This is a genomic window from Streptomyces paradoxus (assembly GCF_014202475.1).
Classification (GTDB): Bacteria; Actinomycetota; Actinomycetes; order Streptomycetales; family Streptomycetaceae; genus Streptomyces; species Streptomyces paradoxus.
In genome coordinates this window covers 1-55,777 of the sequence record NZ_JACHGV010000005.1, presented here as the reverse complement: position 1 = coordinate 55,777, position 55,777 = coordinate 1, and the positions used below count along the sequence as shown (strand labels likewise).

Sequence of the window (55,777 nt, the reverse complement as noted above, 5' to 3'; positions counted from 1 at the left end):
CGCCGTGCACGATCAGGAGGGGGGTCGGGGCGATCCTCCGCACCGCCTCCACCGGGGAGAGGGGCACCGGGTTCCAGTCCCGGTGGTGGATGCGCGTGCGGAACCCGTACCGGCCCACGACCCGCCCTTCCGGCCGGGTCACCAGCCAGTGCAGCCGCCGCATGGGGGCGGTGCCCCGGTAGTACCAGCGGGCCGGCGAGCTGACCGACACCACCGCGTCGGTCTGGCGCGGGTGCAGCGCCGCGTGCCGGAGCACCACCGAGCCGCCCATGGAGAAGCCCACGGTCACCACCCGCGCGTGCCCGTGGCTCCGCGCCCAGGCCACCGCCGCCGTCAGGTCGAGCACCTCCCGGTCGCCGACCGTGGAGTGCCCGCCGGACATCCCGTGCCCGCGGAAGGAGAAGGTGACCACGCCCCCGTGCCGGGCGAACGCCGCCGCGATCCGACGCACGTGCGGGCGGTCCACCGCGCCGGTGAATCCGTGGGCGACGACGAACACGGGATGAGCGGAGGGCGTCCCGGAGGTGTCGTATACAGCCGCTCCCGGCTCGTATACGGCGTCGATCGCGACACCGTCGGACGTGCGCAGAAACGCCCGTGAAGACATCCGCACAGGCTTTCCCCCGCGCGTCTCGGAATGCGGACGATCGGTGGAACGCCTCACATGACCTGACGGACCAGAGCTCATGTGGGCTATTCTGCTGGGCAGAGGACTCGGGCAGCGTAGCCCCCGGGTCCTTTTGTGCTTTCGGAAGCGTTGTATACGACGCGGGAAACCGCAGGTGTACGGGGCCTTCGGGATCGCAGAGCGGTGCTGTGCCAACAAACGTCCTCGCAGGGACCGAGGAGGAACCAGACGTATGAGTTCTCTGCTGCTCCTGACCAACGCCCTCCAGCCGTCGACGGAGGTGCTCCCCGCCCTCGGCCTGCTTCTGCACAACGTGCGTGTGGCCCCCGCGGAGGGCCCCGCCCTCGTCGACACCCCCGGCGCCGACGTCATCCTCGTCGACGGCCGGCGTGATCTGCCGCAGGTCCGCAGCCTCTGTCAGCTGCTGCGCTCCACCGGGCCGGGCTGCCCGCTCGTCCTCGTCGTCACCGAGGGCGGTCTCGCCGCCGTGACCGCGGACTGGGGCATCGACGACGTGCTGCTCGACACCGCCGGCCCGGCGGAGGTCGAGGCGCGGCTGCGGCTGGCCATGGGTCGGCAGCAGATCGTCAGCGACGACTCCCCCATGGAGATCCGCAACGGCGACCTGTCGGTCGACGAGGCGACGTACTCCGCCAAACTCAAGGGCCGCGTCCTCGACCTCACCTTCAAGGAGTTCGAGCTCCTGAAGTACCTCGCGCAGCACCCCGGCCGCGTCTTCACCCGCGCCCAGCTGCTCCAGGAGGTCTGGGGCTACGACTACTTCGGCGGTACGCGCACGGTCGACGTGCACGTACGGCGGCTGCGCGCCAAGCTGGGCCCCGAGCACGAGTCGCTGATCGGCACCGTCCGGAACGTCGGTTATCGATTCGTTACGCCGGAGAAGCCGGAGAAGATGGAGCGCGGCGCCGAGGACGCGAAGACCAAGGCAGCCAACGCAAAGACGGACAAGGCGGACGAGTCGGCCGCCCTGGACGCCGCCGAGGCCCGCGCCAAGGCATGAGAGGCGTATCGCGGCGCCGGCCTGGGCATCGCTTCCCGCACAGGGTGCCCCGGACGGCGGTCGGGATATCGCACAGAACCTCCTTTACGCCCTGCCCAGAGCCGGTATATCCGCGTAGACTCCGCGCGTGGCCAAGGTGACTCGGGATGATGTGGCGCGGCTGGCAGGGACTTCCACTGCCGTGGTCAGCTATGTCATCAACAACGGACCCCGGCCGGTCGCCCCGGCCACGCGCGAGCGTGTCCTCGCCGCCATCAAGGAACTGGGGTACCGGCCCGACCGGGTGGCCCAGGCGATGGCATCCCGGCGCACGGACCTCATAGGCCTGATCATCCCGGACGCCCGCCAGCCCTTCTTCGGGGAGATGGCGCACGCGGTCGAGCAGGCCGCCTCCGAGCGCGGGAAGATGGTCCTCGTCGGCAACACGGACTACGTGGCCGAGCGCGAGGTCCACTACCTGCGCGCCTTCCTCGGCATGCGCGTCTCCGGCCTGATCCTCGTCAGCCACGCGCTCAACGACCTGGCCGCCGCCGAGATCGAGGCCTGGGACGCCCGGGTGGTGCTGCTGCACGAACGCCCCGAGGCCATCGACGACGTCGCCGTCGTCACGGACGACCTCGGCGGCGCCGAGCTCGCCGTCCGGCACCTGCTGGAGCACGGCCACGAGTACGTCGCCTGTATGGGCGGCATAGCCGAGACGCCCGCGGTCGGCGACCCGGTCTCCGACCACGTCGAGGGCTGGCGCCGCGCCATGGACGAGGCCGGGATCTCCACGGAGGGCCGCCTCTTCGAGGCCCTCTACAACCGCTACGACGCCTACCAGGCCGCCCTGAAGATCCTGTCCGGCCCCGACCGCCCGCCGGCGATCTTCTGCTCCACCGACGACCAGGCGATCGGCCTGCTGCGCGCGGCGCGCGAACTGCGCATCGACGTGCCCGGCGAGCTGGCGGTGGCCGGCTTCGACGACATCAAGGAGGCGGCGCTCACCGACCCGCCCCTGACGACGGTCGCCTCCGACCGTCCGGCGATGGCCCGGGCGGCCGTCGACCTCGTCCTCGACGACGGGCTGCGGGTCGCGGGGGCCCGGCGGGAGCGGCTGAAGGTGTTCCCGTCGCGGCTGGTGACCCGGCACTCCTGCGGCTGCGCGTAGCCTCCGGCGGCTGGACGGGGAGCCTCTTTATATCGGGCATACGAGGTTCTGTCGGGCTTCTCAGCAAGCACTCAGGAAGCTCTCATGGTCGGGCGACAAGCTCAGTTCCATGACCGAGAGCTTCCACCGCAGTGGCGAGTACGAGAACCCTTACGAGGGTCAGCAGCAGGCCCCGGTGAACCCCGAGTGGCCGCCCCCGCCGGCGTACGCCCCGGCACATGCTCCGCATCCGAAGAAGCGCGGCCGTGGCCCGTTCGCCCTGATCGCCGCCGTGGCGATCGTCGCGGCGGCGATAGGCGGCGGCACCGCCTACGGCATCCAGGAACTGACCGGCAACGACACCGTCGCCTCCAGCTCCACCAGCACCACCGTGGTGCCCTCCAGCCAGAAGGGCACGGTCGCCGGGGTCGCGAAGGCGGTCAGCCCGAGCATCGTCGAGATCAGCGCCGACTCCAACGCCGGGTCGTCCACCGGCTCCGGCGTGATCATCACGAGCAACGGCGAGATCGTCACCAACAACCACGTGGTCTCCGGCGCCTCGCAGATCAAGGCGACCACCAGCGACGGCACGTCGTACACCGCCAAGGTGGTCGGCACCGACAGCAAGAAGGACCTGGCGCTGATCAAGCTGGAGAACGCCTCCGGCCTGAAGGCGGCCACCCTCGGCGACTCGGCCGGGATCCAGGTCGGCGACCAGGTCGTGGCGATCGGCTCCCCCGAGGGGCTGTCCGGCACCGTCACCAGCGGCATCATCTCGGCCCTCGACCGTGACGTCACCGTCCCGACCGAGCAGGGCCAGGACCAGGGCCAGCAGCAGTGGGGGCAGGGCCAGGGGCAGGGTGACCAGTGGCCGTTCGAGTTCGGCGGGCGCCAGTTCAACGGCGACACAGGCAACGACACGACGACGTACAAGGCGCTCCAGACCGACGCGTCCCTCAACCCGGGCAACTCCGGCGGCGCGCTGATCGACATGAACGGCAACATCATCGGGATCAACTCCGCGATGTACTCGCCGACGAGCCAGGCCTCCTCGTCCTCCGACGCGGGCAGCGTCGGCCTGGGCTTCGCCATCCCGATCAACACCGTCAAGGCGGACCTGGCGAAGCTGCGGGCGGGTTCGACCGACTGAGTCCGGACCCCGGCCACCGGCAGGCGCTCCCCCGCAACCGCCCACCGCGGGCCGGCGCTCCCCCCGCCATCGCCCGCCGGCGTGCGACGCTGAGAGCGTCAGAGCAGCAGCACCCCGTCCCCCTTCACACTCGAGGACCCCGACCCATGAGCCCCGCAGACGGCGACCGTGACCCGCAGCGCATCCTGATCGTCGACGACGAGCCGGCCGTACGCGAAGCGCTCCAGCGCAGCCTCGCGTTCGAGGGGTACGGGACCGAGGTCGCCGTCGACGGCGCCGACGCGCTGGACAAGGCGGCGGCCTACCGGCCCGACCTGGTCGTCCTCGACATCCAGATGCCGCGCATGGACGGCCTGACGGCGGCACGCCGCATCCGCGCCACCGGCGACACCACGCCGATCCTGATGCTCACGGCCCGTGACACGGTCGGCGACCGCGTCACCGGCCTCGACGCGGGCGCCGACGACTACCTGGTCAAGCCGTTCGAACTCGACGAACTCTTCGCCCGCATCCGCGCGCTGCTGCGCCGCAGCACCTACGCGGCGGCCGTGGGCGCGGCCGGCCCGGCCGACGAGGACGCGCTGACCTTCGCCGACCTGCGCATGGACCTGTCCACGCGTGAGGTCACGCGGGGCGGACGTCAAGTGGAGCTGACCAGGACGGAGTTCACGCTCCTGGAGATGTTCATGGCGCACCCGCGCCAGGTCCTCACCCGCGAGCAGATCCTCAAGGCCGTCTGGGGCTTCGACTTCGAGCCGTCGTCGAACTCCCTCGACGTGTACGTGATGTACCTGCGCCGCAAGACCGAGGCGGGCGGGGAGCCGCGGCTCGTGCACACGGTCCGGGGCGTCGGTTACGTACTGCGGCAGGGCGGCGCGGAGTGAGTTCCAGGACGCACCGGGTCGTACGGCGTTTCCGCTCCCTGCCGATCCGGTCCCGACTGGCCCTGCTGGTGGCCGCCGCGGTGGCGTTCGCCGTGGCGGCGGTGTCGGTGACCTGCTGGTTCATCGTGCAGGGGAAGTTGTACGACGAGATCGACAACGACCTGAAGTCGTCGGTCGGACCCTTGCGTCCGGGCGAGTTCCAGGCGCTCACCGGCGAATGCCGGCAGACGCCTTCCGACTCGGTGGGCATGGGGTCGCGGCCCAAGACCTACGGGCAGCTGGTCCGCGTCGACGGCAAGCTGTGTCTCTTCCCTTCCTCCACGACCCAGGTGCGCGTCACCGACGACGACAAGGCCGTGGCCAAGGACCCGGACCCGAACCAGGGCCGCATCCGCGACGGCACGGACGACCACGGCAACAAGCTGCGCGTCCTGACGACGGCGGTCACCATCAAGTACGACGATGACCTGCCCCCGGGCGTCGCCGCCGACTACTCCCTCGTCATCGCCCTGCCGCTCAAGGGAACGCAGTCCACGCTCAACGAGCTGGCGCTGATCCTCCTGCTGGTCTCCGGCGTGGGAGTGCTCGGCGCCGGCGCCGCCGGCCTGGCCGTCGCCCGGGCCGGGCTGCGCCCCGTGGACAAGCTGACGGACGCCGTCGAGCACGTGGCCCGCACGGAGGACCTGAACATCCGCATCCCCGTGGCGGACGACAGCGAGGACGAGATCGCCCGGCTGTCCCACTCCTTCAACGCCATGACCTCGGCCCTGGCCAGCTCCCGTGACCTCCAGCAGCAACTGATCGCGGACGCCGGCCATGAACTCCGCACGCCGCTCACCTCCCTCCGTACCAACATCGAACTCCTCACCCGCAGCGAGGAAACCGGCCGCCCCATCCCCGAGGCCGACCGCAAGGCGCTGCTCGCGTCGGTGAAGGCGCAGATGACGGAGCTGGCCGCACTCATCGGCGACCTCCAGGAACTGTCCCGCCCGGACACGGGCCAGCACTCGGGCCGGACGCAGATCGTCGCCTGGCAGGACACGGTCGAGTCGGCACTGCGGCGGGCGCGGCTACGCGGACCGGAACTCACGATCACGGCGGACGTCGAGCCCTGGTTCGTCCGCGCGGAACCCTCCGCCCTGGAGCGGGCGGTGGTCAACATCCTGGACAACGCGGTGAAGTTCAGCCCGGAGGGCGGCCTGATCGAGGTCCGCCTGACCGAGGGCGTCCTCACGGTCCGCGACCACGGCCCGGGCATCCCCGCCGACGAACTCCCCTACGTCTTCGACCGCTTCTGGCGCTCCCCCGGCGCCCGGGCCCTGCCGGGCTCGGGCCTGGGCCTGTCGATCGTGGCGCGGACGGTTCAGCAGGCGGGGGGTGAGGTGTCCCTCTCCCCGGCGGAGGGCGGCGGCACGGTGGCGACGGTACGACTGCCGGGGGCGGCTGTTCCACCGCCGGAGGATCCTCCTACTTCGTGACGTAGGTGAGGAACGATGCCCAGGGGCTCGCGCCGAACACGAGTATGGGGCCGTCGGGGCGCTTGCTGTCGCGGACGGGGACTCTGCCGGAGTGGCCGTCGGAGACCTCAAGGCAGTTTGTGCCACCCCCGTCGCTGTAGGACGACTTGCGCCACGCGGCGGCAGTGAGGTCAGGGGCTCGGTTCATTCTCTGCACTCCTCTAGAAGGCGCTTGATGAACGCCGTCGACTCCACGGGAGTCAGCGCCGCGTCCCTGACGCGATCGTAGGACAAACGGAAGCGCAGGACCTTGTCCGCTTGCGTGATCAACTCACCGAAGCCGTTGCCCTCCGTCCAGGCGACCGGATCACCAACGCGCTGCCAGAAAAGCCAGAGGTGGCTGTCCATGAGGTCGTGCACCCCGGCCGCGAAGGGCAGTACCTGGATCGCGATGTTCGGCAAGTCGGCCGCATCCAGGAGGTGTGACAACTGCTCCGCCCACACCTTCGCGTCAGGGACAGGCCGCCGCAGAGCGACCTCGTCAAGGATCACGCGTAGGTCCGGCGCCGACTCACGGTAAAGCAGTTCCTGCCGCCCCACCCGCGCAGCCACCTGTTCCTCGACTTCTTCACTGTTGCCTGCCGTTGTCTGGGCGCCAGACAACCCTGACAACACCGCTCGGGCGTAGTCCTCGGTCTGCAAGAGACCCGGCACGCGCAGCTGGAACATCCACATGATCTGCGCCGTCGCCTCAAGATCCATGAACGCCTTGTACTTGTCCTTGATGACCTCCCTGCGCGCATCTCGCCACTCACGAGCCAGCAGGTCACCGCACCCGTAGTAACTGTCCAGGTCCTCCATGACCGCCAGCTTGGACAGCCGCTCGCCCGACTCCAGGCGGCTCAGGTAGCTCTTGTCGTAGCCGGTGTCCTCGGCCAGCTGCCCCAGGGACTTGCCCTCCTTCTCCCGCAGAAACCTCAGCGTCCGCCCCAGAACGGCCCGTCCTCCGTCAACCACTTGGACCACGTCACCCCTCACCGTTGCCTGGAGCGCCAGGCAACACCTGGCCTCTTCCGCAGCGTACGCGTGGGCCGTAACCATGGAGGCACGAACGGTAATCACCGCTCGTCAAACCCCCTGCCTGCCTCCCGGAAGGGACACCCATGCGCCTGCGCCTGCGCGTCGCCGGACTCTGCGAGTCACTGCTCCTCACCCTCGTACGGCTTCTGCTGCCCGCCCGAGGGCGGCATCGAGCCGTCGCGCCCGTCGCGCCCGTCGTGCCGCGGCCGCTGCCGCCACCCACCCGCCCCCTCCCGCCGGAGCCCCTCGAAATCGACACCCCTCTCGTCCGGCCCTACCTCCGCGCCTTGGAGATCTACGCATGAGGCTGCTCCCCTGGACCGGAGTCGACGGCAAGCCCTGCTACCTCTCCACCGACGACCCCGACAGCCTGCTCTCCCGCCTCGCCGACGACGTCGAGGCCGCTCAGCTCGCGTCCGCCGAAACCGTGCTCGTCGGCGCCCGAACCGTACTGCGCGACCCCAAGGCCGGTGAACGCGCCGTGCGTTTCGCGTTGACGCGGGCCGTGGAGTCCCTGGGCGACGTGTTGCGGATCGCGGTCAGTCGCAGGGGTGACACCCGATAAAGAGGGACATGCCACCCGCCAAGCTGTCGATGTCCTGTCATACCCATCAGTAGCGCGAACTCCTGCTCCTGTTCTGACATCTTCGTCGCCGTCACACATCCGCAAGCAGGAGTGAGCCCCCACATGCGTCTCATTCGCATCTCAACTCTCAGGAAATGCGGCGTAGTTGCCGCATCCACCGCCCTCGCCGTCACCGGTCTGCTGGCCGGCGCGGGGACCGCCACGGCCGGGCCCGCCGGTGCGACCGACATCCGGGGTGTCGACCCCGGGGACACCGACCGGATGATCGAGCGGCTCTGCGGCCAGGAGACGAGTCTGACGGGCGTGTACGGCGCCCTGAACGTCGACACCGGTGAGTTCAAGACCCGGGACGAGTACCTGCGGGACGTCTTCGGACTGTGGAAGCCCGCAGGGCCGTGGGAGCTGTTCCGCGGCTGGTGCGGGTACGCCGAGGCCTCGACCTGGTCGATCAAGGGCGAGACCGTCCGCACGTCCCGGTGGATCGGCAACAAGGGGTCCGCCGACGACAAGGAGACCTTCGTCAGCAGCTACAGCACCAAGACGTTCGCGAAGAAGAGCGTCGGCGGCAGCATCAGCCTCTCCCTCGCCAAGAGCATCTTCAGCGGAACCGTGGGCGGCAGCGCCGGCTACGAGTGGGGCTGGGAGAAGGAGTCCAAGTTCGAGACCCGGAGCGAGAAGACGATTCCGCCGTGCCGGCAGGTGGCCGTCACCTGGACGCCGTATCAGCGTGTGGTGCGCGTGAACCCCGTCTTCCACGTCGAGGACTACCAGTGGGACAAGGGCAACGGCGAGCGGACCGTGCACAGCTGGCGGGACCGGGGATACCAGACCATCTACTCGCACGGCTACTACATCGACGGCATCTCCGACAAGCTCCTGCCCAGCGGTCAGCCCGACGGCCGTGAGGACAAGGTCGAGGAGAAGCTCGACCCCGATTCCTGCATCCGGTAAGGCACACACGGACCGGCAACCTTTCCGTTCGGGGCGGCGACTGATCAGCGGTCATTCCCCCACACGGAACGGATCGCCGTATGAGTGAGCCGCGCAGCAAGGCCCAGCACCGTCGTCGCAGAAGCCGTACCGCCCTGGCGGTCGGGGTCCCCCTGGCCCTGACCGCCGCCGGTACCTTCACCTACGGCACCGACCTCGGCATCCTGGGCAGCAGTGTCCAGCAGGCCTCCGCCGCCGCCCCCGCCTGGGCCGCCGACACCGCCGACGGGTTCGCCTCCGTCAACTCCCTGGGGCAGAACGGGACGTACGGCGGGCGCGGCGGCCAGGTCGTCACCGTCACGACGCAGGCCGAGCTGGAGAAGTACGCCACCGCGACCCAGCCGTACGTCATCGTCGTCGCCGGGACGATCAACATGAACCCGGTCGGCAAAGAGATCAAGGTGCAGTCCGACAAGACCATCGTGGGACGGGGCACCGCCGGGCACATCGTGGGCGGCGGGTTCTTCCTCGGCCAGGGCGTGCACAACGTGATCATCCGGAACCTGACCATCCGGGACGCGTACCAGGGCATCTGGAACGACAAGGACCACGACTTCGACGCGATCCAGATGGACGGCGCCCATCACGTGTGGATCGACCACAACGACCTGCGGCACATGGCCGACGGGCTCATCGACGTCCGCAAGGACTCGACGAACGTCACCGTCTCCTGGAACAAGCTGAGCGACAACAACAAGACCTTCGGCATCGGCTGGACCGAGAACGTCAAGACCGACATCACGATCCACCACAACTGGATCCGTGAGACCGAGCAGCGCAACCCGTCCGCCGACAACGCCGCCCACGCTCACCTCTACAACAACTTCCTGGAGGACGCCCCGGGCACCGCCATCAAGTCGTCGTACGGGAACTACTCGCGCGGCGGCACGAAGATGGTGCTGGAGAACTCCCTCTTCCAGGGTGTCAACAACCCCGTCATCAAGGACAGCGGCGCCGCCGTCGTCCAGCGCGGCAACTCCTTCTCCGGCACCAGCGGGCGCAACGAGAGCGGCGGGAGTGCCTTCGACCCGAAGACGTACTACCCCTACAGCCTCGACAAGGCCACCGACCTCCCGTCGATCCTCAAGGCCGGTGCCGGCCCCCGCGCCTCCATCGGTACGACCGCCGCCACCAAGGCCGCCGCGGCCACCACCCTCACCGTCGCCCAGGACGGCAGCGGCCAGTACCGCACCGTGCAGGCCGCCGTGAACGCCGTGCCGGCGAACAACCCCTCGCGGGTCGTGATCGCCGTGAAGCCGGGGACATACCGGGAACTGGTGAAGGTGCCCTCCAACAAGCCGCACGTCACCATCCAGGGCACCGGCGGGAGCCGCAAGGACACGACGATCGTCTACAACAACGCATCGGGCACGCCGAAGCCCGGCGGCGGGACCTACGGCACCGGCGGCAGCGCGACCGTCGCCGTCGAGGCCGACGACTTCCAGGCGCGCAACCTGACCATCTCCAACGACTTCGACGAGAAGGCCAACCAGTCCCTCAACGGGCACCAGGCCGTCGCCCTGCGGACCGCCGCCGACAAGGTGTTCCTGGACGGGATCATCGTCAGCGGGGACCAGGACACGCTGCTGCTCGACACCGCCTCGAAGGACCGGCTGGGCCGGGTCTACGTCAGCAACTCCTACGTGATCGGCAACGTCGACTTCATCTTCGGCCGGGCCACGGCCGTCGTCGACCGGTCCGTCATCACGCTGAAGAAGCGCTGGGACGGCACCTCGTCCGGGTACGTCACCGCCCCGAGCACCGCGGCGAACCGCAAGGGCATCCTGATCGCCAACTCCACGGTGAACGGCGACGTCTCGGCCGGCACCTTCTACCTCGGCCGGCCCTGGCACGCGGGCGGGGACGCGTCCCTCGACCCGCAGACCACCGTCCGCAACACCAGCCTGAGCAACGCCGTCAGGTCCACCCCGTGGACCGACATGAGCGGGTTCTCCTGGAAGGACGACCGGTTCGCCGAGTACAAGAACTCCGGCGCGGGCGCGGGGCCGGCGAGCTCCAACCGGCCGCACCTGAGCGACGCGCAGGCCGCGGACCAGGAGGTCGCGGACTGGCTCGCGGGCTGGACGCCCTCGGCGTCCTGAACGGCTCCCTTCCGGGTCCGGCTGACGAGCGGCGCCGGACCCGGAAGGGTCACCACTTCAGGGGTGGTTACTGCTTCCAGGCGTAGTGCAGCCGGTCCAGGCCGCTCTGGTTGTTCACCGTCAGGCTGAGGTTCGTGCCCGTGCCCTGGAGCGTGGTGAGGGAGTAGGTGTCACCGTTGCGCAGTCCGGGCCAGTAGACCGAGCCGAGGCCCAGTTCCCGGATGGTGTCGGTCGCGGCCTGGATGTAGGCGATCTCGTTGGAGGTGCCCACCGGGCCGTTGTAGTCCAGGCCGGTGGTCATCGAGGCGCCGAACTCGTCGAGGATCGTGCGGGAGGCGCAGTCGCCGATGCGGGCCTTGAAGTCGGCCTTCCACTGGTCGACGCTGGTCCAGTCGGTGTGCCAGAAGCCGTAGTTGTGCAGGGCCAGGCGCGTGCCCTTCAGGCGCGGGTCGGCGCACACCGGCTTGACGTCCTCGCTGTACTTGTACCCGCCGATCAGGACCCGGTCCCGGGGTATGAAGCGGTGGGTGCTCACCCACTTCGCCGCGATGTCGGTCCACTCCTGTGCGGTGTAGCCGAACGGCTCGTTCATCGGCTCGAAGTACACCTTGGAGCTGCCGGCGTAGGCGGAGGTGATCCGGGCCCACATCCGGTCCCAGGACGCCTGGTCGTCGATCTTGCCGTCCTTGGCGTTGTCGGCCTCCCAGTAGCCCAGGATGACCTTGAAGCCCTTGGCGGTGGCGGCGTCGATCGCGCCCCGGTACGACTTCCAGAACGGGCCGTTGACCGAGGTCGGGTTGACCGGGAGGCGGACCGTGTTGGCGCCGAGCTCGGAGAACCCGCCGATGATCGCCTTGGACTTGGCGTAGGTGGTGGCGTAGCCGTCGGAGGTGGACAGGCCCGAGGGCACGACCGCGTCGTCGGCGTAGTTGTCGCGCGGGTCGGCCCAGTTGACGCCCTTGAAGTCGCTGACGGGCGGCGGAGTGGCGGGACGGTAGGCGGGAGAGGCGGCGGCGGGGGAGGCGAGTGCTCCACCGAATGCCGTGACGCAGGCCAGCAGCGCCCCCACGCAAGCTGTCCCGCGGTGGGTCTTTTGAGACACGACATCCCCTTCTGAGCATGTGCGAAGGTGAGCAGCCCACAGACGGACCGCCCAGTGGAGCACGAAACTAGAAGGAGACTCGAACAGAGGTCAACACATCAGCACACCAAATTTCATCAAGAAAGCAGGGATACCGAGTCGGCGTTGCAGTTAGGAGCCCACCGTCAGCCCCGAGCCCGACAGCCGCACCCGGATGCCGTCCTCCTCCACCCGTACGTCCTCCAGCCTCACGTCCCCCTGCTCCGGCTTCGGCAGTTCGAACGCCAGGGCGAGCCGGTCGGCCAGGACCGGGCGGGTCAGGCCCGACAACTCACCCAGGAGACCGGGGTCGAGGCCCAGGCGCTTGAGCACCTCGGGGTTGTCCAGGGCGAGATCGATGAGGTTCAGGCGTTCGGCCTGCCGGGCGAAGCGCGGGGAGCCGGTCAGCTCGGCGAGCTTGCCGTCGTCGGCCAGGGCCTGGTCCACGGTCGCCTCGGGCACGCCCATGCGCTGCACGATGGCCGGGACCGACAGCAGCGCCTTGGCCTTCTGAGCCTCCCGGGCCAGGTCGGCGGAGGCCTCGGGCGTCAGGTGCAGGCCTTCCGAGGCGCGCTTGCCGGGGCGGTAGGTCGCCAGGTCCCCGATGTCCAGGCGCATGCCGCCGATCTCCGTGGCGATGCCCCGCTCCCCCTGCCGCTGGATCCGAGCCTCGGCCCGCAGCTTCAGGTTGTGCCCGGCGACCGGCAGGGTGCCGCGGGCCCGCACCCGGTCCCGGCCCTCGCCGGTGAACGTCACCTGGGAGGCGCCCAGTTCACGGTTGAGGTCCTCGAAGGACAGCATGACGTCCCCGTCGAACCGGGGGACGTCGGCGCCGCGTACGGAGGTCAGGCCGTCGGCGTTGAGCGTCACGTCGTGGGCCGTGGCCGACACCTGCGCCAGCGAGACCCGGTCGGCGGCAACGTCCGGGACGGTCACCTTCACCGACTCCAGCCGCTTGTCGGCGAGCTGGGTGAGGAAGGGGAAGCCGCCGATCTCCACTTCGGGCGCGGCGGCCAGGTCGAGGCGGTCCTTGAGGGTGTCCGCGGCGCGGTGCTCGGCGTACAGCACGGCCCAGCGGTCGCCGAGGGCGGCGAACGCGGCCAGGACGACCAGGCCGACGACCGCCTTCACCGCGAGCGGCAAGCCAGCGAAACGATTCTTCCGACGCCGCTTGCCGCCGCGGCGGTGGTCCGGCGGGGCCCAGGCGTCCTCGGCGCCCACATCGCGTTCCTCCGGGAGGAACTCCTCCAGAGGGGTCTCCTCCAGAGGCCCGTCATCGAGGGCGGCGAGCTCCTCGTACGGGTTCGGACGGGGATGCGCATCTAGGTGGTGGGGGGTACGCATCGATCCATCCGACCATGCGCACCTCCCCCACCCGCAACTCGAACCCCCGGTATGCGACCTACTTCACGATCGTGATCCGGTCCGCCTTCGGCGGCGCGATCGGGCCCGCAGCCGAGGAGTTGGCCGTCAGGTACTGCTCCAGCGCGGTCAGGTCGTCGGAGCCGACGACGTCGTTCGCGCCCTGGCCGAGGGTCGGGAAGCCGTCGCCGCCGCCCGCGAGGAAGCTGTTCGTCGCGACGCGGTAGGTGGCCGCCGGGTCGATGGCCGAGCCGTTCAGCTTGATGCTGTCCGTGACCACCCGGTCGGCACCGGACTTGGTGAGGTCCAGCGTGTAGGTCAGGCCGGACGAGACCTGGAGGACCTTCGGGGCCGCCGCGTTGGGGCCGGTCACCTGCTCCTTGAGCACCTGGATCAGCTGCGCGCCCGTGAAGTCCTGGAGGTTCACGGTGTTGGCGAACGGCTGGACGGTGAAGCCCTCGGCGTAGGTGACGACACCGTCGCCCTCGGCGGCCTTGGCCGCGTACGTCAGGGGCGCCCGGATACCGCCCGGGTTCATCAGCGCCAGGTCCGTCTCCGGGTCGAGCTGCTTGCCGTGCGCGAGCTGGGCGTCGGCGATCAGGTCGCCGAGCGGGGACTCGGTGCCGGTGTTGCCGATGTCGCCGGAGATGTAGCCGATCGGCTTGTTGCCGATGGGCGCGGCCAGCGTGTTCCACTTGCTGATCAGCTCGGTCATGTCGGGCGCCTTGGGGACGTCCCGGGTGACCACGCGGTTCGCGGACTTCACCGCCGTGCGGGCGATGTCGCCGGTCCTGCGGTCGTAGGTCAGCGTGGTGTCGGTGTAGAGGCGGCCGAAGGACGCGGCCGAGGTGACCATGCGGGGCTTGCCCGCCGGGTCGGCGATGCTGCACACGTACGCGCTGTGGGTGTGGCCGGTGACCAGCGCGTCGACCTGCGGCGTGACGTTCTTGGCGATGTCGACGATCGGGCCGGAGATGCCGTCGCCCGCACCCGGGGAGTCACAGTCGTAGTTGTACGACGTCGACGCCGGGAAGCCGCCCTCGTGGATGAGCGCGACGATCGACTTCACGCCCTGCTTCTGCAGCACCTTGGCGTACTTGTTGATCGTTTCGGTCTCGTCCTTGAAGGACAGGCCCTTGACGCCCTCGGCGGAGACGATGTCCGGGGTGCCCTCCAGGGTCACGCCGATGAAGCCGACCTTGACGCCGTTCTTCTTCCACACCCAGTAGGGCTTGAGGATCGGCTTCTTCGTCTTCTCGTCGAGGACGTTGGCGGCCAGGTAGGGGAAGTCGGCACCCTGGAACTTCTCGTCCGTGTAGCAGCCGTCCTTCGGGTGGCAGCCGCCGTTCTGGAGGCGGGCCAGCTCCTTGGCGCCCTCGTCGAACTCGTGGTTGCCGACCGAGGTGACGTCGAGGTCGAGCTTGTTCAGCGCCTCGATGGTCGGCTCGTCGTGGAACAGCCCGGAGATCAGCGGGGAGGCGCCGACCATGTCGCCGCCGGCGGCCGTGATGGAGTACTTCTCGCCCTTGCGGGCCTCGCGCAGGTGGGTGGCGAGGTACTCGACACCACCGGCGTCGATGGTTTTCGTCGTGCCGTCGTGCTGGTGCTCGGTGACCCGGCCGGACGAGCCCGCCGGCGGCTCCAGGTTGCCGTGCAGGTCGTTGAAGGACAGCAGCTGCACGTCCTGGTAGCGGCCGGGCCAGTGCCCGCCCCCCTGGTCCTCCTCGCCGGCGGTCGCCGACCCCGGCAGCCCCGCGGCTGCCAGCGCGCCGACGGTGACGACACCGGCGGCGAGAGCGGCGAAACGATTCGTACGACGTCTCCGGCGCTCCGGATGCGCCGGTGAAGTGGCTGGCATACGCCCCCCTGTGGGTCTGCTGGGACAGTGATGTCGTCCGGCGCAGCCTAGAGTCAACGCGCGTAGCGCGACAGGCCTTTCGTGGTTACGACCTGGTTGCTTCTTTGCCGACGATTTGCCGGTGGCGCCCCGTACCCTCGTACGCATGACCAGCGACGACACCGTACGGCCAGGCCACCCCCGCTCGATCGAGACCCTTGCCGCGCTCTCCGCGGAGCAGACCGAGGCCGTGCTCGGGCTGCTCGACGAGGCGGCCCGGACCGACGGGCAGCAGGCGGTGTCCGAACAGGGCCGGTTGCAGTTGCGCGGCGGCGAGCGGGAGGGCGTGGCCCATCTGCTGCTCACCGTCGACGGCGTACTCGTCGGCTATGCCCAGTTGGAGGACACCGACCCGGTGGAGCCGCCGGCCGCCGAGCTGGTCGTGCACCCCGGCCACCGCGGGCACGGGCACGGACGCGCGCTCGGTTCGGCGCTGCTGGCCGCGTCGGGGAAGCGGCTGCGGGTGTGGGCACACGGCGGGCACTCCGCCGCCCGGCATCTCGCGCAGGTCCTCGGCCTGACGCTGTTCCGTGAACTGCGCCAGATGCGGCGGCCGTTGACCGGCTTCGACGCACCCGACCCGGTGCTCCCCGAGGGCGTCACGATCCGCACCTTCGTCCCCGGCGAGGACGACGCGGCCTGGCTCGCGGTCAACGCCGCCGCCTTCGCCCACCACCCCGAGCAGGGCTCCCTCACCCAGCGCGACCTCGACGACCGCAAGGCCGAGCCGTGGTTCGACCCGGCGGGCTTCTTCCTGGCCTTCCGCGGCGACGAACTCGTCGGCTTCCACTGGACGAAGGTGCACGCCGAGGAGGGCCTGGGCGAGGTGTACGTCCTCGGTGTGGGGCCGGGCGCGCAGGGCGGCGGCCTCGGCAAGTCCCTCACCACGATCGGGCTGCGGCACCTGGCGGGGCAGGGCCTGCCGACCGCGATGCTCTACGTCGACGCCGACAACAAGGCGGCGGTGTCGGTCTACGAGCGGCTGGGGTTCACCACGCACGAGGTGGACCTCATGTACCGGACGGAGACCTGAGCCGTGCCCTCGACGACCGGACTGCGTGTCCGGCCCGCCGCCGAGGCGGACCTGGCCGCTCTCGTGCGACTGCGCGACGCCGCCGCCCGCCGGTTGCTGGCCCGTGGTGTCACCGGGCAGTGGCAGCCGGGGGAGCTCGACGAGGACCACTTCCGCCGGGTCATGGAGCACGGCGAGGTCTGGCTCGCCGAGGCCGGCGGGCGCCTCGCGGGTGCCTGGGAGCTGTGGTGGGAGGACGAGGACGCCTGGGGCCCGCAGCCGCCCGTGGCCGGGTACGTGCACCGGCTGATGGTGGACCGGACCGCCACCGCGCCCGGGACGGGCCGACTGCTGCTGGACGCCGCCGAGCGCCGTGTGGCCGAGGCGGGACGCAGCCGGGTTCGCCTGGACTGCCTCGCGAGCAACGCGCAGCTCAACGCCTACTACCTGGCAGCCGGTTACCGCGTCGTGGGGCACAAGGCGGGCAAGCCGCAGCCCGGCGGGGCGCCCAAGTCCTTCACCCTGATGGAGAAGCAGCTCGGGTAGGCGGCACGTGGGTGGGCGGCGGCTGCGCCCAGGACGGCCGCCAGGTCGCGCCCTGTGGCGGTCGCGGCCGGGTCGCCACCAGATAGTCGCGCAGGGCCGTCAGGCCGGGATGCGGGTTGTCCGTGCGCCAGAGCAGTGAGTGCGGGTAGACCGGGACCGGATCCACGAGCGGGACGAGCCGCAGGTCGTGGGCGACCGGCCAGACGTGCGGGGTGCGTTCGCTGAGGAAGGTCGCCACGGTCGCGGAACCGGCGATCGTGTCGAGGAGCGCCTCCAGGCCGAAGTTGGGCCCGATGGTGTCGATGGCCGGCCCGAACGCCGTGGCCAGTTCCTCGTAGTAGGCGTGCCACTCGGTCCCGGGCACGTTGCCCGGCATCCAGATCCGGTGTCCGGCGAGCTGCGCGGTCGTGACCCGGGCGGCCCGGGCGAACGGATGGCCGGGGCCGACGCACAGCCGCAGCGGCTCGTCGAGGACCGGGGTGGCCGTGATGCCGTCGGGGAGCCGCTGCCCGGGCATGGTGACGGCACGGAAGGTGGCGTCGACGGCCCCGTCCCGCAGGGCTGTCACGGCCGTCTCGACGTCGAACAGCGTGACGACATCCAGGGCGATCTCCGGGTGCGCCCGGTGGAAGTGCTGCACCAGTCCGCCGGGGGCGGCCCGGCGTCCCACGACGTCCACCCGCAGCGCCCGGTCGCCGGGCCGGACGGCGGCCGTCGCCCGCTCCTCGGCCCGGAGCAGGACCCGGGCGTGCGGCAGCAGGGCCTGCCCGTCGATGGTGAGTTCCGCCCCGCGCGGCGTACGGACCAGCAGCCGTACCCCGAGGTCCCTCTCCAGCGCGGCGATCCGCTTGGACACGGCCTGCTGGGTGAGGGCCAGGTCCACGGCGGCCTTCTGGAACTGCCCGGAGTCGGCGATCGCCACGAAGGCCCGTACGGCTTTGAGGTCCACAAGGGGCAGCGTAGCCGCACAACAGGCGGTTGTCGGAGGGGCCGGTGAACAGGGAACCTGGAAGCCGGACGTGCTCCTTTTGCACAACCACTCGGCGTGCTAGAACCGGATCCGTCGCCGCACCGGCTCCACCGCGCACACCGCGCCGAAGACCACCGCCCCGGCCAGCACCACGGCCCACCGGTCGTGCGCCGCGGCCCACCGCTCGTCCTCCACCGGCACGAACAGGGCCCAGCGGCCGGGCCAGAACAGCAGGGCCAGGACGGCCGTGGCCAACAGCCCGCCCGAGACCGGCGGTCCGGGCCGGGCGACCTCGCTGAAGCGCACCGCGGCCGCCGCGCCCGCGACCGCCAGGACGAAGGCGGCCCCGGCCTCCAGCGTGATGTCGCCCACCGGGGGGCGCGCGCCCTGTGGCACGAGCAGCAGGGCCACCGTCCACCAGGCCGCCGCTGCCGGGACGGCCAGGGCGACGCGCAGGGCCACACGGACCGGGCGCGGGGTCGGCACGGCGGCCGTGGTGTGCCGGGCCGGGTCGTCCAGGAGGAAGGCCAGGCCCACGGCGAAGGCGAGGATCGCGGCCCGCAGCAGGTACAGGGAGAGCCGTTCCGCCGTCTCGCCGGTCCGGGTCAGCGCGGCGAGCAGCAGTCCCGCCGCACCGGCCGCGCCGACCGCGCCCCACGGCACCGTCCGGTGGACGGGGAGCACCAGCTGCCGGGTCACAGGCACTTGTCCTCCCCCTCGGGCGCGGGCAGGCCCAGCAGTTCGGCGGCCCGGGCCGCGGTGATCTTCGGGGCGGTGAGTTCGACCCACCGGTCCTTGACCCGTGCGCCGGCCTCGGCGCGGGGCAGGTCGAGCAGCGCGCGCAGCACCTCGGTCTGCGCCTCGGTCATGTACAGCCCGTCGGTGGGCTGGAGCACGGAGTCGGAGCCGGTGACGGTGTCGTTGAGGCGAACCCGGCGCAGCGCGTCGAGCGGGTCGGACTCCCAGCCCACGGCCAGCCACATCAGGGGCACGATGCGGCCGTCGCAGATCGAGGTCGCGGCCTTCTCGTCGCCCGCGATCAGCACACCGGCCACGGCGGCCGAGAACTCGGGGACGCGGTTGCCGCCCCACTGGGTGCCCACCGTCACCTCGTGCGGGCGCTTCAGCGACTCCAGAGCGGCGTCACCGGAGAGGCCGTAGCGCGCCTCGACCCGTTGCCGTACGACGACGTCCTGCTCGTGGGCGCCGCCCCCGGCCAGGGACCGGACGCGATCCACCACCCTGGCCCAGTCACCCACGCGGGGCTCCCATTCGGGAAACGCGCAGTACGTGGACCCGTCCCGCCGCACGCAGGACTGCACCTGCTCGGGGTGCACCGAGGCGCGTTCGCGCGCCCTGACCAGCTCGGGGGAGTCGCCCGCCGACTGGGCCACCCCGCCCACCAGCGTCATGGCCAGCGTCCCGGCGACACCGGCGAACACGGCAGGCTTGCGGCCGCCGGCCACGAGCAGCGCCAGCAGGCCGAGGCTCAGCGCGAGCCCGGCCAGGTACAGGGCGTGCCAGGCGGCGGGCCGGCCCAGCAGGTCCGACGGCAGGGTGTTGGAGGTCGCGTCCTCGACCACCGGCAGCAGCCAAAGGGCCGCCCCGTAATCCATGCCCGAGAAGAAGAGGAACAGGAACAGGAAGAGCACCACCAGCAGCGGTGCGGCGACGGCGGACCGCACCAGCCCGGCCATGAGCAGTCCGGCCAGCCCGAACAGCAGCACGGTCAGCGGGCCGACGAGCAGTTCGCCCACCGACCCGTGCCCGATCGCGCCGGGCCGCAGCGCCTCCCGGCCGAACTGCCCGGCCACGCACACGGCGGTGAGCAGGGCCGCGGCCACGACCGACAGGGCGTGCGCGGCCGTACGGCGCCACCGCGGGAGGACCAGCACCGTGAGGAGCTGTTCCGTCCCGTGCCTGTGGGAGCGCAGCGCGGCGCTGTTGACGGACAGCAGGACCGCGAGGCCGATGAGCATCGGCGCGCCCTGGGTGGCCCGGTCGGCGTCCTGGAGGGCCGGGTAGTCGCCCCAGGCCTTCCCGGAGCGCCACACGGTCCAGCCGACGTACACGGCGAAGGCCACGAGCACCGGTATCCGGGTCAGCAGCCGGCGCGACTCGAACAGGGCCAGGGCGAGCACGGCCTTCCGGGGCCCGCCCGGCTCCTCCAGCGTGCCGGACACGGCAGGTTTCTCCACCACCGCGGTCATGCCGCCACCTCCGCTCCGGCGCCGTCGAGGGTGAGCAGGTAGCCGTCCTCCAGGGTGGGTTCGAGGAGATCGGCCCCGGCCGGCGGATCGCCGAGGTTGCGGAAGGAGCCGGTGCCCGTGCGCCACCCCGCCTTCGCGCCCGGGTCCCGCTCGGCGCTGCTCCACACGCGCCCCGCGGCCCGCGCGGTCAGCTCGGCCGGAGTGCCCTCGAACCGCACCCGGCCACCGGCCATGACCAGCACGCGGTGGCAGAGCATCGCCACGTCCTCCGTCTGGTGGGTGGACAGCAGCACCGTCCGGCCCTCCCCCGCTCCGGCGATCAACTCCCGGAACCGCATGCGCTGTTCGGGGTCCAGTCCCACGGTCGGCTCGTCGAGGACCAGGAATCCGGGGTCCCCGACCAGGGCGGCGCCCAGGGCGACGCGCTGCCGCATCCCCCCGGACAGCTTGCGGATGCGCTTGCCCCGCACGTCCGCCAGCCCGGCTTCGTCGAGCACCCGCCGCACCTCCCGGTGCCGGACGCCCCGGTCGGTCATCTCCTTGAGGATCGCCACGTAGTCGACGAACTCGAAGGCGGTGAAGTCCGGGTGGAAGCCCGGGGTTTGCGGCAGATAGCCCAGCCGCCGCCGCACCTCCTGCCGGCCGCGGGCGGTGGCCGGGTCGTGCCCGAGCACGGTGAAGGTGCCCCGGTCGGCGGGCAGGGCCGTGGCGAGCACCCGCAGCAGCGTGGTCTTGCCGGCGCCGTTGGGGCCGAGCAGCCCGGTGACGCCGGCGGTAAGGCGCAGCGACACGTCGTCGAGGGCCCGGGTGCCGCCGTAGCGGAGGCTCAGCCCGGAGGCGGACACGGTCGGGGTCATACGGCACGTCCCTGGAAGAGGTCGAATCGGTCACGGAGCAGGAAGAGCAGCCCGGCGGCGAGCGCGGCGACCACCGCCGCCACGCCCTGCCCGGCCGCGGTGAACGGCGCGAGCGGCACGTCCGCCCCCGCCCGCAGCGCGTCGGCCGTCAGCAGCAGCCCGGCCCACGCACCGCCCACCAGGGACGGCGCGAGCACCGGCCCCAGCCGGGGCGTCAGCGCGAGCCCGGTCGCGGTCAGCGCCAGCCCGGGCAGCAGCCAGGCCAGCGCCCGCAGCCCGTAGGCGGGCAGGGCGAGGGTCGCCAGGCCGTTCAGCGCGAGCACGACGGCCAGCACGGCCACGGTCCGGATCATCAGCAGCCGGAACCCGTGCGTCGGCGCGACGACGGCCATCTCGTACGTCGGATCCAGCGCGGGCCCGTACGACAGCGCCACCCCCGCCAGCGGCAACAGCGGCGCCAGGGCCAGGAACAGCGTGGGGAACTCCCCGGTGCGCACGGAGTGCCCGGCCGCCACGCTCAGGAGCAGCACGGCGACGACGGCCCCGAGCCAGGACCGCCGCAGCACCGGCGTCGCCGCCAGCAGCCGCGCGGTGTGCCCCGGCACCCCGGCTCGTACGAGCAGCCGCTCCAGGATTCCGGTGCGGGGCGCGTCCAGCTCGGCGTCGAGCCGGTCCCACCCGGCGTCCAGGGCGACCGGGTCGCTGACGTAGGCCAGCGCCCCGCGGCATCGGGCGCAAGAGGTCAGATGCGCGTCGGCGGACCAGAGCGCGGGAGCCGCCAGCTCCCCTCGTGCGTAGGCCCGCAAGTCCTCTTCCGGCACGTGCCAGCTCATGCCAACGCCTCCCGCAGCTGCTTCCGGGCCCGCATCGCCCGTGTCTTGACCGTCCCGGGCGGTATCCCGAGCAGTACCGCCGCCTCACGGGTGGTCAGCCCGTCGATGACGGTCGCCTGCAGCACCGCCCGCAGCTCCGGCGACAGCCGGACCAGGGCCCCGGCGAGGTCCCCGTGCTCCACCCCCGCGAGCACGCGGTCCTCCGCCGAGGCCTCGTCCCGGTGCCGCAGCCGCGCCAGGGCCTGCCGCAGCCGCCCCCGTGCCCCGTCGCCGCGCAGCGCGTCCACGAGCCGCCGCGACGCGATGCGCCACAGCCACCCGGCCGCGTCCGCGGCTCCGGCCTCCTCCCGGTGGCGGGCCTTGCCCCGCCACACCGCGAGGAACGTCTCCTGCACCACGTCGTCGACGACCCCGAGGTCGGCGCACCGCCCCCGCAACCGGGCCCGGAGCCAGGGCGCGTAGCGCCGGTACAGCTCCTCGAAGGCACGCCGGTCGGCGTCCGCGGCTATGGCCCGCAGCAGCTCCCCGTCGCTTCTCGTATCGCTCACATCTCCTCATCGGACGGGCCGGGCCGAACGGTTCACGAAAGCACGCTTGACTTTGCCGACCCGCTCCACCACCCTTTCACTACTCAATTAGTGAAAGGGTGGTTCAAGCAGTGGTCGAGTACCGCATCGACCGGCGCAGCGGCGTGGCCACCTATGTCCAGATCGTCCAGCAGACCAAGCAGGCCCTGCGCCTGGGCCTGCTGGAGCCGGGCGACAGGCTCCCCACGGCCCGCGAGGTCGTGGAGGCCACCGCCATCAACCCGAACACGGTCCTCAAGGCCTACCGGGAGCTGGAGCGCGAGGGCCTGGTCGAGGCCCGCCGCGGACTCGGCACGTTCGTCCGCAGGTCCCTGGGCGCGGCCCCCGCCGACTCCCCCCTCCGCGCGGAGCTGGACGCGTGGGCGGCCCGGGCCCGCGCGGCCGGTCTGGAGCACGACGACGTGGCCGCCCTCTTCACTTCCGTACTCGACGCGCACTTCGCAGACTCCAAGGGGGACGCATGACCGACACCGCCATCGAGGCGGCGGCACTGGGCAGGAGGTTCGGGCGCCGCCGCAGGCCCGCCCTGGACGGCTGCTCCTTCCGGCTCCCGGCGGGCCGCGTGTGCGCCGTCGTCGGCCCGAACGGCGCCGGCAAGTCCACCCTGCTCGCCCTGGCGGCCGGGCTGCTGCGGCCCACCGACGGCTCGATCACCGTGCTCGGCCAGGCCCCGGCGGCCTCCCGCGAGCGCCTCGCCTACGTCGCGCAGAACAAGCCCCTGCACCCCCAGCTCACCGTCACCGGCACCCTGCGCCTGGGCCGCGACCTCAACCCGCGCCGCTGGGACGCCGGGGCCGCCGAGCGGATCGTCGCGGAGGGCGACCTCGACCCGGGCGCGCGGATCCGCTCCCTCTCCGGCGGCCAGCGCACCCGCGTGGCGCTCGCCCTGGCCCTCGGCAAGCGCCCCGAACTGCTGCTCCTGGACGAGCCGATGGCCGACCTCGATCCCCTCGCCCGGCACCAGCTGATGGCCACCCTCATGGCCGACGCCGCCGACCGCGGCACCACGGTTGTCATGTCCTCGCACGTGGTGGCGGAGCTGGAGGGCTCCTGCGACCACCTGCTGCTGCTCGGCGGCGGCCGCGTCCGTCTCGCCGGGCCGCTGGACGACCTGCTCGCGGCTCACACCCTGGTCACCGGCCGGGCGGGCGACCCGCTCGGCCCGCACACCGTGGTCGAGTCCCGCACCACCGGCCGCCAGCTGACCGCACTGGTCCGGCCCACGGGCCCCCTCGGCGACGGGGTCCAGGGCGACCGCCCCTCCCTGGAGGAAGTCGTCCTGGCCCACCTGCGCTCCCCCGACGCCCCGCCGCTCCTGCTCGACGCGCGGGAGGCCGCCGTATGAGCGCCGCGACCGTCGGGGCACCCACCGCCGTCCGGCGGTTCCCGGAGCCGCGCGGCCTGTTCCTGGCCATGCTGCGGGTGCACCGCTCGGCACTGCTGTTCTGGGCCGCGCTGGTGGCGGTGGCCGTCGGGGCGCTGCTGTGGGCGCTCGGGCCGGGGGCGGACAGCGCCTGGGCGGAGTACCGGGCGTCGGGCTGCGGCGGGGACAGCCCCAACCTCGGTTGCGACCTCCCCGGGCCCGCGCACGGCCGCTACGACACGGTCGTGGCGTGCGCCTCCGGACTCCTCGCCGTCCTGCCGGTGCTCACCGGGGCCTGGGCGGGCGGCGCGCTCATCGGCCGCGAGCTGGAGAGCGGCACCGCACGGCTGGCCTGGACCCAGTCGGTCACCCCGGCCCGCTGGCTGGCCGCCAAGCTCGCCGTCCCCGCCCTGCTGCTCGTCCCGGGCACGCTCGTGATCACCCTGCTGCACCGGGCGCTGTGGGCGTCCGACAGCCACCTGCAGCGCGTCCTGGGCTGGCGCGAGTGGCACGACGACAGCGTCTTCGAGGCCAACGGCATCCTCGCCACCGCCCACCCCCTGGCCGCCCTCGCCCTCGGCGTCCTGGCCGGCCTGGTGGTGCGCCGGGCGCTGCCCGCCCTCGCCGTCGCGGCCCTGGCCGTCATGGCGCTGGTCTACGTGCTCGACGACGTGCGCCCGCACCTGTGGCCGATGCCCCCCGGCACGCCCGTCCTGATGCACCGGCACCCGTCCTCCCACTTCTGGCCCCTCCAGCTCGTGGAGACCGGCATCGTCCTGGCCGTCGCCGCGCTGGCGACCGCGGCCTCGTTCGCCCTGCTGCGCCGCCGCACGGGAGCGGCCGTATGACCGCCCCCGGCACGGCCCCGGCACCCGCCGGCCGCCCGGGCGGCCTGGTCCGTACGGTCGCGCGCACGCACCGCACGGCCCTCGCCCTGGCCCTCCTGGTCCTGGCCGCGGCGACGGCCGCGCTGGTCTGGCTGCACTCCCTCACGGACGAGGCCCGGGCGGGGCACAGCGCGTGCGCCACACCCCCGACCGACCGGCTCCCGTCCTGCGCGGCCGTCGACGCGATCACCGCCGACGACACCTACACGAGCGGCCTGTCGGTGACCGTCACCCTGCTGTCCTGGGTGATGTTCCCGGTGGCCGCCTGGGCGGGCGGCGCCCTGACCGGGCGCGAGCTGGAGAGCGGCACCGCACGGCTGGCCTGGACCCAGTCGGTCACCCCGGCCCGCTGGCTGGCCGCCAAGCTCGCCGTCCCCGCCGCGCTGCTCACCGCCGGCACGGGCGGGCTGGTCCTGGTGAACGTCTGGGCACGCGGGGACGCCGATCCCGACCTGGCCGGCGACTGGTACTACCCGGACGTGTTCGTGTCGACGGGCCCGGTGGCCGTGGCCTACGCCCTGGCCGGTCTCGCCCTCGGGGCCCTGGCCGGACTGGTGTGGCGCCGGGCCCTGCCCGCCGCCGGAGTGGCCCTCGCGGCCTCCCTGCTCCTGCACACCTTCCTGGAACGGCACCGCGAGGACCTCTGGCCGCCCGTCACCCGCACCGAGGCCGGCAGCTTCGAACTGCCCCGTTCGGCCCTCCAGGTCGCCTGGGCCGACTCACCCGTGAACGGCGTCCCGCTCACCCGCGCGACCTTCCACCCCGAGTCCCACTTCTGGCCCCTGCAGTACGTGGAGAGCGGGCTGCTCCTGGCCGTGGCCGCCGTCGCGACGGCCGGCGCCTTCGTCCTGCTGGCCCGCCGCCTGCCCTGAACCCGGTCCGCGCGTCCTTCCACGGGGGGATGGACGCGCGGACCGCACCCGCGCACCCCTCGCGGGCCGCCCCCCGCTATCCCGCACGTCATGTCTCCGTAACCATTGATTCAGACGAGCTTGCGAAGCTCGGCCAATGAATCCCGCCGTGCCAGAGCCTTCCCCGCCCCGTGAGGGTCCCGAGGGAAACGGGAGCACTCATGTGACACCCCCACTCCCGCCCGCGCTGTCCGACGCGCCCGTGATGCTCGCGGCGCGGAAGAATGGGTCCATGAGCCAGCCGAACACCCAGGCACAGGTCCAGCACGCGCAGCCCTCCGTGGGCTCCATCGCAGCCCACCGCCCCCACACGGTGGCAGCGGCGGTCTCCGATCTGGAACCGGACATCGATGCCGACCTCGACGCGTACGAGGAGTCGCCGTACGACGGCCCCCAGCTGCCGCATGGCCGCTTCCTCGACCGGGAGCGCAGTTGGCTCGCGTTCAACGAGCGCGTGCTCGAGCTCGCCGAGGACCCGAACACGCCCCTGCTGGAGCGGGCCAACTTCCTCGCGATCTTCGCCAGCAACCTGGACGAGTTCTTCATGGTCCGGGTGGCCGGTCTGAAGCGCCGCATCGCCACCGGCGTGGCCACCCGCTCCGCCTCCGGCCTCCAGCCCCGCGAGGTGCTGGAGATGATCTGGGCCCGCTCCCGTGAGCTGATGGCGCGGCACGCCGCCTGCTACCACGAGGACGTCGCCCCCGCCCTTGCGGAGGAGGGCATCCACCTGGTCCGCTGGAGCGAGCTGCAGGAGAAGGAGCAGGCCCGCCTGTTCACCCTGTTCCGACACCAGATCTTCCCCGTGCTGACCCCGCTGGCGGTCGACCCGGCGCACCCGTTCCCGTACATCTCCGGCCTGTCGCTGAACCTGGCCGTCGTCGTGCGCAACCCGGTCACGGGCCACAAGCACTTCGCCCGGGTGAAGGTGCCGCCGCTGCTGTCCCGCTTCCTGGAGAGCTCCCCGGGCCGCTACGTCCCCATCGAGGACGTCATCGCCGCCCACCTGGAGGAGCTGTTCCCGGGCATGGAGGTGCTGGAGCACCACGCCTTCCGCCTCACCCGCAACGAGGACCTGGAGGTCGAGGAGGACGACGCGGAGAACCTCCTCCAGGCCCTGGAGAAGGAGCTCATGCGGCGCCGCTTCGGGCCGCCGGTGCGCCTGGAGGTCGAGGAGTCCATCGACCGCGAGGTCCTGGACCTGCTGGTGCGCGAGCTGAAGATCAGCGAGGCCGAGGTGTACCCGCTGCCGGGCCCGCTGGACCTCACGGGCCTGTTCCGGATCGCCTCCCTGGACCGGCCGGAGCTGAAGTACCGCAAGTTCGTCGCCGGCACCCACCGGGACCTGGCCGAGGTCGAGTCGGCGTCCGCGCCGGACATCTTCGCCGCGCTGCGCGAGCGGGACGTGCTGCTGCACCACCCGTACGACTCGTTCTCCACCTCCGTCCAGGCCTTCCTGGAGCAGGCGGCCGGCGACCCGGACGTCCTCGCCATCAAGCAGACCCTGTACCGGACGTCCGGTGACTCCCCGATAGTCGACGCGCTCATCGAGGCCGCCGAGACCGGCAAGCAGGTGCTGGTCCTGGTCGAGATCAAGGCCCGCTTCGACGAGCACGCCAACATCAAGTGGGCGCGCAAGCTGGAGGAGGCCGGCTGCCACGTGGTCTACGGCCTGGTCGGCCTGAAGACCCACTGCAAGCTGTCGCTGGTGGTCCGCCAGGAGGGCGAGACGCTCCGCCGCTACAGCCACGTCGGCACCGGCAACTACCACCCGAAGACGGCCCGCCTCTACGAGGACCTCGGACTGCTCACGGCCGACCCGCAGGTCGGCGCCGACCTCTCGGACCTCTTCAACCGCCTGTCCGGCTACTCGCGCCGGGAGACCTACCGACGGCTGCTCGTCGCGCCCAAGTCGCTGCGCGACGGCCTGGTCTCGCGGATCACCAAGGAAGTCCAGCACCACCGCGCGGGCCGCCCCGCCTACGTCCGCATCAAGGTCAACTCGATGGTCGACGAGGCCGTCATCGACGCCTGCTACCGCGCGGCCCAGGCGGGCGTGCCGGTGGACATCTGGGTGCGCGGCATCTGCGCGGTGCGCCCGGGCGTGGCGGGCCTGTCGGAGAACATCCGGGTCCGCTCGATCCTCGGCCGTTTCCTGGAGCACTCCCGGGTGTTCGCCTTCGGCAACGGCGGCGAGCCCGAGGTGTGGTTCGGCAGCGCCGACATGATGCACCGCAACCTCGACCGCCGGATAGAGGCCCTCGTCCGGGTCACCGACCCGGCCCACCGAGCGGCCCTGAACCGGCTGCTGGAGACCGGCATGTCCGACTCCACCGCCTCCTGGCACCTCGGCCCGGACGGCGACTGGACCCGGCATGCGACCGACGCGGACGGACAGCCCCTGCGCAACGTCCAGGAGATGCTCATAGACGCCCGGAGGCGCCGGCGTGGCACAGCAACACCTTGACCCGACGGATCCCCGGTCCAGGCACGCCGGGCCCGTCCCCACCGGTGACGCCCTCGCGGGCTATCTGCGGGCCCAGGCCACGGAGTTCCTCCGCGCACTGCGCCTGCACCGGGAGACGGGGTCGGGGGCGAACGGCTCGGAGGGATCCGCCGAGGCGGCCCGTGCCCTGCGCCGCTCGGCCCGCCGCATCAGCGCCAGCCTGCACACGTTCCAGTCGCTCCTCGACTCGGACTGGTGCGAGGCGATGCGGCCCGAACTGGCCTGGGTGTCGGGCACGCTGGCGATGGAACACGCGTACACGGCACGTCTGGAACGCCTGCTGGCGGCCCTGCACCGCCTGTCGGGCTCGACGGCGTTCCCGGCCCGGACGGGTGCACGGGCAGCGGCGGCATCACTGCCCAAGGCCGGCCCGCCCGCCCAGGAACGCGGCAACCTGACGGTAGGAGCGGCCAAGGCGGGCGCCCTGCTCGACCGGCAGTTGACGCTCGCCCGCACCCGGGCCCACTCCACGGCCCTGCAGGCCGTGGGCAGCAGCCGCTTCCACGCCGTCGCGGACAAGGTCGCGGTGCTGGCCAGCGAGGTCCCGCTCGCCAAGACCGCCGGCACCACCGACCTGCGTCCCCTCTCCACGGCGGCCCAGGACCGTCTCGCCGACGCCGTGACCGCCCTCCCCCTCGTCGTCGCGGGGCATCCGTACAACGCCGCGGCCCTCGTCCACGGCCTGTCCCCGGACACCGTCCCGCACCCGCAGGACGCCCCGTGGCACCAGGTCCGCCTGCTGCTGCGCCTGCACCGCTACGCCCGCGAGGCCGTCAGCGGCCCCAAGGGCAACGCCGTGGTCGACCTGCGGCTGCTCGCCGCCGGACAGGCCCTGAACCGGCACCGCGACGCCTCGGAGGCGGCGGCAGCGGCGGCCCAGGCGGCCCGTACCCCGCGCATCGCCCCGGCCACGGCCTACGCCCTCGGCGTGCTCCACGCCGACCAGCGGCACGAGGTGGAGGCGGCGCGTTTCGCGTTCCAGCAGGCCTGGCAGAAGGAGACCGTCGGCGCGTCATGACCGGGCCCGGCACCAGGAGGCGGTGAAACCGGTGAGCACCCCCAAGGACACCACGGTTCAGGCGGCGGGCTGTGTGCTGTGGCGCCGCTCCCCCGCCACGGGCGAGCCGGAGCTCTGCCTCATTCACCGGCCGAAATACGACGACTGGTCGTGGCCGAAGGGGAAACTGAAGCGCGGCGAGGAGGCACTCGCGGGCGCGCTGCGCGAGGTGGCGGAGGAGACGGGCTGCCGGGCCGTGCCGGGCCCCGAGCTGTCCACCCAGCGCTATCGGGCCAACGGCCGCCCCAAGAAGGTCCGCTACTGGGCGGCCGAGGCGGTGTCCTGCGCGTTCTCCCCGACGGACGAGGTGGACCGGGTCCTGTGGCTGAATCCCGCCGCCGCCCGGGACCGCCTCACCCAGGCCCACGACCGGCCCCTGGTGGACGAACTGCTCGCCGTCCTGCACCTGCCCCGGACGGCCGGCTGACCGGAAGATCCATTTTCGTCCGCAAAAGCGGAATGCCGACGTGCTCTCCCCGTGAGCATTCCGTGACCTAACCAGGCCTTAGGCAGGGGTTCACCCCGCGTTCATTTGCGGCCATCGGCGGCTTCACCTGATCTGCCTAATTTCGGCCTTACCGACGCGAGCCGCGCCCGCAGAGTGCGACCGCGTCCGCATCACTCAGACTTCGCACGCCGCCGAATCAGGACGGCGGCTCCTGGAAGGAACTCAAGTGAAGCTTCAGCGCATGAACCGGCGGGCCCTCGCTCTCGGTGCTCTCGCCGTCTCCGGCGCCCTGGCCCTCACGGCGTGCGGCTCCGACGAAACCGGCAACCCGGACGGAGGCTCCTCCAACGCCGCCGCGCCGAGCAACATCAAGTGTGACGACGCCTCGGGCCAGGTGCTCGCCGACGGCTCCTCCGCACAGAAGAACGCGGTCGACGCGTGGGTCAAGCAGTTCTCCGCGGCCTGCAAGGTGGAGATCAACTACAAGGCCGGCGGTTCCGGGGCCGGTGTCACCGCGTTCACGCAGGGCCAGGTCCCCTGGGCCGGTTCGGACTCGGCGCTGAAGCCCGAAGAGGTCAAGGCCTCCCAGAAGATCTGCTCCGGCGGCCAGGGCATCGACCTGCCGATGGTCGGCGGACCGATCGCCGTCGGCTACAACGTCCCCGGCGTCGACAACCTCGTCCTGGACGCCGCGACGATCGCCAAGATCTTCGACAGCAAGATCACCAACTGGAACGACCCGGCGATCGCGAAGCTGAACCCCGACGCGAAGCTGCCCAACCTCAAGATCCAGGCCTTCCACCGCTCGGACGAGTCCGGCACCACGGACAACTTCACCAAGTACCTGATCGCCACCGCCAAGAAGGACTTCCCGTACGAGGGCGGCAAGGCCTGGCAGGCCAAGGGCGGCCAGTCCGCTCCGCAGTCCTCCGGGGTCGCCGCGCAGGTCAAGCAGACCGCCGGCGCGATCGGCTACTTCGAGCTGTCGTACGCCAAGGACGGCATCAAGACCGTCGCCATCGACACCGGCGCCGGCAAGCCGGTCGAGGCGACCGTCGACAACGCCACCAAGGCCATCGCGGACGCCAAGGTCGTCGGCACCGGCAAGGACCTCGCGCTGGAGCTGAACTACGCGACCAAGGCCGAGGGCGCCTACCCGATGGTCCTGGTGACGTACGAGATCGTCTGCGACAAGGGCAACAAGTCCGACACCCTGCCCGCCGTCAAGGCGTTCCTGCGCTACGCGGCCTCGGAGGACGGCCAGAAGATCCTCGCCGAGAACGACTACGCGCCCATGCCCGACGACATCATCGCCCAGGTGCGTACGACCGTCGAGAGCCTGAGCTGACCCGAGTGCGGTCCGGTCTCCCCAGCGGGACCGGACCGCACCGTCCGGTGCACCGCCGCCAAGAGCCGCACAGCACGTGCGGTTCCGCAGACCGGAGAACCCGATGGACACAACACAGATAGCTGACGCACCTCCCCCCACCCAGCCGCCCACGGCCGAGCAGAAGCGCGCGGCCCGTGGAGCCACCCGGCCCGGAGACAGGATCTTCCTCGGTCTCTCCCGTGGCTCGGGCATTCTGCTGCTGGTGATCATGGCCGCGATCGCGGGCTTCCTCACCTACCGCGCGGTCCTCGCCATCAGCGAGGACGACGGCAACTTCCTGACCACGTTCGAATGGAACACCGGGGTCAACCCGCCGGTCTTCGGCATCGCGGTCCTGGCCTACGGCACGATCGTCTCCTCGATCATCGCCATGGTCATCGCGGTCCCGGTATCGGTCGCCATCGCGCTGTTCCTGACGCACTACGCCCCGCGCCGGCTGCGCGGCCCGATCGCCTATGTGATCGACCTGCTCGCCGCCGTGCCGTCCATCGTCTACGGCCTCTGGGGCGCCCTGATCCTCGTGCCGCACATGAACGGCCTCTTCGGCTGGCTGAACGACTACCTCGGCTGGACCGGCGTCTTCTCCTGGCAGGGCGGCGCCGCACGCTCCATGCTCACCGTGGGCATCCTGCTCGCGATCATGATCCTGCCGATCATCACCAACGTGAGCCGTGAGGTCTTCCGCCAGGTACCGCAGATGCACGAGGAGGCCGCCCTGGCCCTCGGGGCCACCCGCTGGGAAGTGATCCGCATGGCGGTCATCCCCTTCGGCCGCTCCGGCATCATCTCCGCCTCGATGCTCGGCCTCGGCCGCGCCCTCGGCGAAACGATGGCCGTCGCCACCGTGCTCTCCCCCGACTTCCTGATCCACGCCAGCCTGCTCGACCCGGGCGGCGGTACGTTCGCCCAGAACATCGCCAGCAAGTTCAGCGAGGCCACCGAGTTCGGCCGTGACGCGCTGATCGCCTCCGGCCTGGTCCTGTTCGTCATCACCCTGCTGGTCAACGGCGCGGCCCGCGCGATCATCGCCCGCCGCAAGGAGTACTCGGGGGCCAACGCATGAGCACCGCAACCATCACCCCGAAGCGCCCCAGCACCCTGCGCGGCGGCCAGCTGCCCAAGTGGGCTCCGTGGGCCATCGCCGCCGGATCCGTCGCCCTCGGAATCGGCATCAGCGCCGCCGCCGGACTGCACAGCAGCATCCAGTGGGCACTGATCGCCGCGATCCTGTACGTCCTCGGTACGTACGTGATCGCGGCCCGGGTCGAGAACCGCCGCCAGGCCAAGGACCGCGTGGTCACCTCGCTGGTGTGGGTCGCGTTCCTGCTCGCCGTGGTGCCGCTGGCCTCGCTGGTCTGGTCGACCGTCCAACGCGGCGTGAAGGTCCTCGACGTCTACTTCCTGACCCACTCGATGGGCGTGGTGGCCGACTCGGAGACGGGCGGCGGCATCTACCACGCCATTCTCGGCACGCTGGAGCAGGTCGGCCTCGCCACGCTGATCGCCGCGCCGGTCGGCGTGCTCACCGCGATCTACCTGGTGGAGTACGGGCGCGGCAACCTCGCCCGGGCTGTCACCTTCTTCGTCGACGTCATGACCGGCATCCCGTCGATCGTCGCCGGCCTGTTCATCCTCAGCCTCATGCTGATGTTCGAGATGGAGCCCTTCGGCTTCGCCGGCTCGCTCGCCCTCGCGATCCTGATGATGCCGGTCGTGGTCCGCTCCACGGAGGAGATGCTCAAGCTCGTCCCGAACGAGTTGCGCGAAGCCTCTCTGGCGCTCGGCGTGCCCAAGTGGCGCACCATCCTGAAGGTGGTCCTGCCGACCTCCCTCGGGGGCATCACCACCGGCATCATGCTGTCGATCGCCCGTATCGCCGGTGAGACCGCGCCCGTGCTGCTCCTGGTGTTCGGCAGCAAGTTCATCAACGCCAACCCCTTCGAGGGTGCGCAGGCGTCGCTCCCGCTGTACATCTACCAGCAGTACGGGTCGGGCGAGGTCACGGCGTACGACCGGGCGTGGGCGGCGTCCCTCACGCTGATCGCCTTCGTGATGATCCTGAACCTGGTGGCCCGCGGGATCGCCCGCTGGAAGGCCCCGAAGACCGGTCGCTGACGGCGGCCACAGCGACTGACTGAGTCTGGAAGTGAAGTAGTAATGGCCAAGCGAATCGATGTAAGCGGACTGACCGCCTACTACGGCTCCCACAAGGCGATCGAGGACATCTCGATGACCGTCGAGCCGCGCTCGGTGACGGCGTTCATCGGCCCGTCCGGCTGCGGCAAGTCGACGTTCCTGCGCACCCTGAACCGGATGCACGAGGTCACGGCCGGCGGCCGGGTCGAGGGCAAGGTGCTCCTCGACGACGAGGACCTCTACGGCACGGGCATCGACCCGGTGTCGGTCCGCCGCGAGGTCGGCATGGTGTTCCAGCGGCCGAACCCGTTCCCCACGATGTCGATCTTCGACAACGTGGCGGCCGGTCTGCGGCTGAACGGCAACTACAAGAAGAGCGAGCTGGCGGACATCGTCGAGCGCTCCCTCAAGGGCGCGAACCTCTGGAACGAGGTCAAGGACCGTCTGAACAAGCCCGGCTCGGGCCTCTCCGGTGGCCAGCAGCAGCGCCTGTGCATCGCGCGGGCGATCGCGGTCGAGCCGAACGTCCTGCTCATGGACGAGCCCTGCTCGGCGCTCGACCCGATCTCCACGCTCGCGATCGAGGACCTGATCGGCGAGCTCAAGGAGCGCTTCACGATCGTCATCGTGACGCACAACATGCAGCAGGCGGCCCGCGTCTCCGACCGCACGGCGTTCTTCAACCTCGCGGCGGTCGGCCAGCCCGGCAAGCTCATAGAGATCGACGACACGGAGCGGATCTTCTCCAACCCGTCGGTCCAGGCCACGGAGGACTACATCTCCGGCCGCTTCGGCTGAGCCGGACCCCGCCGACTCCTCGCGGTGCTGCATGGCGGTGCCACCGCGAGGCCGAAAAAGGGCCCGCCCCTGCTCCCAGGGGCGGGCCTTTTCGCGTGCGCGGTGGTACCGGACCGGCTACAGGAACGCCAGGTTCACGATCCCGAAGGACGCCGCGGCCACGATCGCCGCGGCCGGCATCGTGATGAACCAGCCGAGAATGATGTTCTTGGCGACACCCCACCGCACGGCGTTCACCCGCTTCGTCGCCCCGACACCCATGATCGCGGAGGTGATCACATGGGTGGTGGAGATCGGCGCCTTGAACAGGAACGCCGTGGTGAACATGATCGACGCCCCGGTCGTCTCCGCCGCGAAGCCCTGCGGCGGGTCCAGCTCGATGATCTTCCGCCCCAGCGTCCGCATGATCCGCCAACCGCCGGCGTACGTCCCCAGCGACAGCATCACCGCACAGGCGACCTTGACCCACACCGGAATCGGATCGCCGTAGTCCTCGACATCGGCGATGACGAGCGCCATCACCACGATGCCCATGGTCTTCTGCGCGTCCTGCAGACCGTGCCCCAGCGCCATGCCGGCCGCCGAGACGGTCTGCGCTATGCGGAACCCGCGCTTGGCCTTGTGCGGGTTCGCCTTCCTGAATATCCACAGGATCGCGGTCATCACGAGGTAGCCGGCCAGCATCCCGACCACCGGGGACACGAACATCGGGATGACGACCTTTTCCAGCACCCCGCTCCAGTAGACGGTCGTCCCGCCGGCCAGCGCCGCCCCGACCATGCCGCCGAACAGCGCGTGCGAGGAGGAGGACGGCAGCCCGAAGTACCAGGTGATGAGGTTCCAGACGATCGCGCCGACCAGCGCGGCGAAGAGGATGCCCATCCCCTTCGACCCGGTCGGTGTCTGGATCAGCCCCTCGCTGACGGTCTTGGCGACCCCGGAGCCCATGAAGGCACCGGCGAGGTTCATGACCGCGGCCATGGCCAGCGCGGCCTTCGGCGTCAGCGCCCGCGTCGAGACGGATGTGGCGATCGCGTTCGCCGAATCGTGAAAGCCGTTGGTGTACGTGAAGAAGAGCGCGACCGCGATGGTCACGACCAGTGCGAAGGTGTCCATGAAGGGCTCAGGACTCCTTGACGGCGATGGTCTCCACCGTGTTCGCCACGTGCTCGAACGCGTCCGCCGCTTCCTCCAGCACGTCCACGATCTGCTTGAGCTTCAGGACGTCCATGGCGTCGTACTTGCCGTTGAAAAGGTGCGCCAGCAGCTTGCGGTGGATCTGGTCGGCCTGGTTCTCCAGCCGGTTGACCTCGATCCAGTACTCGGTGAGGTTCTCCATCGTCCGCAGGTGCGGCATCGCCTCGGCCGTGAGCTCGGCCGCGCGCGCCAGCACCTCGATCTGCTGGTCGACGCCCTTGGGCAGTTCCTCGACGTTGTAGAGGACGACCAGGTCGACGGCCTCCTCCATGAAGTCCATGATGTCGTCGAGCGACGAGGCGAGGGAGTAGATGTCCTCGCGGTCGAACGGCGTGATGAAGGAGGAGTTCAGCTGGTGGAAGATCGCGTGCGTGGCGTCGTCACCTGCGTGTTCCGCTGCCCGCATACGCTCTGCGATCTCGGCCCGGCCGGCGGTGTCCGCCCCGAGCAGTTCCATCAGGAGCTTCGAGCCCGTGACGATGTTGTCCGCGGAGGCGGCGAACATGTCGTAGAAGCTCGTCTCCCTGGGGGTCAGACGAAAGCGCACGTGGGGTCCTCGAGGTGTTTCGGCTTCGGTCAGGCTGATGCTAGGCGCATCATCCGGCCACGGCTATCGGGCCGCCCACCAGTGTCGCCCATCGGGCAAAGTGATGAGCACGGGGGCGGTTCCCAGGGCCGTATACCCGGCAAAGTTCGGTACCATATACCCACCAGGGGTATAAGTTCACCCACTGCCCACCAGGAGGAAGCGATGACGGACGTGACCGACACGACAGATGTCGCACATGTCACCCCCGGAAACGCAGACGCCTCCGGGGCCGAGGTGACGACCGATCACGACCACGGCGTGCACGGTTACCACAAGCAGAAGGACGAACACCTCAAGCGCCTGCGCCGCATCGAGGGCCAGATCCGCGGCCTGCAGCGCATGGTCGACGAGGACGTCTACTGCATCGACATACTCACGCAGGTCTCCGCCTCCACCAAGGCCCTGCAGTCCTTCGCCCTCCAGCTCCTGGAGGAGCACCTGCGGCACTGCGTCGCCGACGCGGCCCTCAAGGGCGGTGACGAGATCGACGCGAAGGTGAAGGAGGCGACCCAGGCGATCGCCCGCATGCTGCGGACGTGAACCGGGCCCGGCCCCGACGGACACCCTGATTCAGCGTCTGGAGGAGTCCCGCTCCTCGGCGACTTTCAGCACCTCGTCGATGCTCTCCAGGCTGAGCCGCTCCTGGGCGGCCGAGGCGGCGATGATCAGCTCTCCGCACAGCTCGATCTCGGCGAGGGCCACGTGGTCCTGAACTGCCGTACCGCCGACCGGAGCCACGTGCATCACCTCATCTCTGCCGTCACCGGCTTCCTAGAGTAGGGAGCGGCCTACACACCGCGCATGGCACGGACGGGCTAGTTCACGCCGGTCACTCCTCGGCGATCTCGCCCGCGTAGATGTCGTCGGCTGCGGGCAGGCGTACGCGCGCCGGAGCCCCGAAATCGTAGAGCAGCGTGGTCGAGGCGACGGCCACCGGGCTCTTCTGCTGCCCGTTCAGGAAGCTGAAGCGGTGCCTGACCTTGCGGATGCGGCCCTCGTCGTCGAGGTAGGCGTCGAACGGCACCGCGGCGGTGGCGAACCCGCCGGCCGCCGCCTTCAGGGAGCCCTTGTTCCCGTCCGAGGCACGCCGGGCCGCGTCACCGAGGTCCGCCGTCCCCCGGTAGTGCCGCACTCCGGTACCCGCGACCTCCGTCCTGCCCACGTACACCGCCGTGCGTGTCCCGAGCAGCACCTCGGCCGCCGTGAACGGATCGGTGGCCCCGCCGGTGACGAGGTTCCCGTCGGACAGGGTCCGCGTGTCCACCCGCACCCACTTGTCCGGGGGCACACCGGCACCCCGGTTCTTCATGAACAGCGCGCCCGGCGCGAGCAGTTCGGTGATCGGCCGGCGCTTCGCGGCTCCCGCGGGATCCTGCGGCAGCAGCACCTTCAGCCGCCCCATCCGCTTCCGGTAGTCGTACACCCCGGCGCCCCGGATGGTCACCCGGGTCCCGCCGGCGGCCATCTCCATCGACGTACGGGCCTTGGAACTCCCCGCGCCCACCAGCCGGCCGGCCGCCTGCCGCAGCGCTGCGACCGCGTCCCCGCCGCGGGAGTCCCCGGCGACCGCGTCACCCCCGGCACACCCCGTGGTCCCGAGCCCCGCCCCGGTCAGGACCGCGGCCGCGACGACCGCCGCACCCGCCCGCCCGCGCCGCCGTTCGCGCTGCCGCCCAGTCATCGCCTGCCTACCCCCAGCCGGTACGTCCGTCACGGGCCCCCTGTTGTTCCGGTTAACGACGGGTATGTTCCCCCGTCACGCGAGCCCGCCCCGACCGCCGTACGAACTCTTCACCCGGGGTGGGTAACGTTGTCGGCGTGGCGCAGCAGGACGGGCTGGAAACTCCCCCCAACCTCCCGGAACACCGCACGACGACCATGGAGAAGGGCCGCTTCTGCATGGCCCATTGCAGCTGCGGCTGGCGCGGCCCGGCACGAAGAGCCAGAAGCCAGGCCCGCACGGACGCGGAGCGGCACGCGACGCCTTGAGACCCGTGGCGGACGATGTTCCGCCCGGGGCCGGACCATGGAACCCTGACCCCCACCGCCCCGTCTCCCAGGACGGAACCACCGGGAGGCCCCATGGAACGGCGCACGATCCTCACAGCCGGCACGGCGGCGATCGCCGCGGCCGCGACCCCCTTGACCACCGCCTGCACCCAGTCGGGCAACCGCTCCGGGGCCACGGCCTCCAACGCCTCGCGCACCACGACCACGTCGAGAGCCACCGCCGCCGGCTGGTCCGCCCTGGCCCGCGACCTCGACGGCCCCCTGGTCCGCCCGGGCGACGCCGACTGGCCCGCGGCCCGGCAGCTCTACAACACCCGCTTCGACAGCCTGAAGCCGGCCGCCGTCGCGTACGTGTCCCACCCGGAGGACATCCGCACGACCCTGGCCTACGCCCGCGCCCACGCCCTGCGCGTGGCGATCCGCAACGGCGGCCACTCCTACGCCGGCTGGTCCTCCGGCGACGGCCGCCTGATCATCGACGTGTCGAAACTCAGCCGCGTCCGGGCATCCGGCACCACCGCGGTGGTCGGCGCCGGCGCCAAACTCATCGACGTCTACCGCGCCCTGGCCGCCAAGGGCGTCACCATCCCCGCCGGCTCGTGCCCGACGGTCGGCGTCTCGGGCCTCACCCTCGGCGGCGGCCACGGCGTGGTCTCCCGCGCCTACGGCCTGACCTGCGACAGCCTCACCCGGGCCACCCTGATCACCGCCGACGGCAAGCAGCTCACCGCCGACGCCCGGGAGAACAAGGACCTCTTCTGGGCCCTGCGCGGCGCCGGCAACGGCAACTTCGGCGTGGTCACGGAGCTGCACTTCAAGACCCACCCGGCACCACAGGGTGTCTCGGCGTACCTGTCCTGGCCCTGGTCCAGGGCGGCCGCGGTGGTGAAGGCCTGGCAGGAATGGGGCCCTTCACAGCCCGACGAGATCTGGTCGTCCCTGCACCTGGCGAATGCCGCGGGCGGCACCCCGACGGTCTCGGTCGCGGCGTTCTCCCTCGGCACCTACGGCGAGCTGAAGAACGCCGTCGACCGCCTGGCCGACCGCGTCGGCGCCCCGGCCCGCAGCGTCTCCCTCAAGCGCCGCTCGTACGAGGAGTCGATGGAGGTGTACGCCGGCTGCTCCTCGTTCCCGACGGACGCCCAGTGCCATCTGCCCGGTTCGACCCCGGGGCGTTCCCCGAAGGGCGCGCTGGGCCGTGAGACGTACGCGGCGGCGTCGGACTTCTTCGACCGCTCCCTGTCCACGGCCGGCATCCGCACGCTGCTCTCGCAGATCGGGTCGGTGCGCGGCGGCACGGGCAGCATCGCGCTGACCGCCCTCGGCGGAGCGGTCAACCGCGTCTCCCCCACGTCCACGGCGTTCGTCCACCGCCGCTCCCGCATGCTGGCCCAGTACATCGCCGCGTGGCGGGCCGGCACGAGCGGTGCGACAGCCCGCGACTGGCTGGCCGCCGCCCACAAGTCGATGCGCCCCTACGCCTCGGGTGCGGCCTACCAGAACTACACGGACCCGACCCTGACCGACTGGCGCAAGGCGTACTACGGGGACGCGGCAGCCCGTCTGACGAAGCTGAAGAAGCAGTACGACCCCGACCGCTTCTTCACGTACCCCCAGGCGCTGTAAGGCCCTAGGCCGCGAGGTCCCGCTCCGAGGCCCGCTCACTGCGCGCCTCGGGGATCACCGCGTCCTCTCCCGCGGCCCGCCCTCTGGCGCGCACCAGCCACCCGGCCCGGGGCGAGCGCTCGACGGCCTTCACCACAGGCGTCAGCAGGGCCATGGCGAGCGGCGACAGCAGCAGCGCCACGGCCGTCCCCAGCGCGAACCCGCCCACGACGTCCGTCGGGTAGTGCACGCCCATGTAGACGCGGATGAACCCGCCGAACAACGCCAGCACGAGTCCGATGAGCCCGAACTTCCGGTTGGCGACGAACAGGCCGACCGCCAGTGCCATGACGATCGTCGCGTGGTCGCTGACGAACGAGTAGTCGGTCTTGCCCTGGACGAGCACTTCGAGCCCCTGGTGGTCCAGGAACGGCCGGGGCCGCTCCACGAACCCCCGTATGGGCACGTTCACCAGTACGGCGACACTCGCGGCCAGCGGCGCCCAGACCAGGGCCGCGACGGTCGAGGCCGCGTCCTCGTCGCCCCGCTTGCGCACGGACCACCAGCACCACACCACGAGCAGGACGATGGCGAGCAGCAGCCCGTACTCACCGACGTACTCCATGACGCGGTCGAACCAGGCCGGCGCGTCCTTGGCCAGGCCATTGATGTCGTACAGCAGGTCGACGTCAGGGTTCGACCCGGAATCGGCGAGTCCAGCCATGGTGCTGCGGCCCCTTCGTCGTCTCTCCGGCGCACCTGTGCGTGCGCCGCGCCTGCCACCCCCGTGGTTGTAGATCCGCTTCCGCCGCACGCGTGCGTGACGCATGCCGAATGAACGTCTGCTCGGCTACGTCACCAGGAACGCATGGTCCCCGTTGATACGTTCCACACTCCACCGAATGATCACGCAGACGTTATCGAAGAGAGATACGTCTTCGCAGCTCAGGGGGTGGGTTCACACACGGTTCACACAGTCGTGGGCAGTGCTTTCGCGCCATCTTCGGTGACGCGGGTGGCTCCGAAGTAGTCGGGGGTGTCGATCGGGTCGAACCGGATGACGGCACCGGTCCGGGGCGCGTCGATCATGTACCCGCCTCCGACATAAATGCCGACATGCCGGATGGCACGGGAATTGGTGAGGTCGTCCGAGAAGAACACGAGGTCACCGGGGAGCAGTTCGTCCCGCGAGGGGTGCGGACCGGCGTTGTACTGGTCGTTGGCGACGCGCGGCAGCTTGATGCCCACGGTCTCGTAGGCGGCCTGGGTCAGTCCCGAGCAGTCGAAACGTCCGCCCTGCTCAGCGGTGCCGGTGCCGCCCCAGAGGTAGGGCGTGCCGAGCTTCTTCTGCGCGTACTCGATCGCGGCGGCGGCCTGCTCGGAGGGGTCGACCCGCCCGACCGGCGCCGCGAAGCTCTCCGAGAGCGTCGTGATCCGCTTCACGTAGTTCCGGGTCTCGCTGTACGGCGGCACGCCCCCGTACTTGATCACCGCGTACGCCCCCGCGTTGTAGGCGGCCAGCATGTTTTCGGTCGGATTCCCGCCAACCTTCTTCACGTACGACGCGAGTTCGCAGTCGTAGGAGGCGGCGGAGGGGATCGCGTCCTTCGGGTCCCACACGTCACGGTCGCCGTCGCCGTCGCCGTCGATGCCGTGGCTGGCCCAGGTTCCGGGGATGAACTGCGCTATGCCCTGCGCGGCGGCGTGGCTCTGGGCCCTCGGGTTGAAGCCGCTCTCCTGGTAGAGCTGGGCGGCGAGCAGGGCCGGGCTGATGGCGGGGCAGAGGTTGCCCCACTTCTGCACAAGGGCCGCGTACGCGGCGGGCACCGACCCCTTGGCCAGCGATTTCGCCCCGCCGCTCACGCCGTTGACCAGATTCCCGGCGACCAGGTAGACCCCGACGACGAGCAGCATCACGAAGGCCAGGGCGGAGCTGATGGCGACACTCGCCACGATCCATGCCTTACGCACCGTCAACCGCCCCTCACCGCCCAGGAGTCCGTTGGTCAGTGTAGAGGCGGCCGGCACACCCGGGAATGATCACGTGGACGAGAGTCGGGGCGGACGGAGGAACGGGCCACGGCACGGGCAGCACGGCCAGAGCACGGCGTCCCCGGCCCGGCGCACGGGTTCACGGCCCGTCACGCACCCCTCGCGGCCCGCCCGTACAGCCGCTCCGCCTCCGCGCCGAGGACCACGCTGTAGGAGACGCCGGGGGTCGTCCCGCCCTGATCGTGCCCGCCGAGAACCCCGACGACCTGCCCGTCCCCGTTCACCCAGGGGCTGCCGCTGGTGCCGCCGCTGAATCCGGGGCACGCGATGCGCTGCTGGGTGCGGCTGAGCGCCCGCGGCTCGGCGGTGCAGCTGACGGCCGTCTCCCGCGCGCTGGGGTACCCGGTGACGGTCACCGCGGTGGCCCCGGTCACCGTGCCGGTGACGAACCGGTTCCCGCCGACGGCGTCCTGGACCTCCTCGCCGCCCCGGGGCGCGAGCGCGGCGAATCCCACGTCGCTGTCCTCGTGCCGCCCCTCGACCCACCTCCGGGCCAGGAACCGCCGCCGCACCTTCCACTCCCCGTAGGGGGCGCGTCCGTCCCGGTAGCCCGGCGCGAAGACCAGCCCACCGTCGCCGCCCAGGCAGTGCGCCGCGGTGACGATCAGGTCCCGGTGCGGGGCGTCCACCACCGACGCCGTGCAGAAGTGTCCTCCTCCCGCGGTGCGCAGAAGCACCCCGACCCGTGCATCCCGCCCGGTGACGGTCACCCCGAGGGACCCGCCCCCGTCGCCGGCGGTCGCGACGGACATGGTGACGAGGCCGACGAGCATCACGACGACGACCAGGACGCGCTTCACCGGAGCGACTGTGCAGGACGAAGGTGAGAGGAACGTCAGACACCGGCCCGCGCCCGGCGCTTCACCGCGCACCCGGCCCCTTCGGGTCAAGCCGTTCCCTTCGCCCCGCAATCGACTCGTCAGCGATCAGTAAGCCCCCCGCCTCCTTCAGCAATGCAGAGGTCAGGATTCCGAAACCGGTCTTGTTGTCACGTACCCAACAAGCCATCGTCGTCGCGGGTCGCCGCCCCCGCCGGGAAACGCACCGGCGGTTCCCCCACCCGCAGGCCTCTGCCCACCACTGCCTGGAGGCTGTACCTTGCGCACGACACCGCACAACACCCCCTCCACCCGCCGCAGATGGCGCCGCACGGCCTCCGCCGTCACCGCGGCCGCCGCGCTCCTCCTCACCGGCCTCGCCAGCGCCGCCCACGCCCAGGCCGCCGCGGACACGAGCACCTCCAAGGTCACCTGGACCCGTTCCTGCGCCCTGCCCCGCCACCAGGGCGAGATGGCCTGCAACGCCCTGCGCGTCACGGGGGGCGTCACCGCCTTCCAGAAGCAGCACGGCATCTCGGCCAAAACCGCCGAAGCCACCTCCCCCTCCGGCTACGGCCCCACCGACCTCCGCAGCGCCTACGGCCTGACCTCCGCCGCCACGAGCAACGGCTCCGGCCGGACCATCGCCATCGTCGACGCCTACGACGACCCGAACGCCGAGTCCGACCTCGCCGCCTACCGCTCGCACTACGGCCTGCCCGCCTGCACCACGGCGAACGGCTGCTTCAAGAAGGTGAGCCAGACCGGTTCCACCACCGCCCTCCCCACCGCCGACAGCGGCTGGGCCGGCGAGATCTCCCTCGACCTCGACATGGCGAGCGCCGTCTGCCCGAACTGCCACATCACCCTCGTCGAAGCGAAGTCCGCCTCCATGGCCAACCTCGGCGCCGCCGTCAATGAGGCCGTCTCCCTGGGCGCCAAGTACGTCTCCAACAGCTACGGCGGCGGCGAGTCCTCCTCCGACGCGACGTACGACTCCACCTACTTCAACCACCCGGGCGTCGCCATCACCGTCAGCGCGGGCGACGCCGGCTACGGCGCCGAGTACCCGGCGGCGTCCAAGTACGTGACCTCCGTCGGCGGCACCAGCCTCACCGCCTCCTCCACCACCCGCGGCTGGACCGAGAGCGTCTGGCGGACCAGCGGCACCGAGGGCACCGGCTCCGGCTGCTCCGCCTACGACACCAAGCCCGCCTGGCAGACCGACACCGGCTGCACCCGGCGCATGATCGCCGACGTCTCGGCCGTCGCCGACCCGGCGACCGGCGTCTCCGTCTACGACACCTACGGCGCCGACGGCCAGGGCTGGGCCACCTACGGCGGCACCAGCGCCTCCGCCCCGATCATCGCGAGCGTCTACGCCCTCGCGGGCACCCCGTCCACCGGCTCCTACCCGGCCAAGTTCCCCTACGCGAACACCTCCGCCCTGAACGACGTCATCAGCGGCAGCAACGGCAGCTGCACCACCAGCTACTTCTGCACCGCCCGGACGGGCTACGACGGTCCGACCGGTCTGGGCACCCCGGAGGGACTCGGCGCCTTCACCGGCTGACGCCTCCCGGCCGGTGACAGACCGTCACCGGGGCACGCCGCCCGGGGCCGTGGGGGCCCGGGGACGGCCGATGACGAAGGGGCCGCGGCAACCCAGCCGCGGCCCCTTCGCCTTGCCAGGTAGCCTTCACCCCGGGGACACCGGCGCGACCACTCACCCGACCAGCCGTCAGAAACAGCCTGCGAAGGTGAGAAAGGCCGCAAGAGCGGCACAACGACGGAACCACACACCAGGTTCCGCCCAGGCCTCATTGCCCGGGGTGACCTGCCGTGATACACAGAGTGACCATACGATCCTTCGCACACCGCCCGTCACCTCCCCTAGGGGCCGGAGCGGAACGGTGGCAAGGTATTCGTACGAAACCCGCCAATCAATGACGCCAAGTCGACATCCGACAGCATCATTGTCGGCGACAATGAGGCCTGACCTCTGCACGACCGCAGAGGGTGCGGAACTACCCAACAGGGGCGGTGACTTACATGCTCTTTGCGGCCGACAAGGGAGACATCAACACCATCATCGGCGGGATCGCTCCGGACTGGGGCCCCTTCGGCAGCCTGGGCAACGAGGCGAAGGTGATGATCGAGGTCGTGATGGCGGTGGCCATCCTGCTCTGCCTCGGCATCGCCATCTGGGGCGCCGCCAAGCAGCGCATCGGAGCGACCGCCCTGCGCGACACCTTCAGCGCGGAGCAGGGCAAGGGCCTCATCATCGCGGGCCTCACAGGAGTCTTCATCATCGGCTCCCTCGGCACTCTCTTCACCATCGTGTACGGCATGGCCGTGTAGCCAGGGCACCGACCGCCCGGCCGGGCACGCCCGGCTCCCCCTCCATCCCACCCGCCCGTCGTGCCCACCGGCTGAGGTTGCGTTTCCCTGATGTCGAGTCACCCCACCGCGCCCGCGCGGGAACCAGCACGGCTACCGTCGTACGAGGAGTATGAGAAGTACGACCGGTACGAAGTGTTTCCGCACGACGTCGAGGGGGCGTACGCGGCATGAGTCTCGGTGACGACCACGAGTCCTCCGGCGGCTACGCGGGTACGGGCCAGACCCGCACCCGCCTGCCCGACTCCGGCGACGCCTTCGGCGACCCGCGCCGCCGCTCGTCCTCCCGCAGCCTGGTCACGGTGGTCGGCGTGGTGGTCCTCCTGATCGCAGCGATCGCCTTCGCGAACCGGGGGGACGGCGACAGTTCCTCTTCGACGGACGGCTCCTCCGGCAAGCCCGACGCAGCGGCGACGGCCCCTTCCGGCCAACGCCCCGTCAAGTCCAAGTCCGCCGCGGGCATCCCGTCGGGCTTCGCCCAGGACCAGGAGGGCGCGGAGAGCGCGGCGGCGAACTACGCCGTCGTCCTCGTCTCCGCCGACATCCTCAAGCCCGCCCGGCGACCGGAGATCGTCCGCCAGGTGTTCGACGCCGACAAGGTCTCCGAACTGGAGAAGAACCTCGACCGGGTCTACAGCAAGGCGTTCCTGGAGAAGGTCGGCCTGGACGAGAACGGCGACGCGCCCAAGGGCAGCACCTACGTCTCCCGCACGATGCCGGTCGGCACCAAGGTCACCGACTTCTCGGGCAGCACCGCCACCGTCGAGGTCTGGTGCACCGGCGTGTTCGGGATGACAGGGGAGAGCTCACAGAACCCGGTCACCAACGACTGGTTCACCATGACCCTCCAGCTGCGCTGGACCGACGGCGACTGGAAGGTCGACAGCTTCTCCCAGAAGGAAGGCCCCGCGCCGGTCAACGGCGACAACAGGGTGTCGACGTCGGACGCCATCTCCAAGGCCGTCGAGGAGTTCGGAGGGTTCACGTATGCCCGGTAGCCCGCGCAGCGCAGTCAAGGTCGCCGCAGCCCTCACCGCCGTCCAGACCGCCCTGGTCCTCTTCGCCACCCGGGCGGCAGCCGCTCCCACGCCCTCGCCCAGCCCAAGCAACGACAACTGCTCCCTGCTCTCCGGCCGGGCCCGGGAGATCTGCGAGGGCGACACCGGCAGCGGAAGCGGCAGCGGTACCTCCCGGCTCGACCCCACCTCCACCCTCGACCCCCTCGCCTCCCTCGCCAAGGGCTGTGCCGACGCCGCCTCCTGGACCGTCGACAAGCTCAGCGACGCCGTGAAGGAGACCGCCAACGTCGACTTCACCAACCCCAAGTTCCTCCAGCAGTACGCCGTCGTCTTCGCCGCGTCGACGATCCTCACGCTCCTGCTCTGGCTCCTCGCCGTCGCCAAGCGAGCCGTCCGCGGCGTCCCCCTGACCACCGCCCTCTCCGAAGCCATCGGCTTCCTGTGGCTCACGGTGCTGGCCTCCGCCTTCACCCCCCTGATCCTCTACACCGTCGTCTCCGCGACCGACGGCATCACCGAGGTCCTCGCGAAAGCCACCGGCGACCAGACCGACGCGTTCTTCGGCACGTTCTCCGAAGCCCTCAAGAAGGGCGAGGACATCGGCGGCGGCCCGATCATGCTGATCGTCGTCTCCCTGGTCAGCATCCTCGCCGCCGGAGTCCTCTGGCTGGAGCTCGTCATCAGGGCGGCGCTCCTCTACGTCGGCGCCCTCCTCGGCACCGTCGTCTACGCCGGCCTCGTCGACAAGAACCTGTGGGGCCACGTCCGCCGCTGGGCCGGCATCATGATCGCCGTCATCCTCATCAAGCCGGTCATCGTCATCGTCCTCGGCCTCGCCGGCGCACTCTCCGCCGACGACGGCCCGAACGCCTTCTCCGCCGTCGTCTCCGGCCTCGCCATAATCCTGCTCGCCATCTTCGCCAGCGCGATGATCTACCGCTTCGTCCCCGGCTTCGGCGACGAGATCGCCGGCTCCCGCAACAACCGCCTCATGCAGGGCGCCGAAGGCAAGGCCGCCGCGGTCATCAGCTCCCCGGCCACCCTCGTCGCGCAGGGCATCAAGACCCACAGCTCCCGCGCCGACAACAACGGCGGAGGCAGCCAGTCCTCCGCCCCCCGCCCCAGCAACCCCGTCTCCGGCGGAGTCGCCGCGCACAGTGGGCGCACCTCGAACGGCGGCGGATCTGTCCCCTCCGCCGCACCCGCCCCTCGTTCGAGCAGCGCCGTCAACAGTCCACACGCCAGCAACACCCGCAACAGCAGTACCAACCGCACGGGAGGTGAAGGGCGTTGACGACCGAGTCCCACGTGTCCCATCCGGTCACGCCCCGCCGGACGTACCTGATCGGCCGCGCCCGGCCGAACGCGATCATCGGCCGCAACCGCGAGACCGGCGAGATCGCCCTGATCGTCGTGGGCGCGTTCCTCGGCATGATGTGCGGGCTCCTCGTCCCGGTCCTGTCGCTGCGCATCGTGCTGCTCGCCGGGTTCCCGATGCTGGCGCTGGCCGCGGTGTACGTGCCGTACAAGCACCGCACGTTCTACAGGTGGTTCGAGATCAACCGCAGCTACAAGCGGACCCTCAAGCAGGGCACCACCTACCGCTCCACCGCGATCGAGGCCGGCACCCGGCTGGACGGCAAGGAGATCGAGGTCGGCCCGCCCCCGGGCATCGGCCGCATCACCTGGCTGGCCGCGCCCTTCGGCCCCGACGAGATCGCCGTGCTCCTGCACGCCGACCGCAAGACCGTCACCGCCGCCATCGAGATCGAGGGCCCCGGCGTCGGCCTGCGCGACAGCGAGGACCAAGAGGCCCTCGTCGACCGCTTCGGCACCCTGCTCAAGCACGTCGCCAACGGCGACGGCTTCGTCACCCGCATCCAGATGCTGGCCCGCACCCTCCCGGCCGACCCGGACGCCCACGCCAAGGACGTCGCCGTCCGCGGCGACGACAAGGCCCTGCCCTGGCTCCAGGAGTCCTACGACCAGCTCCAGTCGATGGTGTCCACCAGCAGCGAGCAGCACCGCGCCTACCTCGTCGCCTGCATGCACTACACGCGCGACCTCGCCGCCGAGGCCAACGCCATGGCCCGGGCCGCCCGCGCCCACGGCGGCAAGGTCGACCGGGACGCCGGGCTCGCCGTCGTCATGGCCCGCGAGCTCACCGACATCTGCTCGCGCCTGCAGGAGGCCGACATCCGCGTGCGGCAGCCGCTCGGTCAGGGACGGCTGGCCTCGCTGATCCACTCCATGTACGACCCGGACCACCCGATCGACCACATCCAGGCGATGACGAAACGTAATGCCTGGCCGGCCGAGCTGGACGCCATGGAGCCCACCTACCTCCAGGCCAAGACCCGCGAGTCCTCCACCCGCGCCCCCTGGTGCCACGCCACGGCCTGGGTGAAGGAGTGGCCGATGACCCCCGTCGGCGTCAACTTCCTCGCCCCGCTGCTCGTCCACACCCCGGACGTCATCCGCACGGTCGCCGTCACCATGGACCTCGAACCCACCGAGGTCGCCATCGAGCGCATGCTGACCGAGAAGACCAACGACGAGGCCGAGGCCTCCCGCGCCGCCAAGATGAACCGCACGGTCGACCCGCGCGACATCGCCGCCCACTCCCGGCTCGACCAGCGCGGCGAGGACCTCGCCAGCGGCGCGGCCGGCGTCAACCTCGTCGGCTACATCACCGTCTCCTCCCGCAACCCCGACGCCCTCGCCCGCGACAAGCGCACGATAAGGGCCTCCGCGGGCAAGTCGTACCTCAAGCTGGAATGGTGCGACCGCGAGCACCACCGCGCCTTCGTGAACACCCTTCCCTTCGCCACCGGCATTCGGAGGTAGGACCTGATGCGGGACCCGCTGTCCGTCCTCACCGACGCCTTCACCTCCTTCCTCTTCGGGAAGGTGGAGACGACCCGGCTCCCGGTGCGCACGTCCACGGGCCAGGCCCAGGCGGTCTACCTCCCGACCGCCGCCCCCGGCCTCGGCGACTCCGGCGTCATCATCGGCCGCGAGGTGTACTCCGGAAAGGGCTACATCTACGACCCCTTCCAGCTTTACGGCCAGCAGCTCCCCGCCCCCCACTGGCTGGTCCTCGGGGAGTCCGGCAACGGCAAGTCGGCGCTGGAGAAGACGTACGTGCTGCGCCAGCTCCGCTTCCGCGACCGTCAGGTCGTCGTCCTGGACGCCCAGGGCGAGGACGGCGTCGGCGAGTGGAACCTCATCGCGCAGGAGCTGGGGATAACTCCCATCCGCCTGGACCCCATGGCCGCCCTGGACATGGGCATCCGCCTCAACCCGCTCGACCCCGCGATCACCACCACGGGCCAGCTCGCGCTGCTCCGCACGATCATCGAGGTCGCCATGGGCCACGGCCTGGACGAACGCTCCGGCTTCGCCCTCAAGGTCGCCCACGCCTACGTCAACGAGACCATCGTCGACCGCCAGCCGGTCCTGACCGACATCGTCGAGCAGCTGCGCCACCCCGAGCCCGAGTCGGCCGAGGCGATGAACGTCGCCATAGACGACGTACGGGCCTGGGGCCTCGACGTCGCCCTGGTCCTGGACCGCCTCGTCGACGGTGACCTGCGCGGCATGTTCGACGGCCCGACGACGGTCGGCATCGACCTCGACGCCCCGCTCATCGTCTTCGACCTGTCCCACATCGACCGCAACTCCATCGCCATGCCCATCCTCATGGCGATCGTCGGCGTCTGGCTGGAGCACACCTGGATCCGCCCCGACCGGAAGAAGCGCATCTTCCTGGTCGAGGAGGCCTGGCACATCATCAACAGCCCCTTCGTCGCGCAGCTGTTCCAGCGCCTGCTGAAGTTCGGCCGACGCCTGGGCCTGTCGTTCGTGGCGGTGGTCCACCACCTGTCGGACGTCGTGGACGGGGCAGCCGCCAAGGAAGCGGCGGCGATCCTCAAGATGGCCTCGACCAGGACGATCTACGCCCAGAAGGCGGACGAGGCGAGGGCGACGGGCCGCGTCCTGGGCCTGCCCCGCTGGGCGGTGGAGATCATCCCGACCCTCACCCCCGGCATCGCCGTCTGGGACGTCAACGGCAACGTCCAGGTCGTCAAACACCTGGTCACGGAGACCGAACGCCCCCTGGTCTTCACCGACCGCGCGATGACTGAATCCTCCGACGACCTCGCGGACGACGCCCTGCACGCCGCCGAACTGGAGGCGGAGGAACGGGCCGCGGCCTTCGTGGAGCACCACCTGGGCGACTCCGAATCGACGGTGGCGTAGGCGCAAGGGGAGGACGCGTGAGACCGGACGACCGCCACACCCCGCGGGACGGCCAGGGAGGCATCCCCGACGGCCTGCTGGTCGGCATACTGGCATTCCTCCTCGGCATGACCGTGCTGGTGTGGACGGCCACCGGCCTCGCCGCCCTGTTCGCCCACGGCTCCTGGCCGTCCGGCGTCACCTTCGCCCGCACCCCCCTGGCCATGCGCGGCCTCATCGCCCAGCCCCACGACATCCCCGGCGCCTGGCCCGACACGCCCCCCGGCGAACTCTCCGGCTACGGCCTGTTCTGGGGCCTGTTCATCGGCCAGCTGATGATCCTGGTCGTCCTGACCGTGTTCGTGATGGGCACGCTGGCCCGGTGGCGGGCGGTTCGCGCGAGACGCCGGGAAGAGAGGATCCGGGCGGCGCAGGAACCGCCCCTGCCCACGCCGCACGAGGCACCGGCTCAGACACCGGCACCGGCACCGGCAACCGAGCACGTATCGACGGCGGTGCAGCACGAGGTGCCGACTCCCCGCTCGCACCCCTCGGAGCCGGCAACGGTTCCGCCTCCCTCGACTACAGTCCCCGCCACGGCCCCGGCTCCCCTGTTCGCCCAGGAACGGGCGGTCACATGGGAAAAGGTCCTCGTAGCCCCGAGGGAAACCCGGCGGACCACCGCAACCCAAGCCGTACGCGACGCCGAAGGCCCCGCCCTCGTCGTCACCTCGAACCCCGCCCTCTGGCAGGACACCAAGGACGCCAGAGCCAAACTGGGCCCCACCCACCTCTACGACCCCACCCACCTCTGCGACACCCCGTCCCGCCTCCACTGGTCCCCCACCGCCGGCTGCGAGGACAAGGCGACAGCGACCACGAGAGCCACCGCCCTCCTCACCCCCGTCCGCCCCACCGCCAAACTCGACCAAGCCCTCAGCGACACAGCCGAGATACTCCTGCGGAGCTACCTGCACGCCGCGGCGATCGACGGCCGCACCATCCGCCACGTCCACCGCTGGTCCCAGGGCACCCAGATCCAGGACGCCGTACGCATCCTCCGCACCAACCCCAAGGCCGCCCCCGGCTCCGCCGGTGAACTCGAAGGCGCCCTCACGGCCCACCCCGAACGCCGCGACATGGCCCAGCAGTTGACCACCCGCGCCCTGGCCGCCCTCTCCACGGTCAACATCCGCGAAGCCTGCACTCCCAACCGAACTGATGCCCTCGCCTTGGATTCCTTCGTCCACGAAGGGGGCACGCTTTATGTGGTGGGGGAATCCATCGAGGACCCCAGGACGAACCCGGGCGCCATGCCCCTCCTGACGGCCCTCGTCTCCAGCGTGGTCGAGCGCGGCCGGCACATGGCCGAACGGTCATCGGCCGGTCGCCTCGACCCACCAATGACGCTCGTCCTGGACGACGTCGCGGCCGTGGCCCCGCTTCCCCAGCTCCCGGAGCTGCTGGCCACCGGAGCGGACCAGGGCATGCCGACCCTGGCCCTGCTCCGGTCCCGCGAACAGGGCCGCGCCCGCTGGCCGCACGACGAACTCCCCGTCTAGGACCCGTCACTCCCGCTCGAGCACGAACTCCAGCTCCAGCTCCCCGGCGTCCCCCAGCGGCACCGTCATCCCGCTCGGCAGGAACCCCACCCGCCGGTAGAACCGCTGCGCCCGCCCGTTCTCCTCGTGCACGATGAGCCGCACCCGCTCGAGACCCCGCCCCCACGACCACTCCAGGGCCGCGTCGAACAGCACCTCGGTCAGCCCGCTCCCGCGCTCCTCGGGCCGTACGAACACGCCGACCACATGGCCCTGCTTCCGCTCCACCGGAAACCCGGCCCAGTCCGTCGTCCCGGGCTCCTCCACGAGCACGGTCAGCGTCCCCACCCACCGCCCGTCCGGCCCCACGGCGATGATCTGCTGCGCCTTGTCCGCCCCTTCGGCAGCCCCCGCGGTCCGCTCCTGCCAGAAGGCGTCCGGTCGGGCCGCGGCCTCCTCGTACGTCTCCAGGAAGGCCAGGTGCGCCACCGGATCCCGCAGCGCCGCGAGCCGCAGCTCCTTCGCCGCAGGCCACTCATCAGCACGGACGGACCGGATCACATAGCTCATGCGGGCCACGGTAGTACCCCGGTACGACGCCCCTCACCCCGATTACCCCGCCGGTCCGACGCCCTCCGCCCCCGCACGCACGAGCATCGAACCATGCTGACGGCACACGAACTCACCAAACGCTACGGCGACCGGACGGTCGTCACGGACCTGTCCTTCACCGTCCGGCCCGGCACCGTCACCGGCTTCCTCGGCCCGAACGGCGCCGGCAAGTCCACGACCATGCGCATGCTCCTCGGCCTCGACGCCCCCACCCGCGGCCACGCCACCGTGGCCGGCCGCTCCTACGCCACCCACCCCGCGCCCCTCACCGAGGTCGGCGCCCTGCTGGAGGCCCGCTCGGTCCACCCCGGCCGCACCGCCTACCACCACCTGCGCGCCCTCGCCCACACCCACGGCATCCCCCGCAGCCGGGTCGAACACGTCCTCGGCCTCACCGGCCTGACCGACGTGGCGCACCGCCGCGTCAAGGGCTTCTCCCTCGGCATGGGACAGCGCCTGGGCATCGCCGCCGCCCTCCTCGGCGACCCGGCCACGCTCATCCTCGACGAGCCGGTCAACGGCCTCGACCCGGAGGGCGTCCTGTGGATCCGCAACCTGCTCAAGTCCCTCGCCGCGGAAGGCCGTACGGTCCTGGTCTCCTCGCACCTGATGAGCGAGATGGCCCTCACCGCCGAGCACCTGGTCATCATCGGCCGCGGCCGCCTCCTCGCCGACACCACGGTCACCGACTTCGTACGCGAATCCGGCGCGGGCACCACCAAGGTCGTCACCCCGGAGGCCACCGCCCTCGCCGGCCTCCTCACCGCCCCCGGCACCGACATCACCACCGACACCCCCGGCACCCTCCTGATCCGCGGCACGGACGCCCAGCACATCGGCCGCACGGCGGCCGCCCACGGCATCCCCCTGTACGAACTGACCCCCGCCTCCGCCTCCCTGGAAGAGGCCTTCATGGACCTCACCCGCGACGCGGTGGAGTACCCGGCGACCCTGCAAGGAGCAGCGGCATGACCATGACGACCCTGCCCTACCGCGTGACCCCGGCCCGCGTCCTGCGCTCCGAGTGGCACAAGTTCTGGACCCTGCGCTCCACCTGGATCACCCTCGCCGTCACCAGCGCCCTCACCGCGGCCATGGGCGCCGGCCTCGGCGCCGCCTACGACGGCACCGGCGAAGGCGGCATGGACACCGTCATGTTCGTCCTCCTCGGCACCCAGTTCGCCACGATCAACCTCGGCGTACTGGGCATCCTGGCCACCGCCGGCGAGTACTCCACCGGCCAGATCCGCGCCACGATGACGGCCGTCCCGCGCCGCCTGCCCGTCCTGTGGTCCAAGGCCGCCGTCCTGACCGCGGTCGCCCTCCCCCTCACCCTGGCGACGAACCTCCTCACCTTCCCCCTCGCCCAGTCCTTCCTCACCGGCACCGACCTCTCCGCCTCCCTCGGCGACCCCGGCGTCCTGCGCGCCCTCGCGGGCAACGCGGCAGGTCTCACCCTCCTCGCCGTCCTCGCCCTGGGCATCGGCGCCCTGCTCCGCTCGGTCCCCACGGCCATCGGCGCCTTCATCGGCCTCGTCATGATCCTCCCGGAGATCCTGGCCATGCTCCCGTACGCCTTCGTCGACGACGCCGTCCGCTACTTCCCCGGCAAGGCCCTGGAAGCCCTCACCACGGCCCAGCCCCTGCCCGGAACCGCCTCCCCGGGCGCCGCGCTGCTGGCCATGCTCCTGTGGACGGCGGTCATCCTCACGGCGGCCGCGGTGGTCCTGCGCCGAAAAGACGTATGAAGCCCGGCAGCACATCCCGCACGATGGACCCCGTGACGGAAGACCGGGCGCCGGAGCCCCTCACCGACTACGCCCAGCGCCTCACCCACAGGGTGCGCGCCTTCGACCGACGCCACCCCCTGCTGTGGGACCTCCACTTCACCGGCTTCTGGGTCACCGCCGCCCTGATCGACTACGCCGGCGGCGGCTGGCGCAACAACGCCCATCAGCTCGACGTCCCCGGCTGGCTCCTCCTCACCCTGAGCCTCGGCCTCTCGGCCCCGCTGCTGTGGCGCCGCACCCACCCCGGCGCCGTCCTGGCCGCCATGGTCCCCTTCGCCCTCGTCAACGCCTGGACCGGCGCCGCCCTCCAGGCAGCCCTGCTCCAACTGGTCCTCGTCTACCACCTGGCCCTGCGCCGTCCGCTGCGCAACCTGTGGTGGGCGACGGCCCTGGTGATCGCCCCGGTCCTCGTGTCGGCCCTCCGCCACGGCGAGGGCACCTGGGACCAGCAGATCGGCTCACATCTGATGTCCATCACCGTGGCCGTCCTCATCGGCGCCACGGTCCGCACCCGCCGGGACTACACCGAGGCCCTGGAGGACCGTGCCCGCCGCCTGGAGACCGAACGCGACCAGCAGGCCCAGCTCGCCACCGCCGCCGAACGCGGCCGCATCGCCCGCGAGATGCACGACATCATCGGCCACAACCTCTCCGTGATCACCGGCCTCGCCGACGGCGGCCGATACGCGGCCGCCAAGTCCCCCGAACGCGCGGCCCAGGCTCTCGACGCCATCGCCACCACCAGCCGCCAGGCCTTCACCGAACTCCGCCGCCTCCTCGACGTCCTGCGCGAGGAGGAGAGGCAGCAGCCCGACCTGACCCCCCAGCCGGGCCTCACCGACCTCGACCAGCTCCTCGACGGCGTCCGCTCCGCCGGCCTCCCCGTCACCACCACCATCCACGGCAGCCCCACCCTCCCGCCGGGCCGCCAGCTCACCGTCTACCGCGTCATCCAGGAAGCCCTCACCAACACCCTCAAACACGGCGGCCCCCACGCCACCGCGGACATAGAGCTCTCCTACGAGGAGAAATCCGCCGTCACCGTCACGATCACCGACACCGGCCACGGCAGCCGCACCGACGGGACCTCCCGGGACGGCCGCGGGCTCCCCGGAATGCGCGAGCGAACGGCCTTGTACGGCGGCACACTTGAGGCCGGCCCCCGCCCCCACCCGGAGCGGGGCTGGCGTGTCCGCCTGTCTCTTCCCGAGGAGTCCCCGCAGTGACCACGGTCCTCATCGCCGACGACCAGCCTCTTCAGCGCTTCGGCTCCCGCATGCTGCTGGAGAGCCAGGACGACATGACGGTCGTGGGCGAGGCGGCGAACGGCAGCGAAGCGGTCCGCATGGCGGCCGAGCTCCATCCCGACGTCGTCCTCATGGACATCCGCATGCCCGGCCTCGACGGCATCGAGGCGACCCGCCGCATCACCTCCGCCGGCGACCGCACCCGCATCCTGATCGTCACCACCTTCGACCTGGACGAGTACGCCTACGCCGGGCTCCGCGCAGGCGCCTCCGGCTTCCTCGTCAAGGACGCCCAGCCCGAGGAACTCCTCGCCGGCATCCGCGCGGTGGCCACGGGAGACGCGGTGGTCGCCCCCAGCCTGACCCGCCGCCTCCTGGACGCCTACGTCCACCACCTGCCGACCGCTCCCTCGTCCGAGGCCCCGCCCCCGGACGACCCCCGTCTCGCTTCCCTGACGGACCGGGAACGCGAAATCCTTACGGTGATCGGAAAGGGCTGGACCAACACGGAGATAGCCGCCCGTCTCCACCTGGCCGAGTCGACGGTGAAGACCCACGTGGGTCGTATCCTCGCCAAGACCGGTTCCCGCGACCGCATTCAGGCGGTCATCCTGGCGTACGACACCAAGCTGGTGGAGACGTCCTGAAACGCAGAAAACCCCCGTATCCGAAGATACGGGGGTTTTCCCAAAAATTGTTCGGCGGCGTCCTACTCTCCCACAGGGTCCCCCCTGCAGTACC

56 protein-coding genes (1 of these 56 cut by a window edge) are annotated in these 55,777 nt (G+C 71.1%); 36 read left to right on the top strand and 20 right to left on the bottom strand.

The annotated features are described in order from the left end of the window. On the bottom strand, positions 1 to 688 hold the 5' portion of the coding sequence (locus HNR57_RS17790) for an alpha/beta hydrolase (RefSeq protein WP_184560999.1). Its footprint begins 164 nt before the window's first position; the window shows 688 of its 852 coding nt (coding positions 1-688); it begins with the start codon at positions 686 to 688; its stop codon lies off the left edge, out of view. 172 nt (positions 689 to 860) lie between these two features. Between HNR57_RS17790 and HNR57_RS17785 the strand changes: the two genes are divergently transcribed. The 5 genes from HNR57_RS17785 (at position 861) to HNR57_RS17765 (ending at position 6,290) form a co-directional block, all read left to right on the top strand. Continuing rightward, positions 861 to 1,649 carry a response regulator transcription factor gene (locus HNR57_RS17785; protein ID WP_184560998.1) on the top strand — a complete coding sequence of 263 codons (789 nt, stop codon included), beginning with the start codon at positions 861 to 863 and terminating at the stop codon, positions 1,647 to 1,649. Positions 1,650 to 1,776: 127 nt separating this feature from the next. Further along, positions 1,777 to 2,799, top strand: a complete 1,023-nt coding sequence (locus HNR57_RS17780) for a LacI family DNA-binding transcriptional regulator (protein WP_184560997.1) — start codon at positions 1,777 to 1,779, stop codon at positions 2,797 to 2,799. 109 nt (positions 2,800 to 2,908) lie between these two features. Further along, a complete protein-coding gene (locus HNR57_RS17775; RefSeq protein ID WP_184560996.1) occupies positions 2,909 to 3,928 on the top strand; it encodes a S1C family serine protease in 1,020 nt (339 codons plus the stop codon). Positions 3,929 to 4,074: 146 nt separating this feature from the next. Further along, positions 4,075 to 4,812 (top strand): response regulator transcription factor, encoded by a 738-nt coding sequence (locus tag HNR57_RS17770; RefSeq protein ID WP_062927675.1) that lies wholly within the window; start codon positions 4,075 to 4,077, stop codon positions 4,810 to 4,812. Then, on the top strand, positions 4,809 to 6,290 hold the full coding sequence (locus HNR57_RS17765) for a HAMP domain-containing sensor histidine kinase (RefSeq protein ID WP_184560995.1): 1,482 nt from the start codon (positions 4,809 to 4,811) through the stop codon (positions 6,288 to 6,290). The genes HNR57_RS17770 and HNR57_RS17765 overlap by 4 nt, the downstream gene beginning before the upstream one ends. Here the strand turns inward: HNR57_RS17765 and HNR57_RS17760 are convergent. Both HNR57_RS17760 and HNR57_RS17755 read right to left on the bottom strand, forming a co-directional pair. Next, complete coding sequence (locus HNR57_RS17760; protein ID WP_184560994.1) at positions 6,280 to 6,477, bottom strand: DUF397 domain-containing protein; 198 nt, start codon at positions 6,475 to 6,477, stop codon at positions 6,280 to 6,282. The genes HNR57_RS17765 and HNR57_RS17760 overlap by 11 nt on opposite strands. Continuing rightward, positions 6,474 to 7,295 carry a helix-turn-helix domain-containing protein gene (locus HNR57_RS17755; protein WP_313674173.1) on the bottom strand — a complete coding sequence of 274 codons (822 nt, stop codon included), beginning with the start codon at positions 7,293 to 7,295 and terminating at the stop codon, positions 6,474 to 6,476. Before HNR57_RS17755 ends, HNR57_RS17760 begins: the two co-directional genes overlap by 4 nt. A 137-nt stretch (positions 7,296 to 7,432) precedes the next feature. Between HNR57_RS17755 and HNR57_RS17750 the strand changes: the two genes are divergently transcribed. The 4 genes from HNR57_RS17750 to HNR57_RS17735 all read left to right on the top strand — a co-directional run bounded on the left by HNR57_RS17750 (position 7,433) and on the right by HNR57_RS17735 (position 11,027). Continuing rightward, positions 7,433 to 7,654 carry a hypothetical protein gene (locus HNR57_RS17750; protein ID WP_184560992.1) on the top strand — a complete coding sequence of 74 codons (222 nt, stop codon included), beginning with the start codon at positions 7,433 to 7,435 and terminating at the stop codon, positions 7,652 to 7,654. After that, positions 7,651 to 7,914: a hypothetical protein gene (locus HNR57_RS17745; protein ID WP_184560991.1), complete on the top strand. Its 264-nt coding sequence runs from the start codon at positions 7,651 to 7,653 to the stop codon at positions 7,912 to 7,914. Before HNR57_RS17750 ends, HNR57_RS17745 begins: the two co-directional genes overlap by 4 nt. A gap of 123 nt (positions 7,915 to 8,037) precedes the next feature. Next, positions 8,038 to 8,886 (top strand): hypothetical protein, encoded by an 849-nt coding sequence (locus HNR57_RS17740; protein ID WP_184560990.1) that lies wholly within the window; start codon positions 8,038 to 8,040, stop codon positions 8,884 to 8,886. Positions 8,887 to 8,966: 80 nt separating this feature from the next. Continuing rightward, on the top strand, positions 8,967 to 11,027 hold the full coding sequence (locus tag HNR57_RS17735) for a pectinesterase family protein (protein WP_184560989.1): 2,061 nt from the start codon (positions 8,967 to 8,969) through the stop codon (positions 11,025 to 11,027). Positions 11,028 to 11,094: 67 nt separating this feature from the next. Here the strand turns inward: HNR57_RS17735 and HNR57_RS17730 are convergent, their stop codons facing one another. The 3 genes from HNR57_RS17730 to HNR57_RS17720 form a co-directional block, all read right to left on the bottom strand. Continuing rightward, positions 11,095 to 12,129, bottom strand: a complete 1,035-nt coding sequence (locus tag HNR57_RS17730; protein ID WP_184560988.1) for a glycoside hydrolase family 5 protein — start codon at positions 12,127 to 12,129, stop codon at positions 11,095 to 11,097. 150 nt (positions 12,130 to 12,279) lie between these two features. Then, complete coding sequence (locus tag HNR57_RS17725; RefSeq protein WP_184560987.1) at positions 12,280 to 13,491, bottom strand: LmeA family phospholipid-binding protein; 1,212 nt, start codon at positions 13,489 to 13,491, stop codon at positions 12,280 to 12,282. 58 nt (positions 13,492 to 13,549) lie between these two features. After that, entirely contained in the window at positions 13,550 to 15,367 is a 1,818-nt protein-coding gene (locus HNR57_RS17720; protein WP_184560986.1) for a bifunctional metallophosphatase/5'-nucleotidase, read from the bottom strand. A gap of 145 nt (positions 15,368 to 15,512) precedes the next feature. Here HNR57_RS17720 and mshD point away from each other — a divergent pair, with 145 nt between their 5' ends. Continuing rightward, positions 15,513 to 16,439 carry a mycothiol synthase gene (gene mshD, locus HNR57_RS17715; RefSeq protein ID WP_184560985.1) on the top strand — a complete coding sequence of 309 codons (927 nt, stop codon included), beginning with the start codon at positions 15,513 to 15,515 and terminating at the stop codon, positions 16,437 to 16,439. Positions 16,440 to 16,442: 3 nt separating this feature from the next. After that, the gene (locus HNR57_RS17710) at positions 16,443 to 16,964 is read left to right on the top strand and encodes a GNAT family N-acetyltransferase (protein ID WP_184560984.1); all 522 of its coding nucleotides are present in this window, start codon (positions 16,443 to 16,445) and stop codon (positions 16,962 to 16,964) included. Here the strand turns inward: HNR57_RS17710 and HNR57_RS17705 are convergent. The 6 genes from HNR57_RS17705 to HNR57_RS17680 all read right to left on the bottom strand — a co-directional run bounded on the left by HNR57_RS17705 (position 16,936) and on the right by HNR57_RS17680 (position 22,382). Continuing rightward, entirely contained in the window at positions 16,936 to 17,913 is a 978-nt protein-coding gene (locus tag HNR57_RS17705) for a LysR family transcriptional regulator (RefSeq protein WP_184560983.1), read from the bottom strand. The genes HNR57_RS17710 and HNR57_RS17705 overlap by 29 nt on opposite strands. 99 nt (positions 17,914 to 18,012) lie before the next feature. After that, positions 18,013 to 18,639: an ABC transporter gene (locus tag HNR57_RS17700; RefSeq protein WP_313673994.1), complete on the bottom strand. Its 627-nt coding sequence runs from the start codon at positions 18,637 to 18,639 to the stop codon at positions 18,013 to 18,015. Then, a complete protein-coding gene (locus HNR57_RS17695; protein WP_184560982.1) occupies positions 18,630 to 20,144 on the bottom strand; it encodes an ABC transporter permease in 1,515 nt (504 codons plus the stop codon). Before HNR57_RS17695 ends, HNR57_RS17700 begins: the two co-directional genes overlap by 10 nt. After that, entirely contained in the window at positions 20,141 to 21,001 is an 861-nt protein-coding gene (locus HNR57_RS17690; protein WP_184560981.1) for an ABC transporter ATP-binding protein, read from the bottom strand. The genes HNR57_RS17695 and HNR57_RS17690 overlap by 4 nt, the downstream gene beginning before the upstream one ends. Next, positions 20,998 to 21,834, bottom strand: coding sequence for a zf-HC2 domain-containing protein (locus tag HNR57_RS17685; protein ID WP_184560980.1), 837 nt, complete (start codon positions 21,832 to 21,834; stop codon positions 20,998 to 21,000). Before HNR57_RS17685 ends, HNR57_RS17690 begins: the two co-directional genes overlap by 4 nt. Beyond that, on the bottom strand, positions 21,831 to 22,382 hold the full coding sequence (locus HNR57_RS17680) for an RNA polymerase sigma factor (RefSeq protein ID WP_184560979.1): 552 nt from the start codon (positions 22,380 to 22,382) through the stop codon (positions 21,831 to 21,833). The genes HNR57_RS17685 and HNR57_RS17680 overlap by 4 nt, the downstream gene beginning before the upstream one ends. 110 nt (positions 22,383 to 22,492) lie before the next feature. Between HNR57_RS17680 and HNR57_RS17675 the strand changes: the two genes are divergently transcribed. The 11 genes from HNR57_RS17675 to pstB all read left to right on the top strand — a co-directional run bounded on the left by HNR57_RS17675 (position 22,493) and on the right by pstB (position 33,914). Then, the gene (locus HNR57_RS17675; RefSeq protein ID WP_184561428.1) at positions 22,493 to 22,885 is read left to right on the top strand and encodes a GntR family transcriptional regulator; all 393 of its coding nucleotides are present in this window, start codon (positions 22,493 to 22,495) and stop codon (positions 22,883 to 22,885) included. Then, the gene (locus tag HNR57_RS17670; protein ID WP_184560978.1) at positions 22,882 to 23,766 is read left to right on the top strand and encodes an ABC transporter ATP-binding protein; all 885 of its coding nucleotides are present in this window, start codon (positions 22,882 to 22,884) and stop codon (positions 23,764 to 23,766) included. The genes HNR57_RS17675 and HNR57_RS17670 overlap by 4 nt, the downstream gene beginning before the upstream one ends. Then, positions 23,763 to 24,632 (top strand): ABC-2 membrane transporter-related protein, encoded by an 870-nt coding sequence (locus tag HNR57_RS17665; protein ID WP_184560977.1) that lies wholly within the window; start codon positions 23,763 to 23,765, stop codon positions 24,630 to 24,632. The genes HNR57_RS17670 and HNR57_RS17665 overlap by 4 nt, the downstream gene beginning before the upstream one ends. Then, entirely contained in the window at positions 24,629 to 25,543 is a 915-nt protein-coding gene (locus tag HNR57_RS17660; RefSeq protein WP_184560976.1) for an ABC-2 membrane transporter-related protein, read from the top strand. The genes HNR57_RS17665 and HNR57_RS17660 overlap by 4 nt, the downstream gene beginning before the upstream one ends. A gap of 136 nt (positions 25,544 to 25,679) precedes the next feature. Next, positions 25,680 to 28,046, top strand: coding sequence for an RNA degradosome polyphosphate kinase (locus HNR57_RS17655; protein WP_184560975.1), 2,367 nt, complete (start codon positions 25,680 to 25,682; stop codon positions 28,044 to 28,046). Then, on the top strand, positions 28,027 to 29,103 hold the full coding sequence (locus HNR57_RS17650; RefSeq protein WP_184560974.1) for a CHAD domain-containing protein: 1,077 nt from the start codon (positions 28,027 to 28,029) through the stop codon (positions 29,101 to 29,103). The genes HNR57_RS17655 and HNR57_RS17650 overlap by 20 nt, the downstream gene beginning before the upstream one ends. 31 nt (positions 29,104 to 29,134) lie before the next feature. Next, positions 29,135 to 29,569 carry an NUDIX hydrolase gene (locus tag HNR57_RS17645; protein WP_184560973.1) on the top strand — a complete coding sequence of 145 codons (435 nt, stop codon included), beginning with the start codon at positions 29,135 to 29,137 and terminating at the stop codon, positions 29,567 to 29,569. A gap of 247 nt (positions 29,570 to 29,816) precedes the next feature. After that, a complete protein-coding gene (gene pstS, locus HNR57_RS17640; RefSeq protein WP_184560972.1) occupies positions 29,817 to 30,938 on the top strand; it encodes a phosphate ABC transporter substrate-binding protein PstS in 1,122 nt (373 codons plus the stop codon). A 103-nt stretch (positions 30,939 to 31,041) separates the two neighbouring features. Then, positions 31,042 to 32,043 (top strand): phosphate ABC transporter permease subunit PstC, encoded by a 1,002-nt coding sequence (gene pstC / locus HNR57_RS17635; protein WP_184560971.1) that lies wholly within the window; start codon positions 31,042 to 31,044, stop codon positions 32,041 to 32,043. Beyond that, positions 32,040 to 33,095, top strand: a complete 1,056-nt coding sequence (gene pstA / locus HNR57_RS17630) for a phosphate ABC transporter permease PstA (protein WP_184560970.1) — start codon at positions 32,040 to 32,042, stop codon at positions 33,093 to 33,095. The genes pstC and pstA overlap by 4 nt, the downstream gene beginning before the upstream one ends. 42 nt (positions 33,096 to 33,137) lie before the next feature. Further along, the gene (gene pstB, locus HNR57_RS17625) at positions 33,138 to 33,914 is read left to right on the top strand and encodes a phosphate ABC transporter ATP-binding protein PstB (RefSeq protein ID WP_094055695.1); all 777 of its coding nucleotides are present in this window, start codon (positions 33,138 to 33,140) and stop codon (positions 33,912 to 33,914) included. Between the two features lie 117 nt (positions 33,915 to 34,031). Here the strand turns inward: pstB and HNR57_RS17620 are convergent, their stop codons facing one another. Together HNR57_RS17620 and HNR57_RS17615 are read right to left on the bottom strand one after the other, a co-directional pair. Next, entirely contained in the window at positions 34,032 to 35,030 is a 999-nt protein-coding gene (locus HNR57_RS17620; RefSeq protein WP_184560969.1) for an inorganic phosphate transporter, read from the bottom strand. 7 nt (positions 35,031 to 35,037) lie between these two features. Continuing rightward, positions 35,038 to 35,658 carry a DUF47 domain-containing protein gene (locus HNR57_RS17615; protein WP_033312379.1) on the bottom strand — a complete coding sequence of 207 codons (621 nt, stop codon included), beginning with the start codon at positions 35,656 to 35,658 and terminating at the stop codon, positions 35,038 to 35,040. 204 nt (positions 35,659 to 35,862) lie between these two features. Here HNR57_RS17615 and HNR57_RS17610 point away from each other — a divergent pair, with 204 nt between their 5' ends. Beyond that, positions 35,863 to 36,240, top strand: coding sequence for a metal-sensitive transcriptional regulator (locus HNR57_RS17610; RefSeq protein WP_221342673.1), 378 nt, complete (start codon positions 35,863 to 35,865; stop codon positions 36,238 to 36,240). A 30-nt stretch (positions 36,241 to 36,270) separates the two neighbouring features. On the opposite strand, the gene HNR57_RS17605 is transcribed toward HNR57_RS17610, so the two are convergent. Then, positions 36,271 to 36,438 (bottom strand): hypothetical protein, encoded by a 168-nt coding sequence (locus HNR57_RS17605; RefSeq protein WP_167345922.1) that lies wholly within the window; start codon positions 36,436 to 36,438, stop codon positions 36,271 to 36,273. A 91-nt stretch (positions 36,439 to 36,529) separates the two neighbouring features. Next, positions 36,530 to 37,381: an SCO4651 family lipoprotein gene (locus tag HNR57_RS17600; protein ID WP_184560968.1), complete on the bottom strand. Its 852-nt coding sequence runs from the start codon at positions 37,379 to 37,381 to the stop codon at positions 36,530 to 36,532. A gap of 137 nt (positions 37,382 to 37,518) precedes the next feature. Here HNR57_RS17600 and HNR57_RS17595 point away from each other — a divergent pair, with 137 nt between their 5' ends. Both HNR57_RS17595 and HNR57_RS17590 read left to right on the top strand, forming a co-directional pair. Continuing rightward, positions 37,519 to 37,689 (top strand): hypothetical protein, encoded by a 171-nt coding sequence (locus HNR57_RS17595; RefSeq protein ID WP_184561462.1) that lies wholly within the window; start codon positions 37,519 to 37,521, stop codon positions 37,687 to 37,689. 93 nt (positions 37,690 to 37,782) lie between these two features. Continuing rightward, on the top strand, positions 37,783 to 39,336 hold the full coding sequence (locus HNR57_RS17590) for an FAD-binding oxidoreductase (RefSeq protein ID WP_184560967.1): 1,554 nt from the start codon (positions 37,783 to 37,785) through the stop codon (positions 39,334 to 39,336). A 4-nt stretch (positions 39,337 to 39,340) separates the two neighbouring features. Here the strand turns inward: HNR57_RS17590 and HNR57_RS17585 are convergent, their stop codons facing one another. The 3 genes from HNR57_RS17585 to HNR57_RS17575 form a co-directional block, all read right to left on the bottom strand. After that, positions 39,341 to 40,039 carry a phosphatase PAP2 family protein gene (locus HNR57_RS17585; RefSeq protein ID WP_184560966.1) on the bottom strand — a complete coding sequence of 233 codons (699 nt, stop codon included), beginning with the start codon at positions 40,037 to 40,039 and terminating at the stop codon, positions 39,341 to 39,343. 245 nt (positions 40,040 to 40,284) lie between these two features. After that, a complete protein-coding gene (locus HNR57_RS17580) occupies positions 40,285 to 41,286 on the bottom strand; it encodes a bifunctional lytic transglycosylase/C40 family peptidase (protein WP_184560965.1) in 1,002 nt (333 codons plus the stop codon). 170 nt (positions 41,287 to 41,456) lie between these two features. Further along, the gene (locus HNR57_RS17575) at positions 41,457 to 42,167 is read right to left on the bottom strand and encodes a trypsin-like serine peptidase (RefSeq protein ID WP_376772260.1); all 711 of its coding nucleotides are present in this window, start codon (positions 42,165 to 42,167) and stop codon (positions 41,457 to 41,459) included. 298 nt (positions 42,168 to 42,465) lie between these two features. Here HNR57_RS17575 and HNR57_RS17570 point away from each other — a divergent pair, with 298 nt between their 5' ends. The 7 genes from HNR57_RS17570 to HNR57_RS17540 all read left to right on the top strand — a co-directional run bounded on the left by HNR57_RS17570 (position 42,466) and on the right by HNR57_RS17540 (position 51,408). Next, positions 42,466 to 43,758, top strand: coding sequence for a S53 family peptidase (locus tag HNR57_RS17570; RefSeq protein WP_184560964.1), 1,293 nt, complete (start codon positions 42,466 to 42,468; stop codon positions 43,756 to 43,758). Positions 43,759 to 44,237: 479 nt separating this feature from the next. Further along, positions 44,238 to 44,546, top strand: coding sequence for a DUF8827 family protein (locus HNR57_RS17565; protein ID WP_003991275.1), 309 nt, complete (start codon positions 44,238 to 44,240; stop codon positions 44,544 to 44,546). Positions 44,547 to 44,755: 209 nt separating this feature from the next. After that, positions 44,756 to 45,583, top strand: coding sequence for a DUF8175 domain-containg protein (locus HNR57_RS17560; protein ID WP_184560963.1), 828 nt, complete (start codon positions 44,756 to 44,758; stop codon positions 45,581 to 45,583). After that, the gene (locus HNR57_RS17555; RefSeq protein ID WP_184560962.1) at positions 45,573 to 46,898 is read left to right on the top strand and encodes a hypothetical protein; all 1,326 of its coding nucleotides are present in this window, start codon (positions 45,573 to 45,575) and stop codon (positions 46,896 to 46,898) included. Before HNR57_RS17560 ends, HNR57_RS17555 begins: the two co-directional genes overlap by 11 nt. After that, the gene (locus HNR57_RS17550; protein WP_184560961.1) at positions 46,895 to 48,451 is read left to right on the top strand and encodes an SCO6880 family protein; all 1,557 of its coding nucleotides are present in this window, start codon (positions 46,895 to 46,897) and stop codon (positions 48,449 to 48,451) included. Before HNR57_RS17555 ends, HNR57_RS17550 begins: the two co-directional genes overlap by 4 nt. A gap of 6 nt (positions 48,452 to 48,457) precedes the next feature. Continuing rightward, complete coding sequence (locus tag HNR57_RS17545) at positions 48,458 to 49,867, top strand: ATP-binding protein (RefSeq protein ID WP_184560960.1); 1,410 nt, start codon at positions 48,458 to 48,460, stop codon at positions 49,865 to 49,867. Positions 49,868 to 49,884: 17 nt separating this feature from the next. After that, complete coding sequence (locus HNR57_RS17540) at positions 49,885 to 51,408, top strand: type IV secretory system conjugative DNA transfer family protein (protein WP_184560959.1); 1,524 nt, start codon at positions 49,885 to 49,887, stop codon at positions 51,406 to 51,408. A 6-nt stretch (positions 51,409 to 51,414) separates the two neighbouring features. On the opposite strand, the gene HNR57_RS17535 is transcribed toward HNR57_RS17540, so the two are convergent. Continuing rightward, complete coding sequence (locus HNR57_RS17535; RefSeq protein WP_184560958.1) at positions 51,415 to 51,957, bottom strand: GNAT family N-acetyltransferase; 543 nt, start codon at positions 51,955 to 51,957, stop codon at positions 51,415 to 51,417. Between the two features lie 93 nt (positions 51,958 to 52,050). Here HNR57_RS17535 and HNR57_RS17530 point away from each other — a divergent pair, with 93 nt between their 5' ends. Genes HNR57_RS17530 through HNR57_RS17515 form a run of 4 tightly spaced genes read left to right on the top strand, consistent with a single transcriptional unit; the run spans position 52,051 to position 55,683 of the window. Next, positions 52,051 to 52,971 carry an ABC transporter ATP-binding protein gene (locus HNR57_RS17530; RefSeq protein ID WP_184560957.1) on the top strand — a complete coding sequence of 307 codons (921 nt, stop codon included), beginning with the start codon at positions 52,051 to 52,053 and terminating at the stop codon, positions 52,969 to 52,971. Beyond that, a complete protein-coding gene (locus tag HNR57_RS17525) occupies positions 52,968 to 53,747 on the top strand; it encodes an ABC-2 transporter permease (RefSeq protein ID WP_184560956.1) in 780 nt (259 codons plus the stop codon). Before HNR57_RS17530 ends, HNR57_RS17525 begins: the two co-directional genes overlap by 4 nt. Positions 53,748 to 53,770: 23 nt before the next feature. Then, a complete protein-coding gene (locus HNR57_RS17520; RefSeq protein ID WP_184560955.1) occupies positions 53,771 to 55,015 on the top strand; it encodes a sensor histidine kinase in 1,245 nt (414 codons plus the stop codon). Then, positions 55,012 to 55,683 carry a response regulator gene (locus HNR57_RS17515; protein WP_184560954.1) on the top strand — a complete coding sequence of 224 codons (672 nt, stop codon included), beginning with the start codon at positions 55,012 to 55,014 and terminating at the stop codon, positions 55,681 to 55,683. Before HNR57_RS17520 ends, HNR57_RS17515 begins: the two co-directional genes overlap by 4 nt. The last annotated feature ends 94 nt before the right edge of the window (positions 55,684 to 55,777 follow it).

Coding starts and splice junctions, on each gene's coding strand:
- HNR57_RS17785 (WP_184560998.1), top strand. CDS start 861: ATGAGTTCTCTGCTGCTCCTGACCAACGCCCTCCAGCCGTCGACGGAG.
- HNR57_RS17775 (WP_184560996.1), top strand. CDS start 2,909: ATGACCGAGAGCTTCCACCGCAGTGGCGAGTACGAGAACCCTTACGAG.
- HNR57_RS17770 (WP_062927675.1), top strand. CDS start 4,075: ATGAGCCCCGCAGACGGCGACCGTGACCCGCAGCGCATCCTGATCGTC.
- HNR57_RS17760 (WP_184560994.1), bottom strand. CDS start 6,477: ATGAACCGAGCCCCTGACCTCACTGCCGCCGCGTGGCGCAAGTCGTCC.
- HNR57_RS17750 (WP_184560992.1), top strand. CDS start 7,433: ATGCGCCTGCGCCTGCGCGTCGCCGGACTCTGCGAGTCACTGCTCCTC.
- HNR57_RS17745 (WP_184560991.1), top strand. CDS start 7,651: ATGAGGCTGCTCCCCTGGACCGGAGTCGACGGCAAGCCCTGCTACCTC.
- HNR57_RS17740 (WP_184560990.1), top strand. CDS start 8,038: ATGCGTCTCATTCGCATCTCAACTCTCAGGAAATGCGGCGTAGTTGCC.
- HNR57_RS17735 (WP_184560989.1), top strand. CDS start 8,967: ATGAGTGAGCCGCGCAGCAAGGCCCAGCACCGTCGTCGCAGAAGCCGT.
- HNR57_RS17725 (WP_184560987.1), bottom strand. CDS start 13,491: ATGCGTACCCCCCACCACCTAGATGCGCATCCCCGTCCGAACCCGTAC.
- HNR57_RS17720 (WP_184560986.1), bottom strand. CDS start 15,367: ATGCCAGCCACTTCACCGGCGCATCCGGAGCGCCGGAGACGTCGTACG.
- mshD (WP_184560985.1), top strand. CDS start 15,513: ATGACCAGCGACGACACCGTACGGCCAGGCCACCCCCGCTCGATCGAG.
- HNR57_RS17695 (WP_184560982.1), bottom strand. CDS start 20,144: ATGACCGCGGTGGTGGAGAAACCTGCCGTGTCCGGCACGCTGGAGGAG.
- HNR57_RS17690 (WP_184560981.1), bottom strand. CDS start 21,001: ATGACCCCGACCGTGTCCGCCTCCGGGCTGAGCCTCCGCTACGGCGGC.
- HNR57_RS17685 (WP_184560980.1), bottom strand. CDS start 21,834: ATGAGCTGGCACGTGCCGGAAGAGGACTTGCGGGCCTACGCACGAGGG.
- HNR57_RS17670 (WP_184560978.1), top strand. CDS start 22,882: ATGACCGACACCGCCATCGAGGCGGCGGCACTGGGCAGGAGGTTCGGG.
- HNR57_RS17665 (WP_184560977.1), top strand. CDS start 23,763: ATGAGCGCCGCGACCGTCGGGGCACCCACCGCCGTCCGGCGGTTCCCG.
- HNR57_RS17660 (WP_184560976.1), top strand. CDS start 24,629: ATGACCGCCCCCGGCACGGCCCCGGCACCCGCCGGCCGCCCGGGCGGC.
- HNR57_RS17655 (WP_184560975.1), top strand. CDS start 25,680: ATGAATCCCGCCGTGCCAGAGCCTTCCCCGCCCCGTGAGGGTCCCGAG.
- pstC (WP_184560971.1), top strand. CDS start 31,042: ATGGACACAACACAGATAGCTGACGCACCTCCCCCCACCCAGCCGCCC.
- pstA (WP_184560970.1), top strand. CDS start 32,040: ATGAGCACCGCAACCATCACCCCGAAGCGCCCCAGCACCCTGCGCGGC.
- pstB (WP_094055695.1), top strand. CDS start 33,138: ATGGCCAAGCGAATCGATGTAAGCGGACTGACCGCCTACTACGGCTCC.
- HNR57_RS17620 (WP_184560969.1), bottom strand. CDS start 35,030: ATGGACACCTTCGCACTGGTCGTGACCATCGCGGTCGCGCTCTTCTTC.
- HNR57_RS17610 (WP_221342673.1), top strand. CDS start 35,863: ATGACGGACGTGACCGACACGACAGATGTCGCACATGTCACCCCCGGA.
- HNR57_RS17600 (WP_184560968.1), bottom strand. CDS start 37,381: ATGACTGGGCGGCAGCGCGAACGGCGGCGCGGGCGGGCGGGTGCGGCG.
- HNR57_RS17590 (WP_184560967.1), top strand. CDS start 37,783: ATGGAACGGCGCACGATCCTCACAGCCGGCACGGCGGCGATCGCCGCG.
- HNR57_RS17585 (WP_184560966.1), bottom strand. CDS start 40,039: ATGGCTGGACTCGCCGATTCCGGGTCGAACCCTGACGTCGACCTGCTG.
- HNR57_RS17565 (WP_003991275.1), top strand. CDS start 44,238: ATGCTCTTTGCGGCCGACAAGGGAGACATCAACACCATCATCGGCGGG.
- HNR57_RS17560 (WP_184560963.1), top strand. CDS start 44,756: ATGAGTCTCGGTGACGACCACGAGTCCTCCGGCGGCTACGCGGGTACG.
- HNR57_RS17555 (WP_184560962.1), top strand. CDS start 45,573: ATGCCCGGTAGCCCGCGCAGCGCAGTCAAGGTCGCCGCAGCCCTCACC.
- HNR57_RS17545 (WP_184560960.1), top strand. CDS start 48,458: ATGCGGGACCCGCTGTCCGTCCTCACCGACGCCTTCACCTCCTTCCTC.
- HNR57_RS17535 (WP_184560958.1), bottom strand. CDS start 51,957: ATGAGCTATGTGATCCGGTCCGTCCGTGCTGATGAGTGGCCTGCGGCG.
- HNR57_RS17530 (WP_184560957.1), top strand. CDS start 52,051: ATGCTGACGGCACACGAACTCACCAAACGCTACGGCGACCGGACGGTC.
- HNR57_RS17525 (WP_184560956.1), top strand. CDS start 52,968: ATGACCATGACGACCCTGCCCTACCGCGTGACCCCGGCCCGCGTCCTG.
- HNR57_RS17520 (WP_184560955.1), top strand. CDS start 53,771: ATGGACCCCGTGACGGAAGACCGGGCGCCGGAGCCCCTCACCGACTAC.